Origin of the sequence: Neolewinella marina (genome assembly GCF_002631205.1) — a bacterium.
Lineage (GTDB): Bacteria > Bacteroidota > Bacteroidia > Chitinophagales > Saprospiraceae > Neolewinella > Neolewinella marina.
In genome coordinates, this window is record NZ_PDLO01000007.1 from 1 (window position 1) to 57,671 (window position 57,671).

A 57,671-nucleotide genomic window follows, 5' to 3' on the forward strand; every position below is an offset into this window, starting at 1 on the left:
AGGAATTACCGTCCACCGGTCCCCCAACCAGCAACCAGCAACCCAATAACCACCGCCCCCCCTAAAAGCAAGAAGGACCAGCCGTACACCGGGCCCCCCAACCAGCAACCAGCAACCCAATAACCATCGAACTCCCTACAAGCCAGTAGGATATACCGTCCACCGGGCCCTTAACCAGCAACCAGTAACCAGAAAAAAAAGGGCCACCGCCCAAAGACGATGACCCCAATGAATCTAAAAATCAGCTCAGATTCACATCTTACATATTGGCGATGATCTCGTCACCGAACTCGCTGCACTTCAGCAGGGTAGCGCCGTCCATCTGCCGTTCGAAGTCGTAGGTTACCCGCTTCTTGGAGATGGCACCTTCGATTCCCTTGATGATGAGGTCAGCGGCTTCCGACCAGCCCATGTAGCGGAACATCATTTCTCCGGAGAGGATGACCGAGCTGGGGTTCACCTTATCCTGGCCGGCGTACTTGGGCGCCGTGCCGTGGGTGGCTTCGAAGATGGAGATACCGGTGGTGTAGTTGATGTTGGCGCCGGGGGCGATGCCGATACCACCTACCTGGGCGGCCAGGGCGTCGGAGATGTAGTCGCCGTTCAGGTTCAGGGTGGCGATCACGCTGTACTCCTTGGGGCGCAGGATGATCTGCTGCAGCATGGCGTCGGCGATCACGTCCTTGATGATGATCTCCTTGCCGTCATCGGTGGTGAGTACGTGCCAGGGGCCGCCGTCGAGGGGCTTGGCGCCGAAGTCCTTGGCCGCGGTCTCGTAGCCCCAGTCGCGGAAGCTGCCCTCGGTGTACTTCATGATGTTGCCCTTGTGGACCAGGGTCACGCTGTCCTTGCCGTTGTCGATTGCGTACTGGATGGCGGCCTTGACGAGGCGGCGGGTGCCTTCCTGGCTGACGGGCTTGATGCCGATGCCGGCCGTGTCGGGGAAGCGCACCTTGGCGTAGCGGTCGGGGTAGGTTTCCTTGAGCCAGGTGAGGAACTTCTTGTTCTCCTCGGTGCCTTCGGCGAATTCGATGCCGGCGTAGATGTCTTCGGTATTCTCCCGGAAGATGATCATGTCGACGTCTTGGGGATTCTTGACCGGGCTGGGGACGCCGGTGAAGTACTGCACGGGGCGTACACAGGCGTAGAGGTCAAGCTTCTGGCGCAGGGCTACGTTCAGCGAGCGGATACCGCCACCCACGGGGGTGGTGAGGGGGCCCTTGATGGACACGAGGTACTCCTCGATGGCGTCGAGGGTGGCCTGGGGCAGCCACTCACCGGTCTGGTCCATGGCCTTCTGGCCGGCCAGTACTTCTTTCCAGGTGATGCTGCGTTCGCCGTTGTAGGCTTTCTCGACTGCTGCTTCGAGGACGCGGCTGGCTGCCGCCCAGATGTCGGGGCCGATGCCGTCGCCTTCAATGAAGGGAAGGATGGGATCGTTGGGGACGTTCAGTTTGCCGTTGGAGATGGTTATTTTGGATCCGCTCATGAATGTGTTCTGGTTTTGGGTAATGGCTCTAAATGAGCCGGCCGGCGAAAATAGCGAAATCTCACCGACTGTGAAGAGTAACTGCGGGAATGCGACCTCGGTTTAACAACACAATCGGCCTACTTTCGTCGTTACCCCAGCAGATAAGTCCACCAACCCACATGTCCGCAATCCGCGTTGCCGCCTGGCTGCTCAGCATTGGTCTCGTCCTAACCCTGATCGTGGTGGGCAAAAGCTACCTGGTACCCATCTTCGTGGCCCTGGTGCTGTGGTACCTCGTGAATGCCCTCAACAACCAGTTCCGCCACCTCCCCTTCGTCGGTACCCGACTGCCGAACGCCGTGACCCTGGGTATGTCGCTGGTGTTCATCGGACTGGCTCTCTACGCCATTTCCGACATGATCGTCAATACGGTGAACGGCTTCATCCTTGAAAGCGGGGTCTACCTCCCCAAGATCGAGGCCCAGATCGCCAACGCCTACGAACGTGTAGGCATCGACCGACCCCCGCCCTCGGTAAGCGATCTGGAGATCGGACAAGAGATCCTGGGCAACTTCGCCCTCGTCCTGGCCGGCGTCACCAGCGCGGCCAAGGGCGTTGCCCTGGTGCTGTTGTACGTGCTGTTTTTTCTGGTGGAGCAGAACAGTTTCCCGAAGAAACTGCGGGCCCTTGGACTCGACATGCGCCACAGCACCCGCTTTACCCGCGTGCTGGCCGAGATCAACACCGCCATGCGCACTTACCTGGGCGTGAAGACCCTGACGAGTATTGCCACCGCCGTCCTGAGTTTCGTGGTCTTCACGGTCATCGGACTCGACTACGGACTGTTCTGGGCCTTTCTCATTTTTCTGTTCAATTTCGTGCCCACCATCGGGTCCATCACCGCCACGGCCCTGCCGGCCCTGCTTGCCCTGGTGCAGTTTGACACCCTGAGCCCATTCCTGATTGTCGTGTTCGGAGTGACGGCCATTCAGATCCTGGTGGGCAACATCATCGAGCCCCGCCTTATGGGCAGTAGCCTGAACATCAGTCCGCTGGTGGTCGTGCTGACGCTGATTCTCTGGTCCATGCTGTGGGGCATCGTGGGCATGCTGCTCAGCGTACCGATCACCGTGGCCATCATCATCATCTGCGCCCAGTTCCCGGAAACCCGGCCCATTGCCATTCTGCTGAGCCGGAACGGCGACATCAGTACGCGCAAGATCACCCACCGCAAGAAACCGGTCCGGAAAAAGGAACTCGTACCCGATCCCGACGAAGTGGCCTAGTCGAGCTCGTCAGGCAGGGCAATGTCCGACATGGCCGATGATTTCATGCCACTCACGAGTCCCTTCCAGTAGGAGTTGAAGAAGCTCTTGTCGCGGGTGTGTACGTGGAAGATCCGTCCCGGACGGAAGTCCTCCCCCCGGCTGTTGTCGTTCTTGACCACCACCCCAGAAAGCAGGTTCTTGATCCAGGCGCCGCTGCCCACCACCTTCAGGTTAAGGTCGCGGTACAGCAGGGTCATGTCACCGGAAATGGTATCGCCATCCATCCGACTGTAGTAGGTGAGCTTTTCGATGATCCCCTGCTCGATAATGGCGTCCGCCGCGATCCGCATCAGCGGGTTAATCTGGCTGAGGTCGTACTGGCCCAGCTCGCCCCGGGCGGCGTAGCCGCGGGCCACGGAATCGCGGGAAAGGTGAAATTCAGCGTGGAGGGGGGTGGATTTCTCAAAGGTCGCGTCGATGGATACCCGCACCGAGTCCGTCTCACTTTCCTGGGTGTCAAGGTGGTGGAGCAGTACCGTCCCGTTGTTGAAGTGAATAGTCTTCGGATCCAGCAGGGAGTCCACGATCCCGTAGGCGATGTCCGTGGAAGAGAAGCGGGCGCCATTAAGCACGATCCGCGGACCGATCCGGCGAAGGGCTTCAATGGGCATGGGGCGATCATTGTTGCCGGGCAGGTCGAGCGACAGGTCCTCCACCACCCGCAAGCGGAAGTCCTTGGCGTAGAGGGAATCGACGTAAATCATCTCTCCGCTCACCAGGGCATCGTGGCGGATGCCACTCAGCCGCAAACCGTCGAAGCCGAATTCCAGCCACGATTTGGATATTTCCCGGCGGAACATCTCCGGCGAGGCGATCCGGTTGTGCCGCTGCATGCTGTCCAGGGTAAGGGTGCCCGCCCGACTGTCGTAGGCCATTTTGACGAACACATAGTCCAGGGGTAGCTCCTCGCTGATGATGCGCAGTTCGGCCATCCGCACCTTGCTGCCCCCGAACCGGGATGGCCTGATGGGTGCCGTAATGTCGCGTTGGTCCACGTATATCCCCCGGCCAATCATGTTGCGGTGACCATTAGAAGCGTAGCGCTCCACCTGGGCGTTGGCTACCTGTACCCGCTGGAGGACAAACTGGTCGCCTACCTTGATATCGTCGACCGTCACCTCCGGGGCGGCAACCACATAGCGGCCCCCGTCGGCGGTGCCAATCGACACCCAGGCACCGTGGATCAGCGCGCGTTCAAGGGTTGAGGTGCCGCCCTGGAGCAGTTCCCTACGGTCGATACCCGTGACCAGCAGTTCGTCGGTCGTCCCGCTGATCCGGTTGCTGCGGAATTTCAGGTCGGCCGCGTTCAATTCCGCGGAAGAGCTCCCGTACGCCAACCGCTTTCCCGTTACGGTTTGCCCAGCGGTTTGCAGGGAGAATGCCTCCATGGACAGCTCCGTAATCCCCAGCCGGTCGGCGTTCAGCGGGATCGTCAGTTCTTGCTGCGCCAGTTGCAGTTTGCTGAGGTGAACGGTTGTGCCTTGGCCATTGGCGTAGTGGAGGGAATCGCCTTCGAGGCCCACCCGTTGGACGGTGAAGCTGTCGCGGTACGAGAGGGCGTCCGCGGTGAGGGCTCCGGCGTAGGACAGGGAGCCAAACCGCCCGCCTACCGCCAGGTCGACCCGGGGAAGCAGCAGCCTGGCAATACGCAGGGCTGGCCCACCGCCGGAAGCTTGGCTCTGCTGTCCTGAGTTCCCCGGCACCCGCGCTACGCCGCCCAGACGGGCCACGGAAAGGGTATCCACGGTAAAGACACCGTCGATGTCCTCGGAATTTATGCCGCTGAAGACGAGGTCATCGGCTCTTACTTTAGTGCTGTCGCCCCGTCGGAAATCCAGTTGGGCCACCCGCACGGACTCTCTGCTGGACCCGTACCCAATGCCCCCGGCCACCAGGTGGGTATCCGTGGAATCGTCGTGGTAGGCCACAGAATCGGCCGCAAGCTGCAGGGCCCGCAGTTCGGTGGGCTGGAAAGGCAGTTGAAAGGCCTGTAGCGAAAGTGTAAGGTCGCTCAGCACTGCCCGCCGGCCGGAGGTTTCGTCCGCAAGGGTAAGAAAGATGCTGTCCAGCTCAACCTCCGATACTTCCAGGGCGAAGGATGAGCTGTCCGCCGCCCCGCCCGCATCCGTCCGGTGAAATGCACCATCCAGGCCCCGCACATGGATACGTTCTACTTCGATGGGGTCGGATCCGAACAGGCTGAAAAGGCGGACTCCCCCCAGGTAAAGCTCGCTCAGGCTGCCGGTGGCGCGGAATGTTTCCCGTTGCTGATGGAAGGTTACGCCACTTGCCTGGAGGTGGAGGGGGAACAGCCCGTATTCATAATCACCCACGGCTAGGGTGTTGCCCTCCGAATTGGCCTGGGAAATGGCCTGTTCAATACGGTGACCCACGTACCAGCGGGCGCCTAGGTAAAGAAATACGGGCAGCAGAAGCAGGAGGTACCACCAGCGAAAGTGGGGCAGGTTTTGGGGCATAATCGGTTACCGGGGCATTAGTTGGATGAGCATCTCCGGTAGAAGCCGGCCGGGGCGTGAGATGTTTGTTACGGACGGTGGGAAGCGGGGGCGGGGGCTCGGACAGCGGGTGCCATGAACGAGGCAAGCCGCCACGAATTGTGGCAAACAAATTGTTTGATAAAGTTCCGGAGATTTCGTATGTTTGCGCGCTAAGAACAGCAGGATAACATGGCAGAAACGACCTATACGGAGGACAACATTCGCTCACTCGACTGGAAGGAGCACATCCGCATGCGGCCCGGTATGTACATCGGCAAGCTGGGCGATGGTGCCAGCCCCGACGACGGCATCTATATCCTGCTCAAAGAGGTCATCGACAACTCCATCGACGAATACGTGATGGGCCACGGCCGGCAGATCGATGTGACCATCGAGGACGGGACCGTGAGCATCCGCGACTATGGCCGGGGCATCCCCCTGGGCAAGGTGGTCGACGTGGTTTCCAAGATCAACACCGGCGGCAAGTACGACAGCAAGGCCTTCAAGAAAGCGGTGGGCCTCAATGGCGTCGGTCTGAAGGCCACGAACGCCCTGTCGGACGACTTCCGGGTCTACGCCGTCCGCGATGGCAAGCTCAAGCAGGCCGACTTCTCCCGCGGCGAACTGGTCAAGGAGCACAAGCCCGTGGCCACCAAGGAAGAGAATGGTACCTTCGTGAGTTTCGTCCCCGACAGCTCGATTTTCAAGAAGTACCGCTTCCGCAACGATTTCGTCGAGAACCAGCTGTGGAACTACGCCTACCTGAACGCCGGACTGAAGATCAACTTCAACGGCAAGACCCTGGTCTCCCGCAATGGCCTGCGCGACCTGCTCGAGCGCAAGACCAACGTGGAGCAGCTGCGCTACGACATCATCCACCTCAAGGACCACGACATCGAGGTGGCCCTCACCCACGGCAATGCCTACGGAGAGAACTACTTCAGCTTCGTCAACGGCCAGCATACCACCCAGGGCGGAACCCACCTGATTGCCTTCCGCCAGGCCCTGGTGGAGACCCTGCAGAAGCACTACAACAAGACCTACGACCGCAAGGACATCCTGGCCAGCGTGATCGCCGCCATCGCCATCAAGGTAGAGGAACCCGTCTTTGAGTCCCAGACCAAAACCAAGCTCGGCAGCACCGACATGGGCCCCAAAGGGCCGACCGTCCAGACCTTCCTGAAGAACTTCCTGATGGAGAAGCTGGACAACTTCCTCCACAAGAACCCCACCATCGCCCAGGCGCTCGAGAAGCGCATCAAGCAATCGGAGCGGGAGCGCAAGGAGATCGCCGGCATCAAGAAGCTGGCCAACCAGCGGGCCAAGAAGGCCAACCTCCACAACAAGAAGCTGCGCGACTGCCGCGTCCACTTCAGCGACAACGCCAAGAATAAGGACGAAGAAACCCGCCTCGCTACCACCATCTTCATCACCGAGGGAGACTCGGCCAGCGGATCCATCACCGTGGCCCGGGACGTGCAGACGCAGGCCGTCTTCTCCCTCCGCGGTAAACCCCTGAACTGCTTCGGACTGACGAAGAAGGTCGTCTACGAGAACGAGGAGTTCAACCTCCTCCAGCACGCCCTGAACATCGAGGACGACGTGGATGAGATCCGCTACAACCGGGTAGTGATCGCCACCGACGCCGACGTGGACGGCATGCACATCCGCCTGCTGCTGCTCACCTTCTTCCTCCAGTTCTTCCCGGACATGGTCGAAAAGGGCCACCTCTACATCCTGGAAACGCCGCTCTTCCGGGTGCGCGATAAGCAGAAGACCTACTACTGCTACAGCGAGGAGGAGAAACAGGACGCCATCAAGAAACTGAGGGGCAAGGCCGAGATCACGCGATTCAAGGGACTGGGAGAAATCTCGCCGAACGAATTCAAGGATTTCATCGGGGAAGGCATCCGCCTCGAGCCCGTCGTCATGGCCGACAACACCAATATCGACGACCTGCTGAGCTACTACATGGGCAAGAACACGCCATCACGCCAGAACTTCATCATCGACAACCTGCGGGTGGAACGGGATGAGGAAGCTGAGGTAGTGCGGTAGTACTTTAGGTGTGGTAGTTCTTTAGGCTTTTAGAATCGCAGTAGCGTACTGTCCACCTAACAGCCTAAAGAACTAAAAGCCTAAAGGACTAAAAGACTAAAGCCCTAAAAGCCTAAAGAACTAAAAGACTAAACCCCTACTAAGAGACGTGAAAAACCAGCAAAGGCACTTCCGGGTGCAGGACCATCTGTTTGGTGGCGCTGGTGTGAAAGAGCTTTTGCCAGAAACCACGGTGTTGGGTGACCATCACAGCCAGTTTGATGGGGTTTGATTTCAGGTAGTCGACCAGTCCTTTCTGTACGCTCTCGGCGGTGACCTCCACGATTTCGAAGGCGAATTCGGGATCGGGGTTGTTGAACAGGGGGGCGAACAGCTTTTCGCGTTCCCGGCGGTGTTCGCTGTCGTCGTCGTTCACGTGGACGAAGTGGATGCGGGCGCGGAAGAGGTCGTTGAAGTCCATGAGCTTCAGGACGGCGCGGCGACTCAGGCTCAGGCTGTTGCTGGCGTAGAGGATATGGCGGTAGGCGGAGAAGGTGGCCTCCCGCGGCACGAGCAATACCGGGCAGTGGGCGTGCTGGGCTACTTCAGTGGCGATACTGCCGAATACTTCCTCCAGGACGTCGCTTTCCCCGGAGGCGCCGAGTACGACCAGGTCGTACGATTTGCTTTCCTGGACAATCTTGTCGCCGGGGAAGCCCAGGAGCAGTTCACTGCTGCGCCGGATGCCCGCGGGGGTAGGGTAGGTGGCCAGGAACTGGTTGAAGGCCTCCTCCCGGGCCCCCATGACGTCGCCCATCGGCAGGGAAACCACCGGCTCGCTGGCTACGGTCTGGGGCGTAAAGACGTGGATCACCCTGACCTCCCGCACCCCGGTGGCGGCGGCCAGCTGTTCTGCGTACTCCAGGGCGGTGGACGAGCTGTCGCTTAAATCAACGGGTACGAGTATTCTCTGAATCATGTAGCTAAACGGTGAGTAGGGCGAAAGATAGGCGGCCCCGGCCTTTTATCGGCAATCCATTCCGGGTTTGAACTGTTAGTAGGAGCAATCGACCTCCGCTTCCCCATGCCTACCGCCTTTCTGCCCGCACTTTGTACCGCTACGGAAAGCGGCCGCTCCGGGGTGGAAGTGCCGGGATTTCCGGGGTGGGAGGTGAAGCGCTTTACCCGGCCTGCGGACTTTACCGGCTGGCCGGCAGGGGAGATGGCCGACCCTGATTTCTGGATGGAGCCTACAACGTTATCCTTTCTCAGTGCCCACCCCCAGGGGATGACCACCGGGGGACTGGAACTGCGCGACCGAAACAGCGGGCGGGTCCTGTTGCTTACGGTGCAGGTGTTTCGCTTTCAGCTGCGGGATAACGTGGCCGACGCCGCGGGATCGGTGGTGTCCCGCTGGAACCTGCGGCGGCGGCTGCTGGCCACCTGCTCAGCGGAGGTGCTCAGTCTCGGACAGCTGCTGGCTTCGGGCAATTGTGGTCTGGCCGCGCCGCAGTCATTGCCCGTCGCTGACCGCGTGGGCCTCGTTCTGGCGGTCGCCGATATGCTGGCTGCCGATTACCGGGCGGTGCTGCTCAAGGACCTGTTCCCCCCCGATCCGTCGGTGGAGCGGGGACTGGCTGCCGCGGGATTCTACCACCTGCCCGCCGATCCGGTCATGGAGCTCGACCTGGAGCCCTTTGCCGATCTTGACGACTACCTCCATCAGCTGACCAGCAAGTACCGCGTCCGCTACCGCCGCGCCCGCGGAAAACTGGAGGGGCTGAACCGCCATCAGCTGTCCCCGCACGAGATCAACCGCTACGCCGACCGCCTCCACGAACTTTACCGGGAAACCACCCGGGGCGCGGACTTCAACGTCGTTGCCCTGAAGCACGACTACTTCCGTTGGCTGGGGGAAACCGGCGTTGTACACGGCTACTTCTGCGACGCTGGCCGGCTGGTGGGCTTTACTACTGCCCTCCCTAATGGCGGGCGCTACCAGGCCCACTTCCTCGGTTTGGAGGAGGACTACAAGCACAGCCACCACCTCTACCACAATATGCTCTTCGACCTGCTTTCGGATGCCCTGACGGGCCCCTTCAGCGTGCTGGACTTCGGCCGCACGGCGCTGGAGATCAAGAGTTCCCTCGGGGCCGTCCCCCGCCGGAGCGACACTTACCTGCGGTTGCGGCCCGCCGCCCTGAACCGCCTGGTGCCCCGCTTCGTGCCCGCCGTCTACGAGCCCAGGGACTGGCAGCCCCGGAGCCCCTTTCGAGGGGACGTGGGGTAGGGCGAAATTGTGATTTTAAAACTTTGTCGGGACAACCAAGTGACCCTCTGGGGAGTTCTGTTGATCATAAAACCCAGCCATGGAAAAGGGGATTTTAAATTTGCTTAACGCGCAATTTTATCCTATTTTCCACGTCGGATATTTGGCAATTGGCACTAAAAACGGACACTAAATGAGCACCAGAAGAAATCTGAAGTATAAGTATCTGAAAACCAAGATCGCTCTCAGTCAAACCATTCAACAACTTCTGGACATCAACCGCAAGCGCCGATACTTTAAAGAGGACCCCCAGCGGGAGCAAAAATTGAACGAAGAGCTCAAAGTGCTCAACGCTACCGCCGAGATTCAGGCCAGAACCCTCAAGAGCTACGAAGAAAGTATTCAGGCCCTGGAACGCGCCTGAGCGCGGGTGCCAACCGCCCCCCCCCTTGTAGCCCTTCACCAACTTATCATTCCCTTACGCCCGCCGATCCTTGCGATCCACGTACACGATCTGTCCGGCCACGAAGACATTCTGGAACAGGATATAGAGCATTGGGCCCAGGACGGTCAGGGGATTGATGTATTCCAGGGCAATCCAGATCGACAACATGGTATTCTTGCGCCCCAGTGCCAGGCTCCCTTCCACGCGGTGGTTCTCGGGTGCCAGCCGGCTGCCCAGCACGAAGTTGGTGAGCAGCAGCAGGCCGATCCCTCCGGCGGCAACCAGCATGAAGGCGACCGGCGTATGGCTCTCGTAGCGAAGGTAATGGGAAAGGCTGCCGGAGGCCACGGCAATATTGCTTAGAAACAGCACGAAAGCATAGGGACCGATCCGGCGCAGCCCCTGCGCCAATCCCCCCCCGTAGCGTCGCGCCAATTGTCCCAGGATCAGCGGTCCCGCTACCGTACTCCCGATGGTGTATACCAGCAAGCCCAGGGACTCCAGGGAAAGATCTACCCCGAGCAGCTGGGGCAGCAGCACCGGCATGATCAGGGCGAAAGCGGCGTGGGTGATGATGATGGCCCCGACCATATAGGCGGCCCGCCGCTGCATCAACTGGGCCAATACCGGGGTGATAACCGCGGTGGGGGCCAGCCCCATCAACAGCAGGGTGAGGCCGAGATCCTCGTCGTACCAGCGGCCGGCGTAGTAGCACCCCAGCCCAATGGCTGGCAGAAGACAGGCGGCAAATAGTTGCTGGCGGGAAAAGATGCTGCGGTCAATTCGGACGTCGAGAAAGGAGAAAAACAGCAGCGTCATCAGAAAGGGACGCAGGGTAAAGGTGTACGCATCCAGCTGCGGCAGCAGGAGGCCCACGGCGAGGGCGAGCAGGATGAGGACGGACTTAAGCATGAACAAACCTACGCTTAATGTCGGAGAGGTGGTCCCGGCTGTTGCCCCCGAAATCCGTCCGGCCTAATTACCTTCGCGGCCATGTCCCAACGTCAGACCATCCTCTCCGGCATTCAGCCCACCGGCAAGCTTCACTTCGGCCGCTACTTCGGCGCCATCGAAAACTGGAAACGGCTGCAGGAATCCTATGACTGCGTTTATATGGTAGCCAACTACCACGCCATGTCGATGCCTTTCGAGTCGCGCAAGCTGGCCGAAAATACCTGGGAAATCTGCTTCAACCTGCTGGCCTGCGGCATCAAGCCGGAAAACCTCTTTATCCAGAGCCTTATCCCCGAGCACGCCGAACTGAACTGGATCCTGAACTGCTTCAGCAGCTACGGACAGCTCACGCGCATGACGCAGTTCAAGGACAAGGGCGCCCAGAATGAGGACTTCGTCTCCGCGGGACTCTTCACCTACCCCGTCCTCCAGGCCGCCGATATCCTGGTCTACAAGGCCGACCTTGTACCGGTGGGCAAGGACCAGGAGCAGCACCTGGAACTTACCCGCGACATCGCCCAACGCTTCAACAACTTCGCCGGCAAGGAGGTCTTCCCCGTGCCCGAAGCCCTGTTCACCAAGATTGCCAAGGTGATGTCGACCGCCGACCCCAACCGCAAGATGAGCGCCAGCCTGGGCGACAAGCACCATATTGACGTTTTCGCCGACGAGTCGCGGATCCGCAAGCAGATCCGTTCCGCCGTTACCGATACGGGGGGCGAGGACGCGGGTGCCATGTCCCCGGGAGTCGCCAACCTGTTCAGCCTGCTGGAAGCCGCCGGACAAACCGAAGCCCACGCTTCCCTGCTGCAGGACTACGAAAGCGGAAACCTGCGCTACGCCGACCTCAAGGAGACCGTCGCCGAAGGACTGGTCGCCATCTCCCAGGGCATCCAGGAAAACCTTAAGGAACTCAAGCAGGACCGTCGCGCCGTAAAGGACCAGATCAAGCAGAGCAGCTGGGAGATCCGCAAGCGGGCCCAGGAAACGGTAAAGGAAGTGAAGGGGATCTGCGGGTTGGTTCGGTAGTATAGTTGGTGTGTCGGTGAGTTTTTGGGTTTCCCGTCTTTCATCGCGCTCTCCCTTGAACCCTACCCGAACAAAGCGAGGGAGAGTGCGCCGGCAACCCACCAACTCCACAACACAACGACCGAAAAACTAACTACCCCAAAAACGCATCCAGTACAAAGCAGCCCACCAGCCCAATAATGCTGACGATGGTTTCCATCACCGTCCAGCTCCTCAGGGTCTGGGTGACGGATAGGCCGAAGTACTCCTTGAACAGCCAGAAGCCAGTGTCATTGACGTGACTGCAAGTGAGGCTGCCCGCTCCGGTAGCCAGCACCAGAAGTTCCGGGGCCACCGTCCCGGTACCGGCCAGGGGCAGGGCGATGCCGGCGGCGGTGATGGCCGCTACAGTGGCGGAACCCAGCGTGATGCGGAGGGCCGCGGCGATCAGCCAGGCGATGAGCAGGGGATGGGCATTGAAGTTGGAGAGGGCCCCAACGATGTATTCGCTGGTACCGCTGTCGACCAGTACCTGCTTGAAGGCACCGCCCCCGGCAATGATGAGAAGTACCGCCGCCATCGGGGCCAGCTGGGGGCCGATGCGCGACATCTGTTCCGAAATGGACTGCCCCGTTTGCCGGCCCAGCAACAGCATGGCGGCGATCACGCCGATGAGCAGGGCTACTGTGGCGTCACCCACGATCTGGAAGAAGGGGGAAGCGGCCAGGGTTTCATCGGCCGATTTGGCGATGGCCGTAATGGCGAGCAGCAGCACCGGCAACAGGGCACAAAAGAGGCTGGTGGACAGTCCCGGTAACCGGGCGGGCAGTTCGGTGGTGTCGAGGTCGGCCGCCCCCTGGGTCTGGGGCATGTTGCGCAGGGTGCGGGCAAACAGGGGCCCGGCAATGACCACCGAAGGGACGGCCAGGATGAGGCCGTAGAGGAGGGTGAGTCCCAGGTCCGCGCCGAAGGTGCCCGCGATCAGCACCGGGGCGGGGTGGGGGGGCAGGAATCCGTGGGTGACCGACAGGGAAGCTACCGCCGCCACGGCCACCATGGCCAGGGGCAGGTGGGTCTTGCGGGCGGTGGCGAAGATGATGGGCGCCATCATGACGAAGGCCACACTGTAGAACAGGGGGATGCCGATGAGGAAGCCCACCAGACACAGCCCCCAGACCACCGAGCTGCTACGGTTGTCGCCGATCAGGCGGTCGGTAATGACCTGGGCAGCTCCCGTTTCGGCGATAACGCCGCCCAGGGCCGCACCGAGCCCCAGGATCAGGGCCAATCCCCCCAGGGTACTGCCTACCCCCGAGGTCACGGAAGCCAGGGCCGCTTCGGCGGGCATACCCAGGGCCAGGCCGGCAGCGACTGCCACCAGGACAAGGGCCACGAAGGGGTGCCACTTCAGAAATACTATGAGAACGAGCAGGCCGACAACGGCCAGAAACGTGAGCAGGATCGGCATGCTGCCAATATAGCACGCCGATCACGTCCGTCTCCTAATTATCAACCCGCGAACCAGTTCGCATCGGGGTTATTGGTGTCGACCAGGAAGGTAATCTTGACGTTCACGCGGTACTTGTCCACCTTGCCGTCCTTGACGGTCACGGACTGCTCCCGCACGTATGCGCTCTCGATGTTGCGCACGCTTTTTGCGGTTTCGGCCACCGCGGAATTGACGGCGTCTTCGAAACTCTGGGCGCTCTCGCTGAGCACCTCGATCACTTTAAGTACTTGGGCCATGGTGTGTAGAAGGTTGCGGCCGGCGGCGGCCAGCCCGGTTCACTGAGAAAAGAAACCGAGAAGCACCAGGGCATCGCCCCGCGACTTCACCAATGCAATACGCAGTCGCAGGGCGGCAGGTTCGCTGTTTTCGTACTCGATCATGGGGTAGGGATCGGGGTCGTTGTCGGCCCGCAGAATGCGCTGATCTTCCGTGGCCAGGTAGAGGTCCAGGTTCTGCACGCGCTCTCCGGCGGCCGCGGCCAGGAAGTGACGGCCGGCCGGCAGTTGAAGGTTGTCAAGGGTGGCTCCGCCGCCCTCCCCGATCAGGTAGCCCAATACACACCACCGGTTCAGGCCGGAACCAAGGCGACCGGCTCCTCCGGCGGCCCGCACGGCACCCGCGGCCGCGGCAAACTGCCGGCTGACGGCGCGGTAATCACGATCGGCCAGGGGGGTACCTCCGGACTGCAGCAGCCCCAGGCTGACGAAGGCCGTGGAATCCTGCCCGGACAGCAGCTGCACCTGAACCGTATATATGGCCGTACTGTCCACCCAAATTTCCACCACCGGCGTCTTGTCCGTCTCCGTATCCTGCTCTACCACTTCTCCGTTGCCGTCGCGCAACAGCACGTCGATATCGGCGGCCGAGGATTCCGCCGCGCCGACGATGAGGTACTTAGTGCCACCTTCGAGGGGCAGGTCAAGCGATACGGTCCCGCCCCGCTCCAGCTCGGCCACCGCAAGGCAAAGGCCACTGCGCCATTCCGCGCCCGAAAGGGCGACGAGCAGGTTGCTCTTGGTAAAACTGCCGTCGAGGGCGCTGAGCATCCGGTCGGCGGCGGGCCAGGTTTGGGCGCCGGCGGGCCAAGAGAGCAGCAACCACAGCAGGAATTGCAGGATCAGTCGGGCGGTACGCTGCCCGGCGCCGCGGTTTTCGTCGCGGTACGCCAGTTGGGCGCTCCGGCTCTCAGCGTAGGCCTCCGCGTCGGTGAGGCGGTCCATCACTTCCACCAGCTCATCGGGGCGGGTGACGCTGAAGGCCCCACCGCGGGCGATGGCCTGGCCGGCTTCGGGGAACTTCTGGTGTTTGGGACCGAAGAGAACCGGCAGCCCGTAGCTCAGCGGTTCGAGGGTGTTGTGCAGGCCACTGCCGAATGCGCCGCCCACGTAGGCCATGCTTCCGTAGCGGTAGGCACGGCTCAGGATGCCTACCATATCGAGGATGAGCACATCGCGCCCGGTAGCGGGGCCGGTGTAGCGGTCGGCGTCGAAGGCGGCCTGCCAGCCCGCCATTTCGGATTCCCGGAGTTGGTGAGGGGCTAGGATGAGCCGCCAGTGCTGTCGCAGCCGGGGCCAGGCCGCGCGGAGCAGTTCCACATCCGCCGCCCATACGGAGCCGGCCAGGAGGACGGGGCGGGCCTCGCAGAAGTCCGCCAGACGCTCATCGGAGAAGGGGGCGTTGGCCAATTCGGCGGTGCGGTCCATGCGTGGATCGCCGGTTACGGTGACCTGATCTATGCCCACTCCCGTCAGCAGCTGCCGATCCGCCTCCGTCTGGACGAAAAGGTGGGTGAAGCTGTGCAGCATCCGCCGCCACCATCCGCCGTAGGGCTGGAAAAAGTGCTGTCCGGGCCGAAAGCTGCCCGCTACCAGGAAGGTCGGTACGCCCGCCTCGGCCAAAGCCTTCAAGTGGAAATGCCAGAATTCGTATTTCACGAAGATGGCCAGGCGGGGGCGCAGGATCCGTTGCCAGTTCCGGGCAGCGGCCGGGGTGTCGCGGGGGAGGTAGGCCACCACGTCGGCGTGCTCCGTGTCGTGGCGCCGCTCGTAGCCGCTTGGGCTAAAGAAGGTGACTACCACCGCCCAGCCGGGCCGTTGTTCCCGCAGGGCGGTCAATACCGGCAACCCCTGCTCGAATTCCCCGAGGCTGGCCGCGTGCAACCAGAGGATGGGCCGGCCGGCCGCGTGCAGGGCCTCGATCTGGGCGCTAACGTCGCGCTCGCGCCCGCTGATCCACTGCCGGGCGCGGGGGTTGCCGAGCAGGGCGGCCGTCCGAATGCCGAGGTGGTAGGCCCCCAGTCCGCTGCGGTACAGCCATTCCATATCAATAGTAGATTTCGCGTCCTTCGCCCCGGTAGATGGGCAGGATGATGCCGCCGCGCAGTCCCAGTACCACGTCGGTCCGCCCCCCGTCCTCCGGGGCAGCGAAGGTGGCGGCGTCGTAAATACGCAGGGGGCGGGTGAAGGCCAGGGTAAGGTCGGCACCTAGGTAGAAATTGAGGCGGCGGTTGCCACCCAGCTGCTGGTATCCAAGGAACTGGTGGAGGGCGGGGCCGCCCGTTAGCCGGTCGTAGGCTGCCTGGTAGGCGGGGTCGAGCTGGGGGACGTACTGCACCGGGTCATCCTGGATGCGGATGCGGCTGAAGAAGTAGCCTGCCGCCGTGGAGGTTTTCAGTCCGGCTCGCGGGTTCTCCCCCAGGGGGAAGGTGTAGCCCACCCGGGGGCCGACAAAAAGCTGCCGCTGCCGCAGTTCGACGCGGGCCGGCTGCCGTTGGTTGCCAATGACGAAGCCCGCCTCGGTGCGCAGGGCCGCCAGGACGTCCTCCTTCACCTCGTTGCCGAATCCGTACTGCGCCATTACCCCCAGTTGCCAGTTGCGCCGGGTAAGGAGGTAGTCTACGCCCCCGCCGAGGGCGAAGCCGGAGCCGAAGCGGTCGGCCAGGTTGCCGGCGGTGGCAAACGGCCCGTAGTCCAGCCCAATGAGGATAGCGCGGTCCTGGTTCCACTGGGCGGCCAGCGGAGCAGGTGAAAGCAATGCGCCCACCAGGAGCATATACAGGAAAACGTAGGGCCACTGCATCAACCCAGCAGCTTTTCCCGCTGCTTGCGGTATTCCAGCTGCGTAAGGATGCCGGCGTCGTGGAGTTCCTGCAGGCGGGCCATTTGTTCCAGCAGGTCGTAGTTCTCCCGGAGGTCCCCTACGGTTTCTTCCTCCTCGGGTGCTTCGGGGGCGGTCTGGTGGGTGAGCTCGATGAGGTTCAGCAGGCGGAAGTTGTTGCTGCGGAACTCGGCGTACTGCGGCGTCTTGCGCAGTTCGGCCAGGGCCGGGTGGGATTCGATCCGGTGGGGTTTAGGAAGCTGGTAGGTGACGGCGATTTCCAGGGCCTTCATCGCCTGGGGGTAGCGGCCCAGCATGGCGAAACAACAGGCGATGTTGAAGTGGGCCACGGGGTCGGTGGGGGCCTGTTCCAGGGCTTCCTCAAAGGCCTCTGCGGCCAGGTCATAATCACCGGAGCGGTAGTACTTCACTCCTTCGGCCTTGAGTTCGTGGAGGGGCGGGCGCTGGGGTGGGGCGGTCTGGAAGGTGGGTCGGCTGCTGCTTTTGGGGTAGGTGTAGCCCTGAGCCACCAGTGCCTGGGGGTCGTACTTAGCGGCCCACCGTTCGTAGGGCGTGGCCCAGAAGACCACCGCAGTGATGAGGGGCGCCAGCACGAAACCGACCAGGATGAAGGGGAGGGGCATTTCCGGTCCCTCTTCGGCCAGCAGGGCGATGACCGTCCAGAAGCCCAGGAATTGCGCCGCCCCCCGCCACCACTGCCCCAGATAGAAGCGGTGCACCCCGAAAACACCCAGGAAGAAGGCGAAGAATCCGGCGAGGTCTTTCTTGAGCATGGATCAGTAGGCGGGCTTGAGCGGTCGGCAAATTAGGAAAGCAGTGCTAAGCTAACGCAACAGTTTCTACCAGGGTTGCCGGTTGGCCGACGAATACCCGGGCTCCTAGAGTCGCCGTCGCTTGCGGTTGTTGCGGGCGTTAAACTCCACCACGATGTCGGCCATATCCCGGTAGCGGTAGCCCCGGCTGCCGATCTTGGCGGCCAGCTCCGGACTGGCCTCCTGAAAGAAGCGGCGCAGGTTGCGCTTGTAGCCGTTGCGGGGCACAGCGAGAAACTTGCCCTGCCCGTATTCGAAGTAGTATTCCGGCGGCGGCGTACTGAATACCCGCAGCATCCGGTCGTCCAGCCAGGGCCCGCCGCCCCGCGGGAGGCGGAACAGAGAAACGGCCCGGCCCCTTACTTCCTCCTGGAGAAAGTACCACATCCCTTCGTGGCGGCGGCTGACGAAGCGCAGGGGCTCTCCCTGATAATTGAAGCCGAATCCGCTGACCAGGAAGGGATGAATGGTGTACTCATCGCCGAAATCGTTGGTGAAGGTGATGATGTTGCCGCCCGGCGAGTACTGCAGGATGTTCAGGTAACCCGTCAGCTGGTAGCCGTCCTTCGTGAGCAGAAACCCCCGGAAAGAGTCGGCAAAAGCCGTAGTGGTGAGCAGGAAAAAGAGGAGGAGGTAGAGCTGCCGCATAGGTGGTGCGTTTGCTCCCTAATCTACCGAAAATCAATCGGGAAAACAACCCCCCGGCGGACAAAATCACCTACTTCCCCAACAGGGGTTCCACCGCACCGACCACGTCAGGAAGCGTGCGGAAGGGGCGGCGGTAAATATAGCGCAGGTCGTTGCGGTACACGAAGGTGGTGGGCAGCGCCCCGTTCCACTTTTCGTCGAGTTCCCGCATCCAGCTTTTCCTTTCGTCGGTGAGGACAAGCGTGGGCAGGTCGATGTTCCGGCTGGCGAGGTAGGCGGGGATGCGGTCGATCGCTCCCGGTTCGGTATCCAGGCTCACCAGGATGACCTCCAGGGGCTGGTCGCGGTGCTCATCGCTCAGTTGCTGAAGCAGGGGCAGTTCCTCGAGGCATGGCTTGCACCAGGTGGCCCAGAAGTTGACCAGGTAGGTGGTGTCGTTGCGCTGCTGGAACAGGGGCTGTACATCTTCGAAGCTGCCGTATACCGGGGGCGCGGACGCGGGTCCGATGAGTTGGCTCACAGGAGCCACCTGTGTTGGTTGTTCGCAGCCCAGGAAGGCGATAACCATAGTAAGGAAGAGAAGTCGCATGGCACAAGGATAACCTTTTTCCGCAGGGTGACAACCGGTTGGGATAATTTCTGCTGAGCAAGCTCGTGCGTACCGTGGGGCCCAGTGAGGGTGAGGTCTACTCTTCCTCCGACCGCGGGGGATGGAGGGGCCAGTGAGCGGGTAGGGGAGCGGTGACGGTCACCGTTTCACCTGTTTTTGGGTCCGGGAAGCCAAGCACCCGGGCGTGGAGGGCGATCTGGTGGTCGCCCAGGGGGCGGTGGGAGCCGTAGGCGTGGTCGCCCACAATAGGGGCACCACTGGCGGCGAGCTGGCAGCGGATCTGGTGGAAGCGGCCGGTGCGTGGTCGTAGTTCATAAAGGTAGCGCTCACCCTGCTCGATCAACAGGTGGTACTCCAGGGTAGCCTCCTGCCCCCCGGGTACGGGGCGGGTGCTGGCCATGGCCAGCTTGTTGGTGGGGTTGCGCACGAGGTAGTGCTTCAGGTGGCCGGCGGTTTCCGGTAGCGGACGGTCAGTGACCGCCCAGTACACCTTGGTGGCCTGGCGGGCGGCGAAGGCCTCGTTCAGGGTTACTAGGGTGGATTTGTTGCGGGCCAACACCAGGGCTCCGCTGGTTACCCGGTCCAGCCGGTGTACGATGCCGACAAAGGCAGGTTTCTTGGCGTTCGGCCGACTCCACTGCTCCTGCGCCCGCGCCTCCACGGTGTCGTACTGGAAGTGGCGCTCGGTGGCAATGCCGGCGGGTTTGTTGATCACGGCCCAGGCGGGGCCCTCGAGAAGGATGTCAAGCATGGGGCGAAAGGTAGGGTGCCCAAAGGCGGTGAAAAAATGCAATCGGAATAAAAACAAGTGTCGATAGGGCAAATAAGTTGGCAGGGAGCATATTTAGTTGTAGTATTATGCGGTAATGTGAAACGATTGACTGCGGTGCTGTGGCATCAGCAAATATTGACCTTTGTACTCACTATAAATTTTGGGATCATGCGAATTTCTTTATTCCTACTGCTGTGGTGCAGCCTGACGGCTGTGTCTGCGGCTAACCTGCCCCCCGGCACACTGGCGCCGCTGGTGGAAATTACCGGCATCGTCACCGACGAAAGCGGGATGCCCCTGATCGGGGCCACCATCCTGGAGGAGGGTACCACGAACGGTACCGTCACCGACCTGGACGGCCGTTTCTCGATTGACGTCAAGAGCGACGACCCCCATCTGGTGGTGACCTACACCGGCTACCAGAGCCAGATCATTCAGGTGGGCAGCCAGACCAACTTCGAGATTGTCATGCTCGAGGATTCCGAGACCCTCGACGAGGTCGTCGTAGTAGGCTACGGTATCCAGAAAAAGCGGGACGTAACGGCCTCCATTTCCAGCCTGAACGACGAGCAGATCAAGAAGATCGCGACCTCCAGTGGCGTGGACGCCATGCAGGGCCAGGTCAGTGGCGTCGACATCGTCAGCGGCGGTGGCCGACCGGGTGCCAACCCCAGCATCCGCATCCGCGGTCGGCGGTCGCTCTCGGCCTCCAACGACCCCCTCTTCGTGATCGACGGTATTCCCCAGACCAGTGGTACCAGCGCCATTGCGGACATCAACCCCCAGGACATCGAATCGATGGAGATCCTGAAGGACGCCGCCGGCACGGCCATTTACGGTAGCCGGGGCTCCAACGGCGTAGTCATCATCACCACCAAGCGCGGTTCGGCCGGCCGGACCATCGTGAGCTACGACGGCTACTACGGCGGCACCAGCGCCTCGAACACCGTGGACATGATGAACGGCGAGGAATTCGCCGCCATGAAGCGCGAGAGCCAGCGCGACGGCTGGAACGGCGCCATCCCCCCCGATGAGACCGTCTTCCAGGACCCCACCGAACTGGAAAGCATCGCCATGGGCCGCAGCACCGACTTCCAGGACCTCGTCCTGAACGACGGATGGCAGATGAACCACCAGCTGGGCGTCCGCGGCGGTACCGAAGCTACCCAGTTCAACATCTCCCTGGGCTACTTCGACGAGCAGGGCATCATCTCGAACATGGACTTCAAGCGCTACACCGCCCGGGTGAACCTGGACCAGAAAATTGGCTCCATCTTCAAGGCCGGTATCTCGTTTACCCTGTCCAACTCCCTGCAGAACTACGGCTCCAACGCTACCCTCGGCGAAGCCCTGGCGAACAACCCCCTGGGCGTCCCCTACAACGAGGATGGCTCGGTGCGCTTCCTGCCCACCAACGACGGTATCCGTACCAACCCCCTCTCGGAACTGGTCGAGAATGCCTACATCGACGACCGCCGGGTTACCCGCCTTTTCGCGCCGATCTACCTGAAGGCCGACCTGATGCCCGGGCTGGTGTTCACCACCAACTTCGGTCCTGACATCCGCTACTACCGCCGCGGTGAATTCCGGGGCAGCTTCACCAACGACAACCGGGGTGGCCCCGCCGACGCCGGTATCACCAACAGCCAGGACTTCGGTTACACCTGGGAGAACATCCTCAACTACAACAGGACCATCGGGGAGGGCAACGATCTCGGACTGACCTTCCTGCAGTCGATTCAGGCCCTGCGCTACGAGCAGAACAGCGTGGACGTACTGAACCTGCCCTACGAGGAGCAAATGTTCTACAATATCGGTACCGCCGAAGTAAAGGGCGACCTGAGCTCTACCCTGAGCGAATGGCAGCTGGCATCCTTCATGGGCCGGGCCAACTACTCTATCCAGAACAAGTACCTGGTACAGGTGAGCCTGCGGGCCGACGGCTCCAGCCGCCTGGCCAAGGGCAACCAGTGGAACTACTTCCCCGGCTTCTCCCTCGGCTGGCGGGTCGGTGAGGAAGGCTTCCTCGACGGCGCCGGCTGGCTCAACGACCTGAAGCTGCGCGTCAGCTACGGTGAGGTAGGCAACACCGCCGTATCGCCCTACAGCACCCAGGGTGCCCTGCAGCGTACGGTCTACGCCTGGGACGAAAGCCCCGCCTTCGGTTTCGCCCTCCGCGATATCCCCAACGCCGAACTGAGCTGGGAGGTGTCCAAAACCCTGAACGCGGGCGTCGACTTCGACATCCTTAACGGCCGGGTCAACGGCTCCTTCGAGATCTACCGCACCAATACCGAAGACATCCTGCTGGCGCGCAACCTGCCCCCCACTTCGGGCTACTCCAGCGTACTGCAGAACATCGGCTCCACCCAGACCAAGGGTGCCGAACTGGTGCTGGGCGCCGGCATCCTGCGCAACCCCACGGGACTGAGCTGGGACGTCGACTTCAACATCTCCGGCTACCGGGAATCGATCACCGAGCTGGCCCTCACCGACGACGAGGGCAACCCCATCGACGACGTGGGCAACGGCTGGTTCATCGGACAGCCCCTGAACGTATTCTACGACTACAACAAGATCGGCATCTACCAGGCCAACGAAGTGGAACTGGCCGACAGCCGGGAAAACAAGGTGCCCGGGGAAATTAAGCTCGAAGACATCGACGGCGATGGCGTAATCACTCCGGCCGACCGGGTGATCCTCGGCTCCGACGTGCCCGACTTCTTCGGCGGCCTCACCAACCGCTTTGAGTACCGCGGCGTGGACCTCTCTATCTTCTTTTTCTTCCGCCAGGGACAAATGATCTCCAGCAACTTCCACCGCGGCAACAACAGCCTGTTCGCCCGCTACAACAACCTGGACGTTGACTACTGGACCATCGACAACCCCACCAACGCCAACCCGCGGCCCAACGAGAACCAGGAAAGCCCCCGCAACGGGTCCACCCTGAGCTACTTCGACGGCAGCTTCGTGAAACTGCGCAACGTCCAGCTCGGCTACAACCTGCCGGACAACGTGGTTTCCCGCATCGGCCTGTCGCGTTTGCGGTTCTACGTATCCGGACAGAACCTCTGGTTCAGCTCCGACTACGATACCTACGATCCTGAGACGCAGGACATCATTCCCACCACCAAGATCATCCTGGGCGGTCTCCGAGCCACCTTCTAAATACTACAACCGTGAAACTCAAACACTGCATATATGCCCTTCTCCTCACGGGAGCGGGCACTATCACCACTTCCTGCGACAGCTACCTCGAGGAGGAACTGATCTCCGGGGTGTCGGCAGCAACCTACTATCCGACCGTTGCCGGTTTCGAGGATGCCGTCAAGGCCACCTACTCCTTTATGAAGCCGTTCTACGGTGTTGAACGGGGGTTTACCATGACCATTTTCGGCACCGATACCTATACCAACGGAGCTGACGGCAGCTACAAGGGCATCAACGCCTACGACGGCCGCCTCAACGGCGCCGACAACTTCATCCAGGATACCTGGAGCGACCTCTACCGCGGCATCAACCAGGCCAACGCCGTCATCAACCGCTCGGCCGACCTGGAAGGGCTGACCGAGGAAGACAAGACGGCCCGCCTGGCCGAAGTTCGCTTCCTGCGGGCCCTGTACTACTTCGACCTGGTACGCTTCTACGGCGACGTCCACCTGAGCCTGGAGGAGACCGAAGGCGTGGAAATCGAGGCCAACCGTACCCCCCAGGCCGAGATCTACAAGCAGGCCATCGTTCCCGACCTGGAATTTGCCATCAATAACCTGCCGGCCGTCCAGGACGACTATGGTCGGGCCACCAAGCCCGCCGCGGAATTCCTGCTGGCCAAGGCGCTGATGACTCGGGCCTACACCGCATTCTCGGAAAGCGGCGACGCCGCCCGTGCCGAGAGCTTGATGACCAACGTGATCCAGAACTACGATTTCCAACTGCTCGACGATTTCTCCGACCTGTGGGACATCAATAACGAGGAGAACGCCGAGGTCATCTTCACCGTCCAGAACTCTAAGTCGCAGGTCGACGAGGGCATCGACGGCAACGGTAACCGCGGCCACCTCTACTTCCTTATGGAGTACGACAACCTGCCCGGCATGACCCGCGACATTACCAACGGACGGCCCTGGAAGCGCTTCCGCCCCACAGCCTACACCCTGAACCTGTGGGACCGCTCCGTCGACAGCCGCTACGACAAGTCGTTCAAGCACGTCTGGTACGCCAACAACGAATCGACGATCCCCACCTGGAGCGCCGCCGAAGCCGCTGCCGGATACGGTACCGAAGGACAGCCCAAGTTCGGACTTGGAGACACCGCGGTATTCATTCCCGGCCCCCAGATGAACGATCAGTGGCCGCAGTCGCGGCAGGCCCGTACGCCCTACCTGGTCTACACCGACGACGAGTACACCGAGCGGAAGTTCCCCTCCCTGAACAAGTGGATCGACCCCACCCGCCCGAACCGTCAGCACACCCAGGGGCAGCGTGACTTCATCCTGATGCGTCTGGCCGATGCCTACCTGATCCGTGCCGAGGCACGACTGATGCAGAACGACATGGAAGGTGCCGCCGAGGACATCAATACCATCCGCCTGCGCTCCGCCGTCGCAGGACAGGAAGATGAAATCATGATCGATGCCAGTCAGGTGAACCTGGACTTCCTGCTGGACGAGCGCGCCCGCGAACTGGTCGGCGAAGGCCACCGCTGGTTCGACCTCACCCGCACCGGCACCCTGATCGAAAGGGTGAAGAAGTACAACCCGGAAGGAGGACCGAACATCGAAACCTTCCACGTACTGCGGCCCATACCGCAGGATCAGATCGACCGGACCCTGGGAGGATACCCCCAGAACCCGGGCTACAATACCTAATCGCCGAGAGCGGCCTTCCCCCCGGAAGGCCGCTCTTTTTTTCTGACAAAACGGAAAAATGAAAAAAATGGCGAAATGGCAAAAATAAGTGACGAACTCACCAAACAAATGTTTTCACACGTACTTTATGGGGGTATACCATCCGGTGCAACCGGGGCTGAACCCGGAAGGCCGGCCTTGATTCATAACGGAAAAACCATTCCCGCAACCGCGGAACCAAGGATCACCACCTACAAGTAAGAAATACCCCTAGTGGACTCCCCCGGGAGACAGGCCTATAGTGTTGTTGTGTGCGTTTTGTTAGTGAGTGTCAAAGTGAGTAGTGAGGGTAAGACCAGGCATCAGGCTTCGTCTTACCCTCTTTTTTTTTGCGTGAGCTGTGCCCCTCCTGACAATCGTGGCAGCTGGGCCCTATCTTCCAATTTTCCGGGTGTTGCGGCGCGGCCGCGGGTGCCCGGATGACACATCCAACGCCATGACCCACTCACTTCCCCACCTCCTATTGCTGATTCTGGCCCTGGTCCTTGCCGCTCCACCAACGGCCGGAGGGCAAGCGGCGAAACCCCGCACGGTGGTAACCACCGACGGAGAGATCGACGACGTGGACTCCTTCATCCGCTTGCTGCTCTACGCCAACGAACTCGAGCTGGAAGGGCTGATCTACAGCAGCTCCATGTGGCACTACAAGGGCGACGGGAGGGGAACCACCATGGTTTCGGAAATGGACATGACCCGCCGCATCTACGGGGAACGCAGCGAACTGCGGTGGCCCGGGGAAGCGTGGATCCAGGAACTCATCCGGGCCTACGGGGAGGTATACCCCAACCTTTCGCAACACGCCGCGGGCTATCCACCCGCCGACTCCCTGCTGCAGCTGGTCCGGGTAGGCAACATCACCTTCGAAGGCGAAATGGAAAACGATACGGAGGGCTCGGACTTCATCCGGGAACTGCTGTTGGACGAGGACCCACGGCCCATCTACCTGCAGGTGTGGGGCGGCACCAACACCATTGCCCGCGCCCTGAAGTCGATCGAGGAGCGGTACGGGGATACCCCGGAATGGCCCGAGATCTACCAGAAAGTAGGGGAGAAGGCCATCATCTACACCGTGATGGACCAGGACGCCACCTACCGCAACTACATCGGCAAGCAGTGGCCGAACATTCCCGTACTCTACAACTCCTGGCAATTCTGGGTGATGGCCTACAACTGGAAAAAGGCGGTCCCCCCGGAACTCCAGTACTGGCTGGGCGGGGACTTCATGGGCGAGCACATCATCCAGGGGCACGGCCCCCTTACGGCCCGCTACTACAGCTACGGCGACGGGCAGCAGCAGGCCGGTGATCCGGAACACATCCACGGCGACCCCGACAAGCTGGAAAATGCCCAGTGGGGCAGCTTCGTGCCCTACGACTTCATCTCCGAAGGAGATTCCCCCGCCTTCCTCCACCTGGTCGACGTTGGGCTGGATAACCTGGAACACCCCGAGTGGGGCGGCTGGGGTGGTCGCCTGGTTCCCTCCGATACGGTGGCCGGGCGTTGGGAAGACGGACCCGCCGCCGCCGACTATAACCCCTACACCGAGGCTGCCGATACCGCCTATGCCCTCACCCGCTGGTTGCCGGCCCTGCAGCGCGACTTTGCCGCCCGCGCCGACTGGTGCGTGGAGCCCTACGACCGCGCCAACCACCCGCCAACCGTGAGCGTAACCGGTGCCCGCCGCCGCGTGGTCCAACCCGGTGACAAGGTCGTCCTGGAAGCCTCGGCCACTGACCCCGACGGCGACGAAGTGCAGTTCCACTGGTGGCAGTACGGTGAGGTGGATTCCTACGCCGGGGAGGCCATGATCATCCTGGACGGCCCCCGGGCCACCGTAACCGTGCCCCGCGACATCAAGACCGGAGAAACCCTCCACTTCATCCTCTCGGCCACCGATGGGGGGGCACCTTCCCTGACCCGCTACGCGAGGATTGTCCTGACGGCGGAATAACCGACCGTTCCCGGCACCCGCGTCCGCGCCCCGATTTGTTTGGAGAAAGGAAGTGAACCCCGGACCGTCATCGGGTTTGGTAAGTGAGGCCCCACCGGTAGTGGCAGCCGCAACCCCGACAGCATGCGCGACCCCGAAACTTCCGATATTCTCTACGCCCATTCCGTCTTCACCGTCCACGCCGACCGGGTGCAGCAGGGCGACAACCTGGCCCTGGCGCTTTCGCCCACCCACCTCGTTTCCAATTACCGCAGTCCGGCCAGCGCCACTTTCTCTCGCCTGATCCACTTCAACGTGAGCATCAACGAGAAGGACAACGAGCTGCCGCCCGGTATCCACCACTGGGTCGTAGTCGGGGACGGGGAGCGACAGTCGCCCGTGATCACCTTCGGGGAAAGGCCGGAAGGAAATCCGCCCCTGCCCCCGTCCTACCTCCCGGTGAATGTGCCCTATACCTTCCGGATAGACGTTTCCCCGGTACTGAATCAGTTCCGCGAGCGGGGCTACTACGAAACCTACGATTGCACCCGGATCGCCGAAGCCGACTTCAAGGGATTCTACCTGGCCGGTGGCTCCGAGCCGCTGACCTGGGATTACGTGAGCCTGGAAGAGCACGGGCTGCGCCTCATGCCGACGGGGGAAGGGGATATTTACAGCCTGACGGTAACACTTAACCCCTATCACCCGGTAGAGGCCGAAGACCGGGAATGGCGGGCGAGCCTCGACCTGAGCGACCAGCCGCAGTACCACTCCGATCAACCCCTGGTGGACGCCCTGTTCAACTTGGCACGGGAAGAGGCCCGCCGCAACATAGAGGCCGACGGCACCTTCCGCACGGGGGCGGAGTGGGGGGGCGTCTGGACCCGCGACATCAGTTACAGCATCCTGCTTTCCCTGGCCTTTCTGGAACCGGAGGTGGCCAAGAACAGCCTGCGCCGTAAGGTGAAGCGCGGCCGCATCGTACAGGATACCGGCTCGGGTGGGGCTTGGCCGGTCTCCACCGACCGCACCACCTGGGTACTGGCCGCCTGGGAGATTTACCGGGTTACCGGAGAGGGGGAGTGGCTGCGGGAAGTCTTTCCCATCATTCGGGACACCCTGGAAGACGACCGGAAGACGCTTCGCGACCCGGCCACCGGGCTGTACCGCGGCGAATCCTCCTTTCTCGACTGGCGGGAGCAGACCTACCCGAAGTGGATGACGAACGCCGACATCTTCGCCTCCCTGAACCTCGGTACCAACGCCGTCCACTACCGGGCCCACCGCATCCTGGCGGAAATGGCCCGGGAGCTGGGCGAATCTCCCGCCCCCTACGATGAGTGGGCGGAGGAGATCAGGGCAGGCATCAACGACCACCTCTGGAGCGAAGAGCGGGGCTACTACGGGCAGTACCGCTATGGCCGCTCCCACCCGGTCCTTTCCGACCGCTTCGAAGCCCTCGGGGAAGCCCTGAGCATCCTGTTCGGGGTGGCGGATGTCGACCGGGCGCGCTCCATCGTAGCCAGGTCCCCCCTGACGCCCTTTGGGGTATCGTGTATCTACCCCCAGATCCCGGGCATCTCCCCTTACCACAACAACGGCATCTGGCCATTCGTACAGGCCTACTGGAACCTGGCCGCGGCGCGCACCGGCAAAGAAGCGGTGCTCAGCCACGGCCTGGCGGCCATCTACCGGGCGGCGGGCCTGTTCCTGACCAACTACGAGAACATGGTGGCGGACACCGGAGACTTCCTCGGTACCGAGATCAATTCCCGGCGGATGCTCTGGAGCATTGCCGGTAACCTGGCCATGGTGTACCGGGTCTTCCTGGGTATGGAGTTTACCTCCAGCGGACTGCGGTTCTCACCAGCCGTTCCCCGGGCGTATGCGGGCCGGAAGTCCCTGACCAAATTCCGCTACCGCCAGGCCACCCTTTCCGTTTCCGTGGAGGGCTACGGCAATCGCATTGCCGCGTTCTTGCTGGATGGGGAAGCCCGGGAAGAGCCGCTGGTCCCGTCGGAGATCCAAGGTGAGCACACGGTCCTGATTAGCCTGTCAAATGAGGAGTTTTCTGCGGGGAAGTCCAACCCCGTGCCCAACGCCTTCAGTTTGCCGACTCCCCGCGCGACCCGGTCAGGCGGGCAGCTCGTGTGGCCCCCGGTGGCCGGAGCCCAGGGGTACCGCATCTACCGCAATGGGAAGCCCTGGCAGGACACCCACCGCGAGTCGGTGGAGCTTTCCGCAGCGGGTGATTTTGCCGTTTACCAGGTCAGCGCCCACGCGGAGGATGGCCTGTCTTCCTTCCTGAGTGAGCCCGTCTGGCGGGCCGCTCATGTGATTGAGTTGCAGGTCGAAGACTTTGCCCCGGCGGCCGATCTACCGTACACTGGATTTTCGGGGGCTGGTTTCGTGGAGGTTTCCACCGACCTGAACCGCTGCCTGGAACTGGAGGTGACGGTAGAGCGGGCGGGCGATTACCTGGTTGACGTCCGCTTCGCCAACGGTAGCGGTCCGGTGAACACCGACAACCAGTGCGCGATCCGGAGCCTGTACGTGAACGATTCCTACCGGGACGTCCTGGTCTTTCCGCAGCGGGGGCAGGACGAGTGGTCCGACTGGGGCTGGTCCAATACGTTGCGTATCACCCTGGAGAGTGGCAAAAACCGCCTGCACATCCGGTTTGAAGACTGGAACCACAACATGAACGTAGCGGTAAACCGCGCCATGCTGGATGTAGTCCGACTTATTGCCGTAGGGAAGGGGTAGGGGGCTTACTTCAGTTGCCGTTCCTCAATGATGCGCCGGAATTCGCGGCGGTAGGTGTCGCTTACGGGCACCACCGCACCGCCGACGTGCACCTCATCCCGGTGCACCTCCTCTATCCATCGCAGGGCAACGATGTAGGAATTGTGGACCCGCACGAAATCGCCCTCCGGCAGCACCTCGAGCAGGTTCTTGAGGCTCTGCAGGGTAGTGATGCGCTTGTCGTGGGTGTGGATCTTCACGTAGTCCTTGAGGCCTTCGATGTGGGTGATGTCATCGAAGTTGACCCGTACCGATTTGGTGCCGTCCTTCACGAAGAAGTAGCGTTCGCCACCATTGGCGGGGGCCGCGGGTGCCGGGGCGGCGGGGGAAGCCGCGGGAGGCGTAGGCTCGGCCTGGGAGAGGGCGTGGCTGATGCGTTCCACGCACTTCACGAAGCGCTCGAAGGTGATGGGTTTGAGCAGGTAGTCGGTTACCTCCAGCTCGTATCCCTCCAGGGCGTATTCCGAGTAGGCGGTGGTGAGCACGATGACCGGTTTGGTCTTCAGCACCTTCAGCAGGGAGATGCCGGTCAGTTCGGGCATCTGCACGTCCAGGAAAAGGATGTCGGGCGGCGCTTCCTGCAGCTGTTTTAGGGCCTGCAACGGGTTGCCCAGGGAAGCGATCAGCGACAGGTCGGGCATGCGCTCGATGTACTGTTCGAGCAGGCGGCGGGCCATGGGCTCATCGTCAACTACCAGGCAGCTCAACTTCATGACAGGTCAATTTTCAGGGTTACCTCGTAGCGGTCCTCGGTATCGGAGATGCACAGTTCGTGGCGGTCGGGGTAGGTGAGCGCCAGTCGCCGCCGCACGTTCTGCAGGCCGATACCCGATTTTTCGTGGAGGGTCTTGCTGTCTTCGGAGAGTTTGCCGTTCGCTACCCGGTAAACGCATTGGTCGCGGTCGACGTCGAGGCGTACGGTGATCCAGGGCGCGGTGGCGGAACTGCTGATGCCGTGCTTGAAGGCGTTCTCCAGGAAGGTGATCAGGATGAGGGGAGCGATGCGCACCCGGTCGGTGGCGCCGTTCACTTCGAAGGCAATGGGCACGTCGTCCTCCAGGCGGAGCCGTTCCAGGCTCAGGTAGTTCTCGATGTACTCGATCTCTCTGTCCAGCGGCACCCGGGGGTGGTTGCTTTCGTAGATCATGTAGCGCATCATGCCCGAGAGCTTGGCGATGACCTCTGGAGTGCGGGTACTCTGGTTTACGGCCAGGTAGTAGAGGTTGTTCAGGGTGTTGAACAGGAAGTGGGGATTGACCTGTGCCCGCAGGAACTGCAGCTCGGAAGTGAGCTGCTGGTTCTCCAGTTCCTTGCGGCGGGCTTCTAACTCGAAGTAGTCTTCCACGAACTTCAGGAGGCCTACACAGGCGGCGGCGAAGAACGCGCTCATGATGACGTTGATGCCGAAGCGCACCGAATACATCCAGCGGTCGTCGGGGTAGAAGTAGTGAAGTATGGACTGCTTGCCCCAGAGCCAGAGCACGGACAGGCCCAGAAAGACGGGTACGAAGGTGAGCAGGTAGCGGCCGACGTTCTGGTCCTTGAGCAGCCGGGGCAGGAAGAAGAAGTAATTCAGGTAGCTGATGACCATCATCCCCCCGACGTGAAAGATGGTATCCGACACGATGCGGGCCCAATCGGGGTCCCCCTTGCGGCCGAAGCTGATGGTATAGAAAAACAGGGAAGCGTACACCGTCCAGAAGGCAAAGTGGAGGATGAACTTCTTGTTACGCTGAAAATAATTGGCCATAGGAGCGTGACTCGCCGGCTAAGGTAGGGCTTCTTGCCGCGGATTCCCTGGCCACTCGGCAGCAGGGGCATTCCGCAAGAAGAAGGGGAATAGTCGATTTTTCCCCGGCAGGTATCGGCCAGGAGTGGGGCTGGGTCTAATATTTCTGTCCAGGCGACTACGCCACCCGGTACTTGATGCCCAATCGCTCGATCTCGTTGATGAAGTCGGTATCGGCGTCGACGGTACGCTTCAGGCTGTACATCTTCAGTTTCATGTCTTCCTCAGGGTCGTAGAAGACCATACGCAGCTTCTGCCGGCCCTGGTAGCGGTTGCAGAGTTCCTCGAGGGCCACCACGAGGTCGCTCGTCAGGTCGCCCAGGGGCAGTTTGAGGATGATGGCTTCGGTCATTTCTCGTCCCAGTCCTTCCAGGAGTTTTACTTCGCTTACGGCGATTTCCACTTCCTCGCTGTTCCAGCGCTGGCGGTAGGCGGCCTTGACGAAGACGGCCTTGCCCTGGTTGAGGACGTGCTTGTACTTCTCGTAATCCTCCCCGAAGAGGCGGAACTCGATGGTCTCGTCGAAGTCGCTCAGTTCAAAGATGCCCCAGCCGTTGCCGTTCTTGCTCACCATGTGGCGGGAGCTGCTGATCATGCCGGCCAGCCGCAGGCTGGTCTTGCCGTACCGCTGGGGATCCAGGTCGGCCAGGGAGCAGGTGACGTAGTTGTCGATCTCGAGCTTGTAGCCGTCCAGGGGGTGGCCACTGACGTAGATGCCGGTGACCTCCTTTTCTCGGCTGAGCTTCTCCGGCAGCGTCCATTCCCGGGCCTGGGGGGGCACGGGTTCGTCGGGGAGTACCTCATCCTGGATCGCCCCGAAGAGGGAGTTCGCGGCCGAGGCCAGTTGGCTCTGGTAGGCGTTGGCGTATTTGGTGACGTGCTCCAGGTAGCTGTCGTACTTCTCGCTCGGGGCGAAGTACTGGGCCCGGTGCACACTCTCGAAACAGTCAAAGGCCCCGGCGTCCACCAGGGCTTCCAGCACCCGCTTGTTGACGCTGCCCGGCTCTACGCGCTGCATCAGGTGGAATACGGAATCGAAGGGGCCACCCTCCTTGCGGGCCGCCAGAATGGATTCCACGGGGCCTTCGCCTACGCCCTTCAGGGCCGTCATGCCGATGCGGATGGCTCCGTCCTGGTTGACGGAGAAGTCGGCCTGGCTCTCGTTGATGTCCGGCCCGAGCACGGGCACGTTCATCCGCTTGCACTCCTTGAGGAAGAAGGTCAGCTTGGTCTGGTCCGTCCGGTTGTGCGTCAGTACCGAGGCCATGTACTCGGCCGGGTAGTGGGCCTTGAGGTAAGCCGTCTGGTAGGCCACGAAGGCGTAGCAGGTGGAGTGCGACTTGTTGAAGGCGTAGGAGGCGAAGGCCTCCCAGTCCTTCCAGATCTTGGCGAGCTTATCCTCGGGGTGGCCGTTGGCCTTGCCCCCCTCGATGAAGGTGGGGAACATCTTGTCAAGTACCGCTTTCTGCTTCTTACCCATGGCCTTCCGGAGCACGTCGGCCTGCCCCTTGGAGAAGCCGGCGATCGACTGGCTCAGCAGCATGATCTGTTCCTGGTAGACGTAGATGCCGAAGGTTTCCTTCAGGTACTTTTCCTCCCCGTCCAGGGTATACACGATCGGCTTGCGGCCGTGCTTGCGGTCGATGAACTCCGGGATGTACTCCAGCGGGCCGGGGCGGTACAGGGCGTTCATCGCGATCAAGTCGTCGAAGGTCGTCGGCTTGAGGCTCTTCATGTGCTTCTGCATCCCGCCCGACTCGTACTGGAAGATGCCGTTGGTCTCCCCGCGCTGGAAAAGCTCGTAGGTCTTCGGGTCGTCCAGGGGGATGGCGTCGATGTCGATGTCCTTGCCGTGGTTGTCCTTCACCATCGCCAGGGCATCCTTGATGATGCTCAGGGTCTTGAGGCCGAGGAAGTCCATCTTGAGCAGTCCGGCAATCTCGGCCACCGAGTTGTCGAACTGGCTGATGTACATCCCCGTGTCCTTGTCGGCCGTTACGGGCACGTGGTCGGTCACCGGGGTGGGGGTGATGACCACTCCGCAGGCGTGGACTCCGGTGTTGCGGATACTGCCCTCCAGCTTGGAGGCCGTGCGGATCATCTCGCCGATCTCGTCCTGGCGGTCGGCCATCTCGCGGAAGCGGTAGGCCTTTTCGGTGTCGTCACCGTTCAGCTTGGACTTCAGCTTGGGGTTGATGTCCTTGGGCGCGAGTACGTCGCGCAGGGTAGCGCCGAGCTGGGCGGGGAACGACTTGGCTACCTTGTCCACCTCGCCGAGGGGGACGTCCATCACCCGGCCCACGTCGCGCAGGGAGGAGCGGGCGGCCATGGTGCCGTAGGTGATGATCTGGGCCACCTGCTGCTGCCCGTACTTGTCGATCACGTAGTCGATGACCTTCTGTCGGCCCACGTCATCAAAATCGATGTCAATATCGGGCATCGATACCCGCTCCGGATTGAGGAATCGCTCGAACAGCAAGTCATACTTGATCGGGTCGATGTTGGTGATACCCGTACAGTAGGCTACCGCTGATCCGGCCGCCGATCCCCGTCCGGGGCCTACGCTGACGCCCATCTTGCGGGCCGCGGCGGTGAAGTCCTGCACGATGAGGAAGTAGCCGGGGTACCCCGAGGCCTTAATGACTTCCAATTCGAAGTCGAGGCGTTCGGTGACCACGGCGCTGAGTTCTCCGTAGCGCTTCTTCGCCCCTTCGTAGGTGAGGTGGCGCAGGTATTCGTCCTGGGTTTTGAAGCCCGCCGGCATCGGGAAGTTGGGCAGCAGTACGTCGCTGGTCAGCTTCAGGTGGTCGATCTTGTCGTGGATCTCCATGGTGTTGGCCACGCTGTCGGGCACGTCACCGAAGAGGCGGTACATCTCCTGCTGCGACTTGAAGTAGAAGTCGGAGCTCGGAAACTTGAACCGGCTCATGTCCTCCATCAGGCTGCCGGTGTTCACGCACAGCAGGATGTCGTGGGGCAGGTAGTCTTCCTCTTCCACGTAGTGGCTGTCGTTGGTGCAGATCACCTTGACGTTGTGCTTGCGGGCGAAACCGAGGAGCTTCTGGTTCACGTCCTCCTGGCTTATCCCCAGGCCGTCGATGTTTTCCAGCCCCCGGTGCCGTTGCAGCTCGATGTAGTAATCGTCGCCGAAGACATCGAGCCACCACTTCAGGGCCTTTTCGGCTTCCTCATCCTTGCCTTGCAGGAGCAGCTGGGGGATTTCGGCGCCGATACAGCAGCTGGTGGCGATCACCCCTTCGGAGTGCTGCACCAGCAGCTCCTTGTCGATGCGGGGGTACTTGCCGTAGAGTCCCTCGATGTACCCGAGGCTGCAGAGCTTCGCCAGGTTCTGGTAGCCGGTCTTGTTCTTGGCCAGCATCAGCTGGTGGTAGCGCACGTCCTTCTCTCCCCGGGCGCGACTGAACGCCTTGACGCGGCGATCCTCCACGAGGTAAAATTCACAGCCGACCATGGGCTTCAACCCCCGCTTGTCGGCCTCCGCCACGAATTTGAACGCCCCGAACATGTTGCCGTGGTCAGTCAGTGCGACCCCCTTCTGCCCGTCGGCCTGGGCCTTGTCCATCATCGCCCCGATCTCCGAAGCGCCATCGAGCAAGGAATACTGGGTGTGGCAGTGGAGGTGGCAGAATTCTGGCATAGGGGAGGGCGTTTCGACCTTGCAAGGTAGTTAGAAAACGCCTTTTTCAAACAAAAAGTTATCCACAGTGGGGCGGTCGTCTTGCGGTACGGTAGTACTGTAGTACAGTAGTACGGCAGTACCGTAGCGCGGTGCCATTGCAGTACGACAGGCGCTCACCACCGAATTTGGGTCTGTCTCTCATTCGGAGGACCAGCGGCTAACGATGAGAGTACAATATAGATTCACCAAAGCCGCCCCCCTAAAGAACTAAAGCCCTAAAGAACTAAAGAACTAAAGAACTACCTAACTCCCCCAAGTCCATCCTGCCGATCCAGAATATCCTCCAGCTGTTCGATGCGATCAGGGTTGCCGGTGAGAAAGTCGTCGAGGCGTTCCCGGAGCAGGGTGTCGGAGTCATCCGAAGTCGGGTTTTGCTTGACGTCCTGGAATTCGTCCGCATCGGAGAAGGCCGGTTGGATGAATTTCAGGATCGCGTCGCTAACGCCATTTTTCTGATTCGTGGGCTGGGCGAGGGCGTCGAGGGTGGAGTTGATCAGGGCTTCTACCATGGTGCATTGTGGCTTTTGTGTGGAACGTTGCACCTGCGTTACCGCCTGAACGGAGTAAATGTTTGGGCGGCGGCGGCGCGCGGGTGCCATGGGGATCGTAAAAGCCAATCCTGCTTGGGGTGGTCGAGCCAAACCGCTTGGTTATCTTCCCCCAATGAAATTGATACGCTTCCACTCTACGGACGGCAGGCCCCGCCCCGGCGTCCAGCGCGCCGACGGTACCCGCCTCGACGTTTCCGCCTTCGGCGGTGATTATGACGAATCTTTCTTCGGCAGCGACGGCCCTGGTCGACTTGGGCGGTGGCTGGTGGATCACGCCGGCGAATGCCCGGTAGTGCCCGCTAATGCCAGGCTACTGCCCCCTTGCGCCCGCCCCTCCAAGATCGTCTGTGTAGGGATGAACTACGCCGCCCACGCCGCGGAAACCGGGGCTAAGCCCCCCAGCGAGCCGGTGATCTTCATGAAGGCCACTACGGCCATCACCGGACCGAACGACCCCATCGTCCTGCCCCGCGACAGCACCAAGACCGACTGGGAGGTGGAACTGGCGGTGGTGATCGGCAAGCGCGCCAGCTACGTCACCAAGGCCGAGGCCCTGGACCACGTGGCGGGCTACCTCCTCCACAACGACGTGAGCGAACGCGCCTTCCAGATCGAACGCGGTGGGCAGTGGGTGAAGGGCAAGAGCGCCGATACCTTCGCCCCCCTGGGCCCTTGGATCGCCACCCCCGACGAGATCACCGATCCCCACAACCTTCGCCTCTGGCTGAAGCTGAACGGGGAAACGATGCAGGACAGCACTACCGCCGACTTCATCTTCGACATCCCCACCTGCATCAGCTACATCAGCCGGTTCATGACGCTGCTGCCCGGTGACGTGATCAGCACCGGAACCCCCAGCGGGGTGGGGCTGGGCATGAAACCCAACCGCTACCTCCAGGCCGGCGACGTGGTCGAACTCGGCATCGATGGCCTCGGCGTCAGCCGCCAGCAAGTAAAAGCTTATCAACCCCAAGGATAAATGGAAAAGAAACGCATCACCCATCCCCAGCGGGCCACCGACTTCAGCACCGGGGCCTACTCCGACGGCGTCATCGTCGGGGACCTGCTGTTCGTAAGTGGACAGACGCCCATGGACTTCGCCACCTCCACCTACGCCCTGGGTACCATCGAGGAGGAAACCCGGCAAGTACTCAACAACATTAAGGCCATCCTCGAAGCGGGAGGCGCCAGCATGGACAACGTGGTGAAGTGCACCGTCCACCTGGCCGACAGCGACGACTTCGACCGCTTCAACGCCGAATACGCCACCTTCTTTACGGGGGTGCGGCCGGCGCGAACCACCGTGGAGTCGGGACTCAAGAATGGCATCAAGGTAGAGATCGACGTCATCGCAAAACTCGATACCCCTTGACCTGGAAACCCGACCACCGGTACGCGGTCCCCGAAGTGGATCAGATTGATTCACCGGCCCTGCTGGTCTTTCCGGAGGTGATCGCCCGCAACATCGACCGTGTCCTGGAGATGACCGCCACCGAAGATGGCCACTGCCTGCAACCCCACATCAAGACGGTAAAGTGCCGCGAGGTGGCGGAAATGGCCCTCTCCCGGGGCATCACCCGCTTCAAGTGCAGCACCGTCAGCGAAGGCGAACTGCTGGGCGCCGCCGGTGCCCGGCGGGTGCTGCTCAGCTATCAGCTCTCGGAGGTGAAGGCCCGCCGGTGGGGGGAACTGCGACGACTGTACCCCGAGACGGAATTTTCGAGCCTCGTCGATAATGCCGCCACCGCCCGCATGCTTTCCGCAAGATTTGCCGACCACCCCCTGCCGGTGTACGTCGACCTGAATATGGGGATGGACCGGACCGGCCTACCACCCGCCGATGCGGTCGACCTGCTGCGCTTGCTGGAAACCCTGCCGGGACTGGAACTAAGGGGCTTTCATGTGTACGACGGTCACATACGGGATACGGAGGAGGCGGTCCGCCGCGACCGCGCCACGGCTGTGTTCGATGAGGTGGAACGCTTGCGCTCCTCGGCGGAGGCCCAGTACGGTCGTTCCCTGGAGGTGGTGGTGGCTGGTTCGCCGAACTTCCCCTTTTACGTCGGTAAACGGAACACCTGGGTGAGCCCGGGCACCTTCTTCCTCTGGGACTCGGGCTACGGAAGCAGCTTCCCGGAATGGCCTTTCGAGCCGGCGGCCCTGCTGCTGACCCGGGTACTGTCGGTAATCGACGGGAATACCCTGTGCTTTGACCTCGGATCCAAGGCTGTTGCGGCCGATCCGCCGCAGCCGCGGGTCTACTTCCCCGGAATCGATCAGTACGAGATCCGGGGACAGTGGGAGGAGCACCTCGTCATTACCGTCCCCGATACGAGTGGATATGAGGTAGGGCAGGTCCACTGGGCCGTGCCCCGCCACGTTTGTCCTACGGTGAACCTCTACGAGGAATTGCTGCCGGTGACCGCTGGCAGGGTAGGGGAAGGCTGGTCGGTGGCTGCCCGCAAACAGAAAATTACCGTCTGAGTCCCCACCGCATGGCACGCTCGCGCCCCTTCATCGTTGACGGACACCTGGACCTGGCCACCAACGCCATGGCCTACAACCGCGACCTGACCCAACCGGTGTACCGCATCCGGCAGCGGGAGCGAGAACTGAACCTTGCCGACCACCCCGACCGGGGACGGGGGACGGTCGCCTTGCCCGAACTTCGCAAAGGAAGGGTAGGATTGGTGCTGGCCACCCTCATCGCGCGTTATACCCCGCCGGGGGCGGGAGCCCAGACCGTACGTCTTCCCGGGTGGCACTCAGCCGCCCAGGCCTGGGCCGACGCCCAGGGGCAACTGGCCTGGTACCGGGAAATGGAAGCCCAGGGGGAAATGGTTCCCATTGTCTCCGCCACTGGCCTGGAGGATCACCTCGCACACTGGGCCCGCGACACCGAGGACGCCAGCAAGCCGATCGGATACGTACTGGCCCTGGAGGGTGCTGACTCGATCGTCAACCTGGATTACCTCCACCGCTACTACCAACAGGGGCTGCGGTCGATCGGGCCGGCCCACTTCGGCCCGGGGAGGTACGCCGCCGGCACCGGCTTGGACGGCAGCGGCCTTACCCCGGAGGGCCGTGAACTCCTGAAGGAAATGGCGGACCTCAAAATGCTGCTCGACCTAACCCACCTCACCGACCGCGGATTCTTCGAGGCCCTGGAAATCTACGAAGGTCCGGTAGCGGCCAGCCACCAGAATTGCCGGGCCCTGGTAGCGGGGGAGCGGCAGTTCAGCGACGACCAGATCCGCGCCGTCATCGAACGCGGCGGACTGCTGGGCGGGGCGCTAGATGCGTGGATGCTGCACCCGGGATACGAACGGGGTAGGGATAATTCGCAGGAGTTGAACATCCTCCTCGAACGCGTAGTGGACCATTTCGACCACGTGTGCCAGCTGGCGGGCAACTGCAACCACGTGGGTATCGGTAGCGACCTGGACGGGCTGTTCGGGCGGGAGCAGTCGCCCGCCGACCTCGATACCGTCGCCGACCTGCAACGGCTGGAGGAGCTGCTGGAAGGCCGGGGGTACGGCGCTGCGGAGCGGGAGCAGGTATTGTCCGGAAACTGGCTGCGGGTGATCAGGCGGGTGGTGGGTTCGTCCGACCACTGAGCTGGGGACCAGCTCCCCCCGGCAACCCCTCCGAAAGCGTTTTCTTTGCGGCTATGAAGCTCGACATCCTCCACGAAGACGAACACCTGTTGGTCGTCAACAAGCCCGCCGACGTCCTCACCGTACCCGATCGCCACGACCCCGACCTGCCCAACCTCAAGCAGTTGCTTTCCGACCGCTACGGAAGCGTCATCCCCGTGCACCGCCTCGACCGCCCCACCACCGGCGCCCTGGTCTTTGCCCGTACCCCTGAGGCCCACCGCGGACTGAGCATGCAGTTCGAGGCCCGGGAGGTGGAGAAAGTATACCTGGCCCTCGTCGACGGCGTGCCCGAGCCGGAAGAGGGGGAGATCGACGAGCCCATCGCACCCCATCCCTCCAAGGTGGGCCGCATGATGGTCACTAACCGCAACGGCAAGTTCGCGCGCACCGACTACAAGGTGATGGAAGTGCTCGGCAAGTTCAGTCTCGTGGGCGTGCAGATTTTCACGGGGCGTACCCACCAGATCCGGGTTCACCTGGCCTACCTCGGCCACCCGCTGATCGTTGACCCGTTTTACGGCAAGCGGACGGAGTTCCTGCTCTCGGAGATCAAGGGCAAACGCTACAACAAGGGCAAGCACGAAGTGGAACGCCCCCTTCTGGACCGGGTGCCACTGCACGCCTCCCGCCTGGGCTTTACCCACCCCGCCACCGAGGAGTGGATGCACTTCGAAGTGGAACTTCCGAAGGACATGCGCGCCATGCTCAACCAGCTGCGGAAACTGGGGTAGGCTGGTCGCTATCCCGTCCGGGAATTGTAGGGGCTGAATCCTGAAACTTTGGCGTCGAGCCGACTAAATCCGAAGTTAGGCAAAAAAATTATATACGTCACAACGCCCATTCGGCGCGGACTTTTTTCGGTAGCCCGGCCACAACCAGATCGTAACTGTGGTCGATGAGGGATTCCACGAACGCGTCCGTGAATTGCCCCTGCTCCACGCGCACGGTATTCCAGTGGCGCTTGTTCATGTGATAACCCGGTACGATTTCGGGGTGGCGCTCCCGCAGCTCAATGGCCCGCTGGGGCTCGCATTTCAGGTTGATGCGGAAGTCCTCGGCGTCGAGACCGGTTAGGGCAAACATCTTTCCGGCCACCTTCAACACCAGGGTGTCGGGTCCGAAGGGAAGGCTTTCGGTGGTAGCGGGTTTGGCCAGGCAGTAAGCGCGAAAAGTCTCCAGGTTCATGAAGCTAATATAAAGCGGAGGTGTCGGGGAAAGTGGGAAAACAGGCGGGTCAACCCGCTGTCCGGCTACGTTCGGGTTTCGCGGCAACGAATTGTCAAGCTACCTTTATCTTTTCTCAGCCCCCGCCCCAACCATATGAATCGCAGTTTTTGGCTACTGGTTTTCCTCTTTTGCAGCACCGGCCTGTGGGCCCAGCACCGGATTTCCGCCCGGGTACTCGACACGGAAGGGCAAGCGGTGCCCTACGCCAACGTAGCCCTCTACACCGCCGCTGATTCATCGCTGGTTAAGGTGGAAGTCACCCAGGACAACGGTGCCTTCAGCCTCGGCAATGTGCCGCAGAACCGGTACTTTCTGGTCGTCAGCTACCTCGGCACCCCCGATTTGCGCATCAACGAACTGAACGTCACCGGCGACCGGGACCTCGGAGATTTGTCCCTGGCCCCCGCGGGCGTGGACCTGGCCCAGGCCACCGTGCGTACCACCCGCACCCTGGTGGAAGTGAAACCAGACCGGACGGTGTTCAACGTCCAGGGAACCATCAACGCCGCGGGTAACGACGGTCTCGACCTGCTGCGCAAGGCGCCGGGCGTATCCATCGACAACAACGACAACATCAGCGTGCTGAGCCGCTCCGGGGTGCTGATCTACATTGATGGCCGCCGCCTGCCCCTCCAGGGAACCGACCTGAGCAACTACCTGCGTACCCTCACCGCGGAACAGATCGACCGCATCGACATCATCACCAGTCCCGGGGCCCGCTACGAAGCCCAGGGCAACGCCGGCATCATCGACATCCGCCTCAAGCGCGCCGAGGACGAAGGCGCCAACGGCAGCCTCTCCGCTTCCGGCAGCCAGGGCCGTTACGCCCAGTACGCGGTAAACGCCGGCGGCAACTATCGCAATGACCGCTTCAACGTATTCGCCAACCTGAGCTACACCCGCAACCAGTCGTTCTCCGAAAGTGACTTCGTCAGCCGGCAGAACAACTTCCTCCTCATCGACGACCTGCTGAGCGTGCCCACCCTGCGCACCCCCGGCGTCAGGGCGGGACTTGACGTCTACCTCGGCCAGCGGCAGACCCTCGGACTGCTGGTCAGCGGCCAGTTCCAGAACGAATTCCGGGAGGTCAACAACAGCACCGAGATATTTACCCTGGCGGCGGCCGGGGGGCAGCCCGTAACCGGAGTACCTGACAGCATCCTGCGGGCACAGGTCTTCGACGACGGCGACCACAACCAGAATACGGTAAACCTTAACTACAACTTCGCCATCGCCGCGGGCCACAACCTGAACGTCGACCTGGACTACGGCCGCTTCCGCAACGACAACCTGATCGACCAGCCCAACCGCTACTTTTCCCCGGCCGGCCAGCCGCTCTCGGTGGCCAACAACTCCTTCGATACGCCCGTCGACATCGACATCTACACCGCCCGGCTGGATTACGAGTTTCCCGTCGGCAAGGGGGCGGCGAGCGCGGGTGCCAAGTTCTCCAGCGTAGCCACGGACAATACCTTCCTGTTCTACGAAGGACTGCGCGGCGACCGCCGGCTTATCGACGGGCGCAGCAACCGCTTCGGCTACGACGAGGCCGTCTACGCCCTCTACTCCAGCTACAGCGCTTCCCTGGGTGAGCGGTGGGATTACAGTTTGGGCCTGCGCATGGAAGTCACCGACGCCACCGGAGCCCTCACCGCCTTCGCCGGGACGCCCGCCCCGCCGGTTGATTTCGACTACCTCAGCCTGTTTCCCAACCTGGGCATCACCCACACCCTGGCCTCGGGCAACGTATTGAACCTGCGCTACGGCCGCCGCATCAACCGCCCCGACTACAACAGCCTGAACCCCTTCCGCGTCCAGCTGAATGAGCTGAGCTACCGCCGTGGCAACCCCTTCCTCCAGCCTGAGAAGATCAATAACGTGGAACTCGGCTACGTCATCGGCCGCCGCTACAACTTCAAGCTGGCCTACAGCCGTACCGAAGACCAGGTGGCCCAGCTGCTGAGCCCCGACAGCTTCGACCCCCGCGCCGGCTTCGAAACCTACGACAACCTGGCCCGGCAGACCGTCTACAGCTTCACGGCCAGCGCTCCCATTCAGCTCTTCACCTGGTGGCGCACCTACCTGAACGCCACAGGGGGCTACCTCAGCAACGAAGCCGACTACGGGGAGGGCGGCACGGTGAACATCGAGGTGTTCAACTACCGCTTCTACAACCAGAATACCTTCACCCTGCCGGGCGGCTTTACCGCCGAGGTCACCGGCCAGTACATCGGCCCCGGTGTCGGCGGCGGTACCTTCGAGTACAACGGCTTCGGGGTGATCAACCTGGGCCTGCAGCGCCGCTTCCTCCAGCAGCAACTCACCGCGAAACTCACCTTCAGCGACCTGCTCTACAGCTCCGTCATCGACGGCAGCAGCAACTTCAACGGCCTCTACGCCGAAGGGCGCGTCGTGCGCGACAGCCAGCGGTTGGGCCTGAGCCTCAGCTATAACTTCGGCAACCAGAAGGTGCAGTCGCGCCGCCGCGATACCGGCCTGGAGGCCGAGGCCAGCCGCGTTCACTAAGACTGCGACTTTTTGTCAGACATCGGATGTCTGTCATTTTGACAGACATCCGATGTCTGACAAAAGGCCGGCGTGTTTCACCCTCCCTTCGTCGGTCTGTTCCGCATTGGTAACTCATCCGCTTGCGGAGCCCATCCATCGATTCCTTTGGGCGACATCGGGAATTGGGCCGTAATTGATGGTCAAACATTGATGAGCGGAAAACCCGAAGCGATGAGAACTGCCCTTACCCTGCTATTTTTTCTGGCCCTTGGCACCTGCGTACGCGCTCAATTGAAGTTGGTCGGACAGGTGCAGGACGCGGAGGGAGCCGCCGTAGCCTTCGCCAACGTCGCCCTCTACCAGGCTACGGACAGCACCCTCGTAAAGGTGGAAACGACCGACGACAGCGGCCTTTTCCGGATGGTGGGCGTGAACGGCGGAACCTATAACCTGGAAGTGACCTACCTCGGGGCGCCCGCACTGCGACGTGAATCGCTGGTAGTGACGGCCAATACCGACCTCGGCGTACTTACCTTGGCCCCCGCCGCCGTGGAGCTTTCCGAAGCCACCGTAACCGCCCGACGGGCCCTGGTGGAGGTGAAGCCCGACCGGACGGTCTTCAACGTGGAGGGGACCATCAACGCCGTGGGCAACTCCGGTCTCGACCTGCTGCGCAAGGCGCCGGGGGTAACTGTCGACAACAACGACAACATCAACGTCCTCAGCCGATCCGGGGTGCTGCTCTACGTCGACGGCCGCCGCCTGCCGCTAACCGGCAGTGACCTGAGCAACTACCTGCGCAATCTGACCGCCGAGGAGATCGACCGCATCGACATCATCACCAACCCCGGGGCCCGCTACGAAGCCGAAGGCAACGCCGGCATCATCGACATCCGCCTCAAAAAGGCCGAGGACGAGGGCGCCAACGGGAGTTTGAGCCTCAACGGGAGCCAGGGCCGCTATTTCCGCAGTAACCTTAACGCCACGGGCAATTACCGCAACCCCTGGCTGAACGTGTATGGCACCCTGGGGTACGCGAATTCCGACAACTACAACCGCATGGTCTTCGAGAACAACCAGAACGGATTGCTGATGGACGAATACGTCTATGCCTTCAACAACAATGAAGGGGCAACCTACCGGGTGGGCGCCGACGTACGGCTGTCGGACCACCAGACCCTGGGCGTACTGTTGGGAGGGCGTTACAACGATTTCCGGGGAAACTCCTCGGACGAGATCGACATCTACAACCTGGGCGGAGCGGCTCCCCGCTTCGACAGTACCCTGCTGGCCCTGACGCAGCAGCGAAACGACCGCTCGCAGAACACATCAACCTCAACTACCGCTACGCGCCCACGGACGATCGCAGCCTGAACATCGACCTGGATTACGGTCGCTTCCGCACCGACCACCTCTCGGACCAGAGCAACGCCTACTTCGACCGGGAGGGCAGTCCGCTGACGGAACTACTCAATTTCTTTGACACCCCCACCGACATCGACATCTACACCGCCCAGGCCGACTACGAACAACCTGTGGCGGCGGGTACCTTCACCGCGGGCGTCAAGCTGTCGCGGGTGCAGACCAACAATACCTTCCTGTTCTACGCCGTGCAGCCCGGGGCTAATCCGGAACAGCAACTCGACGACCGCCGCAGCAACCAGTTCGACTACACCGAAAACGTCTACGCGGGCTACCTGAGCTACCAGGGTGACCTGGGGGAGCGGTGGAAGTACACCTCCGGCCTGCGGGTGGAAATTACCGACGCAACCGGGGAGCTCACTCCCTTTCGGGCCGACCTGCAGGAGCCCCCGGTGAACCTGAACTACGTCAGCCTTTTCCCAAACGCCGGAATAACCTACGCCCTGAACGCCCGCGCCGGAAACACCCTTAACCTGGCGTATGGCCGCCGGATCAACCGGCCGGACTACAACGTATTGAACCCCTTCCGCCGCCAGCTGAGTCAGCTCAGCTACGAGCGCGGGAACCCCTTCCTCAGTCCGGAAATCGTCGATAACCTCGAACTGGGGTATACCCACGCCTACCGCTATAACTTCAAGCTGGCCTACAGCAACACCGCCAACCAGATTACGCGGCTGATCGGCCCCGACGATGAGGATCCCCGCGCCGGATACATCAGCTGGGACAACCTGGCCTCCCAGCAGGTGTACTCCTTCAACGTCAGCGCCCCCCTGCAGCTCACCGAGGCCTGGAACCTCTACGTGAATGCATCCGGCAGCCACCTGTACAACCGGGCCGACTACGGCGACGGGGCAACCATCGACCTGAAGGCCTGGAGCTACAGCTTTTTCGTACAGAATACCATCAATCTGCCCTGGTCGGTCGTGGCCGAGGTGGGGGGCTACTTCTCCGGGCCGGGGGTGTGGGGCGGGGTGTTCCGCTACCGCGAGCTCGGGGCGCTGAATGGTGGGCTGCAGCGCAAGTTCTGGAACGAACGGTTGAACGTGAAGGTCAGCGGCAACGACCTCTTCTACACCTCGGGCTGGAACGGCACGAGTGAGTTCAACGGGCTGCGCAGTTCCGGGGCCGGGCAGTGGGACAGCCGGCGCATCGCCCTCAGTCTGAGCTACACTTTCGGCAACGAGCAGGTGAAAAGCCGGCGGCGGCAGACCGGGCTGGAAGAGGCCGCCGGGCGGGTGGGGGAGTAGCGACGGTTTGTCAGACATCGGATGTCTGTCATTTTGACAGACATCCGATGTCTGACAAAAGAACAGCGTACCTTGCCCCACCACACCAACACAGACTACACAGCATGGTATCCATCATTATGGGCTCCGATTCCGACCTGCCCGTCATGCGCGAAGCGGCGGAAATCCTCACCGAATTCAACATCCCCGTGGAGGTCACCGTGGTATCGGCCCACCGCACGCCGGACCGCCTGTTCACCTACGCCCGGGAGGCGGCGGGGCGCGGGATCGAGGTAATCATCGCGGGAGCCGGGGGCGCGGCCCACCTGCCGGGCATGGTAGCCAGCCTGACCCCGCTGCCGGTGATCGGGGTGCCGGTCAAGAGCCGCAACAGCATCGACGGTTGGGACTCCGTGCTCTCCATTCTGCAAATGCCGGGGGGCATCCCGGTAGCTACCGTGGCGTTGGACGGCGCCAAGAACGCCGGACTGCTCGCGGCCCGCATCCTGGGCGCCCGCGACACCGACATCCGCCAGCGGATGGCCGACTACCAGGAATCGCTGCGGCAGGCGGTCGAAGAGAAGTATACCCGCCTGGAACGCGACGGATGGCAGTAGTAGGAGGCCCCCGGGCCTTGTCGTAACTTCGCCGTTTCTCTTAGCGTTACCTCCCAAAGTATTCTGAATGTCAACTGCGGATAAGAAAGCCGACAATTTTATCGAGGAGATCATCCTTGAAGACCTGGCCAATGGCAAACACGGCGGTCGCATCCATACCCGCTTCCCCCCGGAACCCAACGGCTACCTCCACCTCGGCCACGCCAAGGCCATCGTGATCAATTTCGAGACGGCCCGGAAGTTCGGCGGCAAGACTAACCTCCGCATGGACGACACCAATCCCAGCACGGAGGAAACCCTCTACGTCGACAACATCCAGCACGACATCCGCTGGCTCGGCTACGAGTGGGAGGGGGAAACCCGCTACGCCTCCGACTACTTTGAGGACCTGTACGGCTTCGCCCTGCGGCTGATCGACAAGGGACTGGCCTACGTGGATGAGTCCTCAGCCGCGGAAATCGAGGCCCAGAAAGGCGACATCGGCGTACCCGGCACCCACAGCCCCTACCGCGACCGGAGCCCGGAGGAGAACCGCGACCTGTTCTCCCGCATGCGGGCCGGGGAATTCCCCGACGGCAGCAAGGTGCTCCGCGCCAAGATCGACATGGCCCATCCCAACCTGCTGCTGCGCGACCCGGTGCTCTACCGCATCAAGCACGAAGCCCACCACCGGACCGGCGACGCCTGGTGCATCTACCCCCTCTACGACTTTGCCCACGGGCAGAGTGACTCCCTGGAGGAGATCACCCATTCGCTGTGCAGCCTGGAGTTCCGCCACCACCGCGACCTGTACAACTGGCTGATCGATGCCCTGGAAATCTTCCCCAGCCGGCAAATTGAGTTCGCCCGCATGAACGTCGACTACTTCATCACTTCGAAGCGGCGGCTCAAAATGTTGGTCGACGATGGCATCGTGACCGGATGGGATGACGCCCGCATGAGCACCCTGGCTGGCCTGCGCCGCAAGGGGTACCCCGCCGAGGCAATCCGCAACTTCTGCATGGACACCGGCGTAACCCGCCGCGACAGCCAGCAGACGCTCGACCTGCTCGAGTACAAGGTGAGGGAAGTACTCAACCGGGACGCCGACCGCTATATGGCCGTGCTCGATCCGGTCAAGCTGGTGATCACCAACTATCCGGAAGGAAAAACCGAATGGCTGGACACCGAGAACAACCCGGAAAACGAAGCCAGCGGCACCCGCCAACTGCCCTTCAGCCGCGAACTCTACGTGGAGCGGGAAGACTACCGCAAGGAACCCCAGAACCGCAAGTACTTCCGCCTGGCCCCCGACAAGGACGTACGGCTGAAAAGCGCCTACATCATCCACTGCGATGGCCACGAGGAAGACGCCGAAGGGAACGTAACCCAGATCAACTGCACCTACTACCCCGACTCCCGCTCCGGGGAAGACACCAGCGGCATCAAGGCCAAGGGTACGCTGCACTGGGTGAATGCCGCCACCGCCGTGGACCTGGAGGCGCGGTTGTACGAACCCCTGTTCACGGACCCCACGCCGATGGACCACGAGGACCGCGATTTCCTGGAATTCATCAATCCCAACAGCCTGACCGTAGTGACCGCAAAGGGGGAGCCGGCCCTGGCCGAGGCCGGGGTGGGCGACAGCTTCCAGTTCCTGCGCAAGGGGTACTTCACGGTGGATCCCGACAGCGCCCCGGGCAAGCCGGTGGTGAACCTCACCGTGGGACTGAAATCCAGCTGGAAAGGGTAGGGGCTTCCTACCCGCCCGACTTCTTGGTATTGGGGTAGCCGTTGGTGCGCAGCCAGGCTACCACCCGTTCGCGCTGGTCGCCCTGGATGATGATCTCACCGTCCTTGGCCGAACCACCGACCCCGCAGGTGACCTTCAACTGTTTGCCCAGCTCCTGGAGCGCCTCGTCGGAGCCCTGGAAGCCGGTGACGATGGTGGCCGTCTTGCCCCGGCGCTGCTTGCGGTCGAGCAGCACGCGCAGGGCATCGGGGTACACGGCACCCGCGTCCGCGCCCGAATCCGTGGCATCCTCCTGGGAGGGATCGGGGCCGGGCGGCAGGTCACCCAGGCCGGAGAGGGCGGCGAAGGGGTTGTCGGTGGCGGATTCCTTTTTGGGGGCGTAGTTTTTGCGGGCCATGGATCAGGTGTGATTAACGGTTTTCGGTGGGGCAACCTCCAGCTTGCCGGCGTCGACGGCGGCGGCTACCTCGGGCTTGAAGCCGTAGACCAAATTTAGGTAAGCCGAGCGGGCCACCCGGAACCACCACACGAAGAGTATGGCCACGATGGCCAGCAGGGCGGCGAAGGAGGCGAACATCGACCAGTCGAGTACCCAGCGCAGGAACATGACGACCCCCAGACAGAAGAAACCGGAACCGATGTAGGAAATGAACATGGCCCCGTAATAGAAACCGGGCTCCGGGAAGTAGGGCTGCGCACACGCCGGGCAATGGGTGTACTGGGCAAAGGGTTCGCGGAAGGAAAAGCTGGGCGTGGAAAAGAGGTCGCCGCGGTGGCAGGTCGGGCACTTCAGGGCGAAAATGCTGTAGAATTTACTGGCCATAGGGAGGAGGGGGGTTGAAAAGACTGAATCGGGGAACGCGGAAGGTAAGCCAGGCCGCCATTTCCGGCCGTTCGTCGAATAATTGGGACCCCGCGGTAACTTTTGGATTCCTATACAGCATTAATAACCAAGCCTCAGGTAAAGTTTTCTATATTAGGACTGGATTTGAAGCGTAAAAAACCCAGGTTTGAAAAGGTAATCCCGAATGCGTCAACTAAAAATAAGCAACAAAATTACCAGCCGCGAGAGCATCGCGCTGGAGAAGTATTTGACCGATATCGGGAAGATCGACCTGTTGACGCCGGAAGACGAAGCTTACCTGGCGGCCCGCATCCGGGAAGGCGACCAGGCCGCCCTGGAGCGGCTGACGAAGGCCAACCTGCGCTTCGTCGTCTCCGTAGCCAAGCAGTACCAGAACCAGGGGCTGAGCCTTTCGGACCTGATCAACGAAGGCAACGTAGGCCTCATCAAGGCCGCCAAGCGGTTTGACGAGACCCGCGGCTTCAAGTTCATCTCCTACGCCGTCTGGTGGATCCGCCAGAGCATCATGCAGGCCATCGTGGAATACAGCCGCCTCGTGCGGATGCCAAACAACAAGGCCGCCGGCTACACCAAGATCACGGAGGCCATCGCCAGCTTTCAGCAGGAGTTCGAGCGGGACCCGGAACCCGAGGAGTTGGCCGAAGTGCTAAAGATATCCGTAGCCGACGTGGACCGTGCCTTGCGCGGGCGCATGCGCCACCTCTCGTTTGACGCCCCGGTGGCCGGCGACGACAGCGACATCACCATGCTGGACACCCTGCCCAACGATGAGGGCTCCAACCCCGACCTGAAGGTGATGGGCGAGTCGCTCACCAAGGAAATCATCGCCAACCTGAACCTGCTGGCCCCCCGCGAACGGGCCGTACTGGCGGCCTATTTCGGCCTCGACGGGGAGGAGCAGCTGAACCTCGAGGAGATCGGGGACCGCTTCGACCTTACCCGCGAGCGGGTGCGGCAAATCAAGGAGCGGGCCATCCGCCGGCTGCGGCGCAGCCGCAACAAGAACCTCCTGCGGAGCTACCTGGGGTAGGGCACTACCGCCGCCTTCTTCCTATCTTTCGGCCATGCCGATATTCTTCGCCTCCGACTTCCACCTTGGGGCCGACGCCCGCTGCAGCAGTCGGGAACGGGAGCGGCAGGTCGTGCGCTGGCTAGACCACTGCGTCCGCGAAGGGGCGGACGCCATCTACCTGGTGGGTGACCTCTTCGAGTTCTGGTTCGAGTGGGAAGAGGTCGTTCCCCGGGGGTTCGTTCGCTTCCTGGGCAAGCTGGCGGAAATCACCGACGCCGGCACCCCGATCCACGTCTTTACCGGGAACCACGACCTGTGGATGCGCGACTACCTGCCCCGGGAAACCGGCGTGACCCTCCACCAGCAGCCCGTAGTGCACCAGCTGCAGGGCAAGAAACTGCTGATCGGCCACGGCGACGGCCTGGGCCCGGGCGACTACGGCTACAAGCGCATGAAGAAGGTCATGACCGCCCCCTGGGCCCAGTGGCTCTACGCCCGCCTGCACCCCAACCTGGCCATGCGGCTGGCCCTGTTCTTCAGCAACAAGAGCCGGGAATCCCAACCTTCGGAAACCGAGTTCTACGGCCCCGACCGCGAATGGCTGGTGGCCTACTGCGAACGGCGGATCGCCCAGGACCCGACCCTCGACTATTGCATCTTCGGCCACCGCCACCTGCCCATCGACTACCGCCTGAGCAACGGGCGCAGCCGTTACCTCAACCTCGGGGAGTGGCTCAACTACTCCACCTACCTGCGGCTGGAAGACGGAGTGGCCACCCTGCTGCGCTGGGACGACTCCATCTCCGTACCGTTGTACGAGGGCAGCGCTCCAGGGCTGGTAATCAACCGGGAATCGTAATTTTCTGTTACCTTCGCAATACCCGGAACACCCGCGTTCCGATCTCGTTTGACATGTTACCCTGACCAAATTTGCGGCTGACCCCCGCGGAAATTAAACCTCAATGTTTTGCCCCTGAAAGATCCCGAGCTAACCACCGCGGACTTCCGGAAACTGCCGGAATCGGACTTTGAGCGAGCGCTGAATGACTACTACGTCTGTCGCGTGAGCCGAGAACTCAGTAATGTCATCAGAAAGGACGTCCTCAGCGGCCGGGCAAAGTTCGGGGTAAGCGACGACGGAAAGGAACTCTATCAGGTAGCCATGGCCCGCGCCATCGAGAAGGGCGACTGGCGGGCCGACTACTACCGCGGCCACACCCTCCTGCTCGCCCTCGGCATGGCCGACCCCGAGCAGCTGCTCGCCCAGCTCTACTCCGACGAACAGCACGACCCCTTCAGCGGCGGCCGGCAAATGGGCGGCCACTACGCCAACCGCACCGTCGACGAGGACGGCAACTGGCTCGACACCACCCAAACCTTCAACCTGAGCAGCGCCACCAGTCCGACCGCCGGACAGATGGCCCGCGGCTTCGGCCTTGCCTTCGCCTCCAAGGTGTACCGCCAGGACAACGAACTGCCCGCCGAACTCCACTCCCGCGACGGCAACGAAATCAGCTGGACCGAAATCGGTGATGCCTCCACCAGCGAGGGCGTCTTCTGGGAAACCATGAACGCCGCCGGCGTGGTCGGGGTACCCATGGTGTGTACCGTCGTCGACGATGGTTATGGCATCTCCGTTCCCGTGGAACTCCAGACCACCAAAAGCAGCATCAGCGAAGCCCTCGCCGGCCTGCAGCAGGAAGGGGAGAGCAACGGCATCGATATCTACACCGTACAGGGGTGGGACTACCCGGCCCTGGTGGAACTCTACCCCAAGGTGGCCCGTCGCGTGCGCAAACATCACCGTACGGCCCTGATCCACGTCCAGGAGCTCACCCAGCCCAACGGACACAGCACCAGTGGCAGCCACGAACGCTACAAGAGCGAGGAACGGTTGCAGTGGGAAAAGACCTGGGACTGCCTGGCGCAGTTCCGCCACTACCTGCTGGCTACCGGAGTAGCGGAAGCGGCCGATCTCGACGAACTCGACCGCCGCGCCAAGAAGGAGGTAGCCGCCGCCCGCAAGCGCGCCTGGGAGAACCTGACGACCCCCCGCAAGGCCCGCCGCGACGCCCTGCTGGAGCTGCTGCCGCCCCCCGCCGAACGGGATGCCGCCCTTCAGGCCTTCGCCCGCCAGATCCAGTCCCTCAGCCACCCCCTGCTCTCCGAACTCATCGACGCGGTGCGCCGGCTGCGCTTCCAGCTCGGAGCTAAGGAGCTGCCCCGCCCGCTGGGCGACTGGCTGCGTGACGCCACCTACGAACTTAAGGAAGCCAAGGGCTCCCACCTGCTCAGCAATACGCCCCGGTCGCCCCTGCGCATCGGGGGCACCCCGGCTGACTACGAAGAAAACGGCAAGCAGCTGCCCGGCTACGAAATCCTCCAGCACTACTTCGCGGCCAAGTTCGCGGAGCGCCCCGAACTGTTCGCTTTCGGGGAGGACGTGGGGGAGATCGGTGACGTCAACCAGGGCTTCGCCGGCCTCCAGAAACGTTTCGGCGACCACCGCGTCTTCGATACCGGCATCCGCGAATGGACCATCCTCGGTCAGGCCATGGGCATGGCCATGCGCGGCCTGCGGCCCATTGCCGAGATCCAGTACCTGGATTATATGTTCTACGGGCTGCCCATCCTGACCGACGACGTAGCTACCCTGCGCTGGCGGACCAATGGGATGCAGGCCTGCCCGATGATCGTTCGCACCCGCGGTCACCGCCTGGAAGGCATCTGGCACAGTGGCTCCTACCTTTCGCCCCTCATCGGCAGCCTGCGCGGGATGCACCTCTGCGTGCCCCGCAACATGGTACAGGCCGTGGGCATGTACAACACCCTGCTCGACGGCGATGATCCCGCCCTGGTGATCGAAGTCCTCAACGGATACCGCCTGCGGGAACCGGAACCGAGCAACCTACTGGAATTCCGCGTTCCCCTCGGCGTACCGGAACGCCTTACCGAGGGCAACGACCTGACGATCGTGACCTACGGCGCCTGCGTCCGCCTGTGCGTGGAAGCCGCCGGCATCCTGGCCGAGCGCGGCATCGGCGTCGAAGTGGTCGACGTTCAGACCCTGCTGCCCTTCGACCTGGAGCACCGCATCGCCGGTTACCTGTCGCGGACCAACCGCCTGCTCATCGTGGATGAAGACATGCCCGGCGGAACCTCGGCCTACCTCGAACGGGAGATCATCGAAGGGCAGGATGCATTCCGCCTGCTCGACGCCCCGGTGCGTACCCTGACCGCCGCCGTGCACCGGCCGGCCTACGCCGACGACGGCAACTACGCCAGCAAGCCCCAAACGATGGACATCGTCGAGGCCGCCCTGGAACTCGTCGCCTACTGAATCCAGCCCATCGCCCGGGCGTGCTCGGCGGCCTCCTCATAGGAGCCCACCAGCCGCACGTTGATCTCGCTGATGTCCTCGATCAGGTCCTCGATGCGCCGCGCCCGCAACTCGTGCTGCACGTCACGGATGTAGATGCAGAGGATGCGTTCCGGATTGTTGCGGGCCGCCTCCAGGTAGATGTCGGTATCCGCCTCCCCACTGTCGCCCAGCAGGATGAAGGGCAGGTGGGGGTAGGTTGACAGGATCTTGTCCACCATATCCGCCTTGTGGGTCTTGTACGACTGCACGGTATCCTCGGCGGGTAGGCCGAAATCCCGCAGCAGGATGGGCCCCCGCGGCAGGTGGTTCAGGTGGAGGAAGTCCAGCAACAGGTCGTAGAGGTTCCAGGGGCTGTTCGATACGTAAAAGAAAGGATTGTAGCCCTTCGCATCGGGTCCACCCTGCAGTGCCTGATAGAAGTCGGACACCCCCTCGAAGGCCCGGCGGTTGCCGGCGTTCTTGAGCAGGGTATGCATCATGGTCTTGAGCTTGAACCGGCTGGTAACGTCGGTTTGCAGGATGGTGTCGTCGATGTCGCTGATGATGCCGAATTCGGCCTCCTGGGGCATCACCACGTCGGAGTGGGAGACGTGGTTCACTGGCCCGTCCAGGGGGGTGCTTACCACCCGGACGGTGGCTTCCTGCCACAGCTTGTCGCCGAAGTGGGGGGCTTCCTCCGGGTTGCAGTGGTGCTCCACCTGGAAGTACCCCTCGCTGTCGGTGGTGCGCCGGAAAGTCTGCTCGCCCCAGGTGATCTCCACTTCGGCGTCGTCGATCTCCCGACTGTTGAACCGCTTGAAGTTGTTGACCAGGTTGTGCCAGAGCTGGTCCCTTTCGTTACGGCTGATGCCCCGGTCGCGGAGCACGCGGCCGGTCAGGTAGAGGTAATCGGGCCGCCCGAATCCAATGTAGTTGGCCACGTCAATGGGCTTGTCGTGGCCCCAGCGCAGGCGGTCAACGAGGTTGTCCCATTCGCGGTGAATCCCGTGGGCGAGGGCGGTAAGCGGCATATAAGTTTCGTTTAGGCAGAATACGTTCCGTTCTACGAAGTTTCTCCGGGGGGCTTTGTTCACTGGGGCGACATGGCGCGGGTGCCGGTGGGAAGGGAGGCCCCCAAAGCCCCGCTGGGCCTGACGGATGCGGAAAATTGCCGCAGCTGCCCGATATTGGGATGCGGGCTCCTTAAACTATTGTCCGCCAGCATCCCATGAGTCAGGACGACGGACGGCGACTGAAGGCCTTGTTTGAAATGGCCACCGACGGCATCATCACGATGAACGCCAGGGGCGTCATGGAGAACGTCAACCGGGCGGCCTGCGAGTTGTTCGGCTATACCGCCGATGAATTGCGGGGGCAGAAGGTCAATATGCTGATGTCCTTCCACGACCGTACCCACCACGACGAATACCTGGAGCGATACCAGCGCACGCGGGTGCCCCACATCATCGGGATTGGTCGGGAAGTAACCGGCCGCTGCAAGGATGGCCGCGAATTTCCCCTGCGCCTGGCCGTAAGCGAGGCCAAACTGGCGGAAGGCACCATCTATACCGGCATCCTCCACGACCTGAGCGAGTTCCACCTGGCCAAGAAGCGGGTGGACGACCTGAACAAAAGCCTGGAAAGCAAGGTGATCGAGCGTACCGCCGCCCTGCGCGCCCGGGAAGCCGAACTGCAGCGGGCCCTGGGCAAGGAGCGGGAACTCAACGAATTGAAAAGCCGCTTCCTCAGCCTGGCCAGCCACGAATTCAAGACCCCCCTGAGTACCGTACTCAGCTCCGCCGAACTGATTGAGCTCTATACCGACGGGGAACAACAGCCCAAGCGCCAGCGTCACCTCGACCGCATCAAGGACGCGGTGGGCCAACTCACCGAAGTCCTGAACGACTTCCTGTCGTTGAGCCAGCTCGAACAGGGAGAGATCAAACCTGTGTTGCGCAAGGTCCGCCTTCAGAACGTGGTGTCGGCGGCCATCGAGGCGAGCGAGGGACAGCTGCAGCCCGGACAGGAGATCCTCGTAGACCTGAGCGGTGCGCGACCGTGGATCGTCACCGACGCCAAGCTGTTGCGGCGAATCCTCATCAACCTGCTGTCCAACGCGGCGAAATACTCCCCGGCGGCTTCCCCCATCCACGTACGGGGCAGCCACGAAGGGGGAGTAATCAAGCTGGAGGTTCAGGATCACGGCATCGGGATTCCCCAGGAAGACCGGGTGCACCTCTTCGACCGCTTCTACCGGGCCCGCAACGCGGAAAACATCAAGGGGACGGGGTTGGGGCTGAACATCGTGGCCCAGTACGTCGAGCTGCTGGACGGCAGCGTTTCCTTCACCAGCCGGGAGGGGGAGGGCACGACCTTCACCATCGCATTACCCTCGGCCGAAAAAGCGTAGGGCATGGAAAAGCAAAAGATCAACGTACTCATCATTGAGGACAACGAGGCGGTCCGGGAGAACCTGGCGGAAATCCTCGAACTCTACGGCTACCATACCACGGTAGCGGCGAATGGCCTTTCCGGGGCCAAAATGGCCATTGAGTTGTTGCCGGATATCATCCTGTGCGACGTCATGATGCCTGAGCTGGACGGTTACGGGGTGCTCAACCTGCTTTCCGATAACGAGCGGACCGCCGGCATTCCCTTCGTATTCATCACCGCCCGCACGGAAGTTGATGACATTCGTCACGGGATGAACCTGGGAGCGGATGACTACATCACCAAGCCGTTTTACAAGGACGAACTACTGCAGGTGATCCGGACCCGGCTCAAGAAGGCCGCCCTCCGCCGCCGGGAGGAACCCGCCACGGCCCACCTCGACGTGGCGGATCGCGGCAAGGCCCGGCTGGAAGAAGCCTTTGCGGTTGCCGACCGGGAGCGAACCTTTGACGCCGGCGCGGCGGTGGTGCGGGAAGGAGAGTACCCCCACTTTGTCTACCGCATCAGCGAAGGACGCGTGCACCTGAGCCGGGCCCACGAATACGGTCGCGATTACATTCTGGCGGAACTGGCGGCGGGCGATATCTTCGGAATCACTTCCGCCCTGGAGCGGAGTCCCTTTCACTACACCGCCCGGGCAGCGGCGGGTCCGGCGCGCTGCCAACTGTTGCCAACTGAGCAACTCATGACCCTGATCAATGCCGACCGATCGATCAGCGCCGCCCTGATGCACCTGCTGGCGGGCCAGGTGGTTCACCACAGCGAACAGCTCGTTCACCAGGCCTACGACAGCGTGCGCCGGCGCACGGCGCTGGTGCTCTGTGACCTCGACAAGCGGCACGGCGACGAGCCGATCCTGCTGTCGCGGGAGGAGCTTGCCCAGATGGTGGGCTCAACCAAGGAGAGCGTAACCCGCGCGCTGTCCGACTTCAAGCGCGACCAACTCGTGGAAACCGAAGGGCGCCGGATCAGGATTACCCGACCCGAGGCCCTGCGCAGTCTCCTCGTATAAGGGAGTCTCCGGTTTACCCGGCTTCGTCCCCGGCGAACTCCGGAGCGGCAATGGTATCCGTCGGTGCCGCCAGGGTAGCGGTGTGGAGGACCAACACTGGCCGCTGCGACCGCAGCGCCAGGTCCTGGGTAAGGCTGGCGCGAAGCATGGCACGCCAGCGGCTGCGGGTCTGGTTGACGATAACGATGAGGTCGGCATCCACTTCATCGGCGTAGCCCATCAGGCCGTGGGAGATGTCTTTGTCCTCCACCGTCACTACCTCAAAGGGATAGTTGGCCGCCGGGGTGCGGTCCAGCAACTCCTCCATGAGTTTCCAGGGCAGGAAGCGGGGCTTGCCCTTTTCGGCCAGGGTATTAACGTGGATGAAGTGGACCTTGGCCCCGAAGAGGTTGGCCAGTCCCTCAAGCTGCCAGAGGGGGTAAGGGTCGGCGGTAGTGTAATTGTTGGCCACCACGATCTCTTCAAAGGAACGGAAACTGGCGCCATCGGGTACCAGGATCACTGGCCGGCGGCAGGCTTCGCTCACCGTAGTTGAGGTGCTGCCCAGCCACTTGTCGAGCATGGGCGGTGAACTGCGGGGTGCCATCACCACCAGGCTGATGTCGGGGCGGTGGGCCCGCTTGATGATCGCCGCGGAGGGGCTGAAGCTCACCTCGGTCTCAAAGGTCACTTCCACCCCACAGGGCGGTTCTACCAGCGGCTGGGTGGCTCCCGGTCCGGTGGAGTAGGCGAACTTGCGCAGCTGTTCTTCGTGGCTGCCCTGGATGGTACCGTCTCCCGTAATGTAAAGGGGGACGCGGGGATCGATCGACCCGCTGTAGTAGTGGGTGAGTACGACATCGAGGTCCATTTCTTCGGCCAGGTGGAGGGCAAAACGGTAGGCGTTGTGGCAGGGCAGGCTGAAGTCGACGGGAATTAGGATGCGGGACATGGATGCAAGCGGGTTGGTGAGCTTCAAAGTTCCGCGCCCGATCAGCGGATCGGGGTGTCGGAAATCACGGCCGTGATTGATCTGTGTCACCCGGTGCGGGCGGGCCACCACCCAATTTTACCACAAACAACAGAGTCCGTTCGCCATGAAGAAGATCACTTCCATCCTCGTCCCTACCGATTTCGGCCCCGCCGCGCTCAATGCCTACCGCTACGCCCTGCGGATGGCCGACACCCTCGGGGCCACCATCGATCTGCTGTACGTCATACCACCCACCCCGGCCAATATGGGCTACGGGTCATTCGTCGATCAGCTTTCCATTACCCTCCAGAAAGAAGCCCGGGAGGAAGTGGTTGCCTTTTCCAAGCAGGGCATCACCGAGGTCGGCAAGGACCTCAACAAGGTGCCCGGCATCCGTACTTTCGTCCGGGCGGGTGAACTCGGCTTTTGCCTGCGGCAACACGTCGAGCACGAAGGCAGCCAGCTC

The 57,671-nt window shown here is 62.0% G+C and carries 46 protein-coding genes (1 of these 46 running past the window's edge); 25 read left to right on the plus strand and 21 right to left on the minus strand.

Features of this window, described 5'->3' with window-relative positions; all coding sequences use genetic code 11:
• Window positions 1-259 precede the first annotated feature (259 nt).
• Window positions 260-1,489: an NADP-dependent isocitrate dehydrogenase gene (icd, locus tag CGL56_RS14240; RefSeq protein WP_099107247.1), complete on the minus strand. Its 1,230-nt coding sequence runs from the start codon at window positions 1,487-1,489 to the stop codon at window positions 260-262.
• A gap of 161 nt (window positions 1,490-1,650) precedes the next feature.
• Between icd and CGL56_RS14245 the strand changes: the two genes are divergently transcribed.
• Complete coding sequence (locus CGL56_RS14245; protein WP_167641703.1) at window positions 1,651-2,757, plus strand: AI-2E family transporter; 1,107 nt, start codon at window positions 1,651-1,653, stop codon at window positions 2,755-2,757.
• Here CGL56_RS14245 and CGL56_RS14250 read toward each other — a convergent pair.
• Window positions 2,754-5,276 (minus strand): AsmA family protein, encoded by a 2,523-nt coding sequence (locus tag CGL56_RS14250; protein ID WP_099107249.1) that lies wholly within the window; start codon window positions 5,274-5,276, stop codon window positions 2,754-2,756. The genes CGL56_RS14245 and CGL56_RS14250 overlap by 4 nt on opposite strands.
• A 210-nt stretch (window positions 5,277-5,486) precedes the next feature.
• On the opposite strand from CGL56_RS14250, the gene CGL56_RS14255 reads away from it, so the two are divergent.
• On the plus strand, window positions 5,487-7,355 hold the full coding sequence (locus tag CGL56_RS14255; protein WP_099107250.1) for a DNA topoisomerase IV subunit B: 1,869 nt from the start codon (window positions 5,487-5,489) through the stop codon (window positions 7,353-7,355).
• A gap of 139 nt (window positions 7,356-7,494) precedes the next feature.
• Here the strand turns inward: CGL56_RS14255 and CGL56_RS14260 are convergent, their stop codons facing one another.
• The gene (locus CGL56_RS14260; protein ID WP_099107251.1) at window positions 7,495-8,313 is read right to left on the minus strand and encodes a universal stress protein; all 819 of its coding nucleotides are present in this window, start codon (window positions 8,311-8,313) and stop codon (window positions 7,495-7,497) included.
• A gap of 105 nt (window positions 8,314-8,418) precedes the next feature.
• Here CGL56_RS14260 and CGL56_RS14265 point away from each other — a divergent pair, with 105 nt between their 5' ends.
• Both CGL56_RS14265 and CGL56_RS14270 read left to right on the plus strand, forming a co-directional pair.
• Entirely contained in the window at window positions 8,419-9,624 is a 1,206-nt protein-coding gene (locus CGL56_RS14265; protein WP_099107252.1) for a GNAT family N-acetyltransferase, read from the plus strand.
• Between the two features lie 172 nt (window positions 9,625-9,796).
• Entirely contained in the window at window positions 9,797-10,027 is a 231-nt protein-coding gene (locus CGL56_RS14270; RefSeq protein ID WP_099107253.1) for a hypothetical protein, read from the plus strand.
• 54 nt (window positions 10,028-10,081) lie between these two features.
• Here the strand turns inward: CGL56_RS14270 and CGL56_RS14275 are convergent, their stop codons facing one another.
• Window positions 10,082-10,960, minus strand: a complete 879-nt coding sequence (locus CGL56_RS14275) for a hypothetical protein (RefSeq protein ID WP_099107254.1) — start codon at window positions 10,958-10,960, stop codon at window positions 10,082-10,084.
• Between the two features lie 81 nt (window positions 10,961-11,041).
• Between CGL56_RS14275 and trpS the strand changes: the two genes are divergently transcribed.
• Complete coding sequence (gene trpS / locus CGL56_RS14280) at window positions 11,042-12,031, plus strand: tryptophan--tRNA ligase (protein ID WP_099107255.1); 990 nt, start codon at window positions 11,042-11,044, stop codon at window positions 12,029-12,031.
• A 133-nt stretch (window positions 12,032-12,164) separates the two neighbouring features.
• On the opposite strand, the gene CGL56_RS14285 is transcribed toward trpS, so the two are convergent.
• The 8 genes from CGL56_RS14285 to CGL56_RS14320 form a co-directional block, all read right to left on the minus strand.
• A complete protein-coding gene (locus CGL56_RS14285; RefSeq protein ID WP_099107256.1) occupies window positions 12,165-13,478 on the minus strand; it encodes a gluconate:H+ symporter in 1,314 nt (437 codons plus the stop codon).
• Between the two features lie 41 nt (window positions 13,479-13,519).
• A complete protein-coding gene (locus tag CGL56_RS14290; RefSeq protein ID WP_099107257.1) occupies window positions 13,520-13,756 on the minus strand; it encodes a dodecin family protein in 237 nt (78 codons plus the stop codon).
• Window positions 13,757-13,795: 39 nt separating this feature from the next.
• Complete coding sequence (locus tag CGL56_RS14295; RefSeq protein ID WP_099107258.1) at window positions 13,796-15,841, minus strand: 3-deoxy-D-manno-octulosonic acid transferase; 2,046 nt, start codon at window positions 15,839-15,841, stop codon at window positions 13,796-13,798.
• A gap of 1 nt (window position 15,842) precedes the next feature.
• On the minus strand, window positions 15,843-16,598 hold the full coding sequence (locus CGL56_RS14300) for a hypothetical protein (protein ID WP_099107259.1): 756 nt from the start codon (window positions 16,596-16,598) through the stop codon (window positions 15,843-15,845).
• Complete coding sequence (locus CGL56_RS14305; RefSeq protein ID WP_099107260.1) at window positions 16,598-17,410, minus strand: tetratricopeptide repeat protein; 813 nt, start codon at window positions 17,408-17,410, stop codon at window positions 16,598-16,600. Before CGL56_RS14305 ends, CGL56_RS14300 begins: the two co-directional genes overlap by 1 nt.
• 105 nt (window positions 17,411-17,515) lie before the next feature.
• Entirely contained in the window at window positions 17,516-18,097 is a 582-nt protein-coding gene (locus CGL56_RS14310; RefSeq protein WP_099107261.1) for a hypothetical protein, read from the minus strand.
• A 70-nt stretch (window positions 18,098-18,167) separates the two neighbouring features.
• Entirely contained in the window at window positions 18,168-18,686 is a 519-nt protein-coding gene (locus CGL56_RS14315; RefSeq protein ID WP_099107262.1) for a TlpA family protein disulfide reductase, read from the minus strand.
• Window positions 18,687-18,783: 97 nt separating this feature from the next.
• Window positions 18,784-19,458, minus strand: a complete 675-nt coding sequence (locus CGL56_RS14320; protein ID WP_099107263.1) for an RluA family pseudouridine synthase — start codon at window positions 19,456-19,458, stop codon at window positions 18,784-18,786.
• A 189-nt stretch (window positions 19,459-19,647) separates the two neighbouring features.
• Here CGL56_RS14320 and CGL56_RS14325 point away from each other — a divergent pair, with 189 nt between their 5' ends.
• From CGL56_RS14325 to CGL56_RS14340, 4 genes are all read left to right on the plus strand, one after another.
• Window positions 19,648-22,647, plus strand: coding sequence for a SusC/RagA family TonB-linked outer membrane protein (locus CGL56_RS14325; protein ID WP_099107264.1), 3,000 nt, complete (start codon window positions 19,648-19,650; stop codon window positions 22,645-22,647).
• An 11-nt stretch (window positions 22,648-22,658) separates the two neighbouring features.
• A complete protein-coding gene (locus CGL56_RS14330) occupies window positions 22,659-24,347 on the plus strand; it encodes a RagB/SusD family nutrient uptake outer membrane protein (RefSeq protein WP_245851984.1) in 1,689 nt (562 codons plus the stop codon).
• 475 nt (window positions 24,348-24,822) lie between these two features.
• On the plus strand, window positions 24,823-26,337 hold the full coding sequence (locus CGL56_RS14335; protein ID WP_099107414.1) for a DUF1593 domain-containing protein: 1,515 nt from the start codon (window positions 24,823-24,825) through the stop codon (window positions 26,335-26,337).
• A gap of 123 nt (window positions 26,338-26,460) precedes the next feature.
• Window positions 26,461-29,082: an alpha-L-rhamnosidase-related protein gene (locus CGL56_RS14340; RefSeq protein WP_099107265.1), complete on the plus strand. Its 2,622-nt coding sequence runs from the start codon at window positions 26,461-26,463 to the stop codon at window positions 29,080-29,082.
• Window positions 29,083-29,087: 5 nt separating this feature from the next.
• Here the strand turns inward: CGL56_RS14340 and CGL56_RS14345 are convergent, their stop codons facing one another.
• The 4 genes from CGL56_RS14345 to CGL56_RS14360 form a co-directional block, all read right to left on the minus strand.
• On the minus strand, window positions 29,088-29,834 hold the full coding sequence (locus tag CGL56_RS14345; RefSeq protein WP_099107266.1) for a LytR/AlgR family response regulator transcription factor: 747 nt from the start codon (window positions 29,832-29,834) through the stop codon (window positions 29,088-29,090).
• A complete protein-coding gene (locus CGL56_RS14350; RefSeq protein ID WP_099107267.1) occupies window positions 29,831-30,871 on the minus strand; it encodes a sensor histidine kinase in 1,041 nt (346 codons plus the stop codon). Before CGL56_RS14350 ends, CGL56_RS14345 begins: the two co-directional genes overlap by 4 nt.
• Before the next feature lie 157 nt (window positions 30,872-31,028).
• A complete protein-coding gene (gene dnaE / locus CGL56_RS14355; RefSeq protein WP_099107268.1) occupies window positions 31,029-34,568 on the minus strand; it encodes a DNA polymerase III subunit alpha in 3,540 nt (1,179 codons plus the stop codon).
• A gap of 281 nt (window positions 34,569-34,849) precedes the next feature.
• On the minus strand, window positions 34,850-35,119 hold the full coding sequence (locus tag CGL56_RS14360) for a hypothetical protein (protein WP_099107269.1): 270 nt from the start codon (window positions 35,117-35,119) through the stop codon (window positions 34,850-34,852).
• 154 nt (window positions 35,120-35,273) lie between these two features.
• On the opposite strand from CGL56_RS14360, the gene CGL56_RS14365 reads away from it, so the two are divergent.
• The 5 genes from CGL56_RS14365 to CGL56_RS14385 are packed head-to-tail and all read left to right on the plus strand — an operon-like array spanning window position 35,274 to window position 39,551.
• On the plus strand, window positions 35,274-36,140 hold the full coding sequence (locus CGL56_RS14365) for a fumarylacetoacetate hydrolase family protein (protein ID WP_099107270.1): 867 nt from the start codon (window positions 35,274-35,276) through the stop codon (window positions 36,138-36,140).
• The gene (locus tag CGL56_RS14370; protein WP_099107271.1) at window positions 36,141-36,533 is read left to right on the plus strand and encodes a RidA family protein; all 393 of its coding nucleotides are present in this window, start codon (window positions 36,141-36,143) and stop codon (window positions 36,531-36,533) included.
• The gene (locus tag CGL56_RS14375) at window positions 36,530-37,645 is read left to right on the plus strand and encodes a D-TA family PLP-dependent enzyme (RefSeq protein WP_099107272.1); all 1,116 of its coding nucleotides are present in this window, start codon (window positions 36,530-36,532) and stop codon (window positions 37,643-37,645) included. The genes CGL56_RS14370 and CGL56_RS14375 overlap by 4 nt, the downstream gene beginning before the upstream one ends.
• Before the next feature lie 11 nt (window positions 37,646-37,656).
• On the plus strand, window positions 37,657-38,778 hold the full coding sequence (locus tag CGL56_RS14380) for a dipeptidase (RefSeq protein ID WP_099107273.1): 1,122 nt from the start codon (window positions 37,657-37,659) through the stop codon (window positions 38,776-38,778).
• 53 nt (window positions 38,779-38,831) lie between these two features.
• On the plus strand, window positions 38,832-39,551 hold the full coding sequence (locus CGL56_RS14385; RefSeq protein WP_099107274.1) for an RluA family pseudouridine synthase: 720 nt from the start codon (window positions 38,832-38,834) through the stop codon (window positions 39,549-39,551).
• A gap of 97 nt (window positions 39,552-39,648) precedes the next feature.
• Here CGL56_RS14385 and CGL56_RS14390 read toward each other — a convergent pair whose 3' ends face one another.
• A complete protein-coding gene (locus CGL56_RS14390) occupies window positions 39,649-40,005 on the minus strand; it encodes an MmcQ/YjbR family DNA-binding protein (RefSeq protein WP_099107275.1) in 357 nt (118 codons plus the stop codon).
• A gap of 135 nt (window positions 40,006-40,140) precedes the next feature.
• Here CGL56_RS14390 and CGL56_RS14395 point away from each other — a divergent pair, with 135 nt between their 5' ends.
• The 5 genes from CGL56_RS14395 (at window position 40,141) to CGL56_RS14410 (ending at window position 47,552) form a co-directional block, all read left to right on the plus strand.
• On the plus strand, window positions 40,141-42,573 hold the full coding sequence (locus tag CGL56_RS14395) for a TonB-dependent receptor domain-containing protein (protein WP_099107276.1): 2,433 nt from the start codon (window positions 40,141-40,143) through the stop codon (window positions 42,571-42,573).
• Between the two features lie 213 nt (window positions 42,574-42,786).
• A complete protein-coding gene (locus CGL56_RS18485) occupies window positions 42,787-43,929 on the plus strand; it encodes a TonB-dependent receptor (protein WP_245184310.1) in 1,143 nt (380 codons plus the stop codon).
• Window positions 43,930-43,937: 8 nt separating this feature from the next.
• Entirely contained in the window at window positions 43,938-45,224 is a 1,287-nt protein-coding gene (locus CGL56_RS18490; protein WP_406603293.1) for an outer membrane beta-barrel family protein, read from the plus strand.
• A gap of 104 nt (window positions 45,225-45,328) precedes the next feature.
• A complete protein-coding gene (gene purE / locus CGL56_RS14405; protein ID WP_099107277.1) occupies window positions 45,329-45,820 on the plus strand; it encodes a 5-(carboxyamino)imidazole ribonucleotide mutase in 492 nt (163 codons plus the stop codon).
• A 67-nt stretch (window positions 45,821-45,887) separates the two neighbouring features.
• On the plus strand, window positions 45,888-47,552 hold the full coding sequence (locus CGL56_RS14410) for a glutamine--tRNA ligase/YqeY domain fusion protein (protein WP_099107278.1): 1,665 nt from the start codon (window positions 45,888-45,890) through the stop codon (window positions 47,550-47,552).
• A 7-nt stretch (window positions 47,553-47,559) separates the two neighbouring features.
• Here the strand turns inward: CGL56_RS14410 and CGL56_RS14415 are convergent, their stop codons facing one another.
• Together CGL56_RS14415 and CGL56_RS14420 are read right to left on the minus strand one after the other, a co-directional pair.
• Window positions 47,560-47,949, minus strand: a complete 390-nt coding sequence (locus CGL56_RS14415; RefSeq protein ID WP_099107279.1) for a translation initiation factor — start codon at window positions 47,947-47,949, stop codon at window positions 47,560-47,562.
• 3 nt (window positions 47,950-47,952) lie between these two features.
• Window positions 47,953-48,375 (minus strand): DUF983 domain-containing protein, encoded by a 423-nt coding sequence (locus tag CGL56_RS14420; protein ID WP_099107280.1) that lies wholly within the window; start codon window positions 48,373-48,375, stop codon window positions 47,953-47,955.
• Window positions 48,376-48,580: 205 nt separating this feature from the next.
• On the opposite strand from CGL56_RS14420, the gene CGL56_RS14425 reads away from it, so the two are divergent.
• The 3 genes from CGL56_RS14425 (at window position 48,581) to CGL56_RS14435 (ending at window position 52,769) form a co-directional block, all read left to right on the plus strand.
• The gene (locus CGL56_RS14425) at window positions 48,581-49,447 is read left to right on the plus strand and encodes a sigma-70 family RNA polymerase sigma factor (protein ID WP_099107281.1); all 867 of its coding nucleotides are present in this window, start codon (window positions 48,581-48,583) and stop codon (window positions 49,445-49,447) included.
• Window positions 49,448-49,481: 34 nt separating this feature from the next.
• The gene (locus tag CGL56_RS14430) at window positions 49,482-50,288 is read left to right on the plus strand and encodes a UDP-2,3-diacylglucosamine diphosphatase (protein WP_099107282.1); all 807 of its coding nucleotides are present in this window, start codon (window positions 49,482-49,484) and stop codon (window positions 50,286-50,288) included.
• Between the two features lie 108 nt (window positions 50,289-50,396).
• Window positions 50,397-52,769 (plus strand): alpha-ketoacid dehydrogenase subunit alpha/beta, encoded by a 2,373-nt coding sequence (locus CGL56_RS14435; RefSeq protein WP_245184306.1) that lies wholly within the window; start codon window positions 50,397-50,399, stop codon window positions 52,767-52,769.
• Here the strand turns inward: CGL56_RS14435 and CGL56_RS14440 are convergent.
• Window positions 52,763-53,821 carry an App1 family protein gene (locus CGL56_RS14440; RefSeq protein ID WP_099107283.1) on the minus strand — a complete coding sequence of 353 codons (1,059 nt, stop codon included), beginning with the start codon at window positions 53,819-53,821 and terminating at the stop codon, window positions 52,763-52,765. The two genes, CGL56_RS14435 and CGL56_RS14440, sit on opposite strands and share 7 nt — an antisense overlap.
• A gap of 197 nt (window positions 53,822-54,018) precedes the next feature.
• On the opposite strand from CGL56_RS14440, the gene CGL56_RS14445 reads away from it, so the two are divergent.
• Both CGL56_RS14445 and CGL56_RS14450 read left to right on the plus strand, forming a co-directional pair.
• Window positions 54,019-55,200 (plus strand): PAS domain-containing sensor histidine kinase, encoded by a 1,182-nt coding sequence (locus tag CGL56_RS14445; protein WP_099107284.1) that lies wholly within the window; start codon window positions 54,019-54,021, stop codon window positions 55,198-55,200.
• Between the two features lie 3 nt (window positions 55,201-55,203).
• Complete coding sequence (locus tag CGL56_RS14450; protein WP_099107285.1) at window positions 55,204-56,253, plus strand: response regulator; 1,050 nt, start codon at window positions 55,204-55,206, stop codon at window positions 56,251-56,253.
• A gap of 13 nt (window positions 56,254-56,266) precedes the next feature.
• On the opposite strand, the gene CGL56_RS14455 is transcribed toward CGL56_RS14450, so the two are convergent.
• Window positions 56,267-57,184 (minus strand): universal stress protein, encoded by a 918-nt coding sequence (locus CGL56_RS14455; RefSeq protein ID WP_099107286.1) that lies wholly within the window; start codon window positions 57,182-57,184, stop codon window positions 56,267-56,269.
• Window positions 57,185-57,329: 145 nt separating this feature from the next.
• On the opposite strand from CGL56_RS14455, the gene CGL56_RS14460 reads away from it, so the two are divergent.
• Window positions 57,330-57,671 carry the beginning of a universal stress protein gene (locus CGL56_RS14460; protein ID WP_099107287.1) on the plus strand. Its footprint extends 576 nt past the window's final position, so 342 of the gene's 918 nt are visible here — the first part of the coding sequence; the start codon lies at window positions 57,330-57,332; its stop codon lies beyond the right edge, outside the window.

Bases quoted from the DNA above. Each gene is read 5' to 3' on its own strand.
- icd (WP_099107247.1), bottom strand. From the start codon at position 1,489: ATGAGCGGATCCAAAATAACCATCTCCAACGGCAAACTGAACGTCCCC.
- CGL56_RS14245 (WP_167641703.1), top strand. From the start codon at position 1,651: ATGTCCGCAATCCGCGTTGCCGCCTGGCTGCTCAGCATTGGTCTCGTC.
- CGL56_RS14250 (WP_099107249.1), bottom strand. From the start codon at position 5,276: ATGCCCCAAAACCTGCCCCACTTTCGCTGGTGGTACCTCCTGCTTCTG.
- CGL56_RS14255 (WP_099107250.1), top strand. From the start codon at position 5,487: ATGGCAGAAACGACCTATACGGAGGACAACATTCGCTCACTCGACTGG.
- CGL56_RS14260 (WP_099107251.1), bottom strand. From the start codon at position 8,313: ATGATTCAGAGAATACTCGTACCCGTTGATTTAAGCGACAGCTCGTCC.
- CGL56_RS14265 (WP_099107252.1), top strand. From the start codon at position 8,419: ATGCCTACCGCCTTTCTGCCCGCACTTTGTACCGCTACGGAAAGCGGC.
- CGL56_RS14270 (WP_099107253.1), top strand. From the start codon at position 9,797: ATGAGCACCAGAAGAAATCTGAAGTATAAGTATCTGAAAACCAAGATC.
- CGL56_RS14275 (WP_099107254.1), bottom strand. From the start codon at position 10,960: ATGCTTAAGTCCGTCCTCATCCTGCTCGCCCTCGCCGTGGGCCTCCTG.
- trpS (WP_099107255.1), top strand. From the start codon at position 11,042: ATGTCCCAACGTCAGACCATCCTCTCCGGCATTCAGCCCACCGGCAAG.
- CGL56_RS14285 (WP_099107256.1), bottom strand. From the start codon at position 13,478: ATGCCGATCCTGCTCACGTTTCTGGCCGTTGTCGGCCTGCTCGTTCTC.
- CGL56_RS14290 (WP_099107257.1), bottom strand. From the start codon at position 13,756: ATGGCCCAAGTACTTAAAGTGATCGAGGTGCTCAGCGAGAGCGCCCAG.
- CGL56_RS14295 (WP_099107258.1), bottom strand. From the start codon at position 15,841: ATGGAATGGCTGTACCGCAGCGGACTGGGGGCCTACCACCTCGGCATT.
- CGL56_RS14300 (WP_099107259.1), bottom strand. From the start codon at position 16,598: ATGCAGTGGCCCTACGTTTTCCTGTATATGCTCCTGGTGGGCGCATTG.
- CGL56_RS14305 (WP_099107260.1), bottom strand. From the start codon at position 17,410: ATGCTCAAGAAAGACCTCGCCGGATTCTTCGCCTTCTTCCTGGGTGTT.
- CGL56_RS14310 (WP_099107261.1), bottom strand. From the start codon at position 18,097: ATGCGGCAGCTCTACCTCCTCCTCTTTTTCCTGCTCACCACTACGGCT.
- CGL56_RS14315 (WP_099107262.1), bottom strand. From the start codon at position 18,686: ATGCGACTTCTCTTCCTTACTATGGTTATCGCCTTCCTGGGCTGCGAA.
- CGL56_RS14320 (WP_099107263.1), bottom strand. From the start codon at position 19,458: ATGCTTGACATCCTTCTCGAGGGCCCCGCCTGGGCCGTGATCAACAAA.
- CGL56_RS14325 (WP_099107264.1), top strand. From the start codon at position 19,648: ATGCGAATTTCTTTATTCCTACTGCTGTGGTGCAGCCTGACGGCTGTG.
- CGL56_RS14335 (WP_099107414.1), top strand. From the start codon at position 24,823: ATGACCCACTCACTTCCCCACCTCCTATTGCTGATTCTGGCCCTGGTC.
- CGL56_RS14340 (WP_099107265.1), top strand. From the start codon at position 26,461: ATGCGCGACCCCGAAACTTCCGATATTCTCTACGCCCATTCCGTCTTC.
- CGL56_RS14345 (WP_099107266.1), bottom strand. From the start codon at position 29,834: ATGAAGTTGAGCTGCCTGGTAGTTGACGATGAGCCCATGGCCCGCCGC.
- CGL56_RS14350 (WP_099107267.1), bottom strand. From the start codon at position 30,871: ATGGCCAATTATTTTCAGCGTAACAAGAAGTTCATCCTCCACTTTGCC.
- dnaE (WP_099107268.1), bottom strand. From the start codon at position 34,568: ATGCCAGAATTCTGCCACCTCCACTGCCACACCCAGTATTCCTTGCTC.
- CGL56_RS14360 (WP_099107269.1), bottom strand. From the start codon at position 35,119: ATGGTAGAAGCCCTGATCAACTCCACCCTCGACGCCCTCGCCCAGCCC.
- CGL56_RS14365 (WP_099107270.1), top strand. From the start codon at position 35,274: ATGAAATTGATACGCTTCCACTCTACGGACGGCAGGCCCCGCCCCGGC.
- CGL56_RS14370 (WP_099107271.1), top strand. From the start codon at position 36,141: ATGGAAAAGAAACGCATCACCCATCCCCAGCGGGCCACCGACTTCAGC.
- CGL56_RS14380 (WP_099107273.1), top strand. From the start codon at position 37,657: ATGGCACGCTCGCGCCCCTTCATCGTTGACGGACACCTGGACCTGGCC.
- CGL56_RS14385 (WP_099107274.1), top strand. From the start codon at position 38,832: ATGAAGCTCGACATCCTCCACGAAGACGAACACCTGTTGGTCGTCAAC.
- CGL56_RS14390 (WP_099107275.1), bottom strand. From the start codon at position 40,005: ATGAACCTGGAGACTTTTCGCGCTTACTGCCTGGCCAAACCCGCTACC.
- CGL56_RS14395 (WP_099107276.1), top strand. From the start codon at position 40,141: ATGAATCGCAGTTTTTGGCTACTGGTTTTCCTCTTTTGCAGCACCGGC.
- CGL56_RS18485 (WP_245184310.1), top strand. From the start codon at position 42,787: ATGAGAACTGCCCTTACCCTGCTATTTTTTCTGGCCCTTGGCACCTGC.
- purE (WP_099107277.1), top strand. From the start codon at position 45,329: ATGGTATCCATCATTATGGGCTCCGATTCCGACCTGCCCGTCATGCGC.
- CGL56_RS14410 (WP_099107278.1), top strand. From the start codon at position 45,888: ATGTCAACTGCGGATAAGAAAGCCGACAATTTTATCGAGGAGATCATC.
- CGL56_RS14415 (WP_099107279.1), bottom strand. From the start codon at position 47,949: ATGGCCCGCAAAAACTACGCCCCCAAAAAGGAATCCGCCACCGACAAC.
- CGL56_RS14420 (WP_099107280.1), bottom strand. From the start codon at position 48,375: ATGGCCAGTAAATTCTACAGCATTTTCGCCCTGAAGTGCCCGACCTGC.
- CGL56_RS14425 (WP_099107281.1), top strand. From the start codon at position 48,581: ATGCGTCAACTAAAAATAAGCAACAAAATTACCAGCCGCGAGAGCATC.
- CGL56_RS14430 (WP_099107282.1), top strand. From the start codon at position 49,482: ATGCCGATATTCTTCGCCTCCGACTTCCACCTTGGGGCCGACGCCCGC.
- CGL56_RS14440 (WP_099107283.1), bottom strand. From the start codon at position 53,821: ATGCCGCTTACCGCCCTCGCCCACGGGATTCACCGCGAATGGGACAAC.
- CGL56_RS14445 (WP_099107284.1), top strand. From the start codon at position 54,019: ATGAGTCAGGACGACGGACGGCGACTGAAGGCCTTGTTTGAAATGGCC.
- CGL56_RS14450 (WP_099107285.1), top strand. From the start codon at position 55,204: ATGGAAAAGCAAAAGATCAACGTACTCATCATTGAGGACAACGAGGCG.
- CGL56_RS14455 (WP_099107286.1), bottom strand. From the start codon at position 57,184: ATGTCCCGCATCCTAATTCCCGTCGACTTCAGCCTGCCCTGCCACAAC.